This is a genomic window from Paenibacillus sp. LK1, assembly GCF_002750415.1.
GTDB classification, from domain to species: Bacteria; Bacillota; Bacilli; order Paenibacillales; family Paenibacillaceae; genus Paenibacillus; species Paenibacillus taichungensis.
Genome location: NZ_PEII01000005.1, coordinates 399,547 through 456,168 on the forward strand (window position 1 = coordinate 399,547; position 56,622 = coordinate 456,168).

General features: G+C 34.5%; 76 protein-coding genes (2 of these 76 cut by a window edge). 29 read left to right on the forward strand and 47 right to left on the reverse strand.

What is annotated here, in order from left to right; all coding sequences use genetic code 11:
• From CS562_RS14285 to CS562_RS14320, 8 genes are all read right to left on the reverse strand, one after another.
• A protein-coding gene (locus tag CS562_RS14285) for a hypothetical protein (protein WP_099856564.1) crosses the window boundary here: on the reverse strand, positions 1–332 show its beginning. The gene continues 808 nt to the left of window position 1, outside the view; 332 of the gene's 1,140 nt are visible here — the first part of the coding sequence; it begins with the start codon at positions 330–332; the stop codon falls past the left edge of the window.
• Between the two features lie 340 nt (positions 333–672).
• Complete coding sequence (locus CS562_RS14290; protein ID WP_063562988.1) at positions 673–1,041, reverse strand: hypothetical protein; 369 nt, start codon at positions 1,039–1,041, stop codon at positions 673–675.
• Positions 1,042–1,333: 292 nt separating this feature from the next.
• A complete protein-coding gene (locus CS562_RS14295) occupies positions 1,334–1,714 on the reverse strand; it encodes a hypothetical protein (RefSeq protein ID WP_099856566.1) in 381 nt (126 codons plus the stop codon).
• A gap of 59 nt (positions 1,715–1,773) precedes the next feature.
• Positions 1,774–1,908: a cyclic lactone autoinducer peptide gene (locus tag CS562_RS14300; RefSeq protein WP_095205922.1), complete on the reverse strand. Its 135-nt coding sequence runs from the start codon at positions 1,906–1,908 to the stop codon at positions 1,774–1,776.
• Positions 1,901–2,434: an accessory gene regulator B family protein gene (locus CS562_RS33830; RefSeq protein ID WP_099856568.1), complete on the reverse strand. Its 534-nt coding sequence runs from the start codon at positions 2,432–2,434 to the stop codon at positions 1,901–1,903. The genes CS562_RS14300 and CS562_RS33830 overlap by 8 nt, the downstream gene beginning before the upstream one ends.
• A complete protein-coding gene (locus CS562_RS14310; RefSeq protein WP_063562991.1) occupies positions 2,431–3,075 on the reverse strand; it encodes a hypothetical protein in 645 nt (214 codons plus the stop codon). Before CS562_RS14310 ends, CS562_RS33830 begins: the two co-directional genes overlap by 4 nt.
• Positions 3,076–3,192: 117 nt before the next feature.
• Complete coding sequence (locus CS562_RS14315; RefSeq protein ID WP_099856571.1) at positions 3,193–4,218, reverse strand: phage lytic cycle repressor MrpR family protein; 1,026 nt, start codon at positions 4,216–4,218, stop codon at positions 3,193–3,195.
• Position 4,219: 1 nt separating this feature from the next.
• Positions 4,220–5,533: a DNA sulfur modification protein DndB gene (locus tag CS562_RS14320; RefSeq protein WP_099856574.1), complete on the reverse strand. Its 1,314-nt coding sequence runs from the start codon at positions 5,531–5,533 to the stop codon at positions 4,220–4,222.
• Positions 5,534–6,109: 576 nt separating this feature from the next.
• Between CS562_RS14320 and CS562_RS14330 the strand changes: the two genes are divergently transcribed.
• Positions 6,110–6,337, forward strand: a complete 228-nt coding sequence (locus CS562_RS14330) for a helix-turn-helix domain-containing protein (protein ID WP_063562995.1) — start codon at positions 6,110–6,112, stop codon at positions 6,335–6,337.
• 4 nt (positions 6,338–6,341) lie between these two features.
• Here CS562_RS14330 and CS562_RS14335 read toward each other — a convergent pair whose 3' ends face one another.
• Positions 6,342–6,710 carry a type II toxin-antitoxin system PemK/MazF family toxin gene (locus CS562_RS14335; protein ID WP_240321279.1) on the reverse strand — a complete coding sequence of 123 codons (369 nt, stop codon included), beginning with the start codon at positions 6,708–6,710 and terminating at the stop codon, positions 6,342–6,344.
• A 212-nt stretch (positions 6,711–6,922) separates the two neighbouring features.
• Between CS562_RS14335 and CS562_RS14340 the strand changes: the two genes are divergently transcribed.
• Positions 6,923–7,408 carry an RsfA family transcriptional regulator gene (locus CS562_RS14340; protein WP_099856579.1) on the forward strand — a complete coding sequence of 162 codons (486 nt, stop codon included), beginning with the start codon at positions 6,923–6,925 and terminating at the stop codon, positions 7,406–7,408.
• A 40-nt stretch (positions 7,409–7,448) separates the two neighbouring features.
• Here the strand turns inward: CS562_RS14340 and CS562_RS14345 are convergent, their stop codons facing one another.
• The 38 genes from CS562_RS14345 to CS562_RS14530 all read right to left on the reverse strand — a co-directional run bounded on the left by CS562_RS14345 (position 7,449) and on the right by CS562_RS14530 (position 31,292).
• Positions 7,449–8,429 carry a hypothetical protein gene (locus CS562_RS14345; protein ID WP_099856582.1) on the reverse strand — a complete coding sequence of 327 codons (981 nt, stop codon included), beginning with the start codon at positions 8,427–8,429 and terminating at the stop codon, positions 7,449–7,451.
• 53 nt (positions 8,430–8,482) lie between these two features.
• A complete protein-coding gene (locus CS562_RS14350) occupies positions 8,483–8,716 on the reverse strand; it encodes a hypothetical protein (RefSeq protein WP_099856587.1) in 234 nt (77 codons plus the stop codon).
• 42 nt (positions 8,717–8,758) lie between these two features.
• Positions 8,759–8,956, reverse strand: coding sequence for a hypothetical protein (locus CS562_RS14355; RefSeq protein ID WP_099856589.1), 198 nt, complete (start codon positions 8,954–8,956; stop codon positions 8,759–8,761).
• A gap of 16 nt (positions 8,957–8,972) precedes the next feature.
• Positions 8,973–9,335 (reverse strand): cyclic-phosphate processing receiver domain-containing protein, encoded by a 363-nt coding sequence (locus tag CS562_RS14360; RefSeq protein ID WP_099856591.1) that lies wholly within the window; start codon positions 9,333–9,335, stop codon positions 8,973–8,975.
• A gap of 24 nt (positions 9,336–9,359) precedes the next feature.
• Positions 9,360–9,572, reverse strand: coding sequence for a hypothetical protein (locus tag CS562_RS14365; RefSeq protein WP_099856593.1), 213 nt, complete (start codon positions 9,570–9,572; stop codon positions 9,360–9,362).
• 70 nt (positions 9,573–9,642) lie between these two features.
• Positions 9,643–9,903 (reverse strand): hypothetical protein, encoded by a 261-nt coding sequence (locus CS562_RS14370; RefSeq protein WP_125477283.1) that lies wholly within the window; start codon positions 9,901–9,903, stop codon positions 9,643–9,645.
• Between the two features lie 85 nt (positions 9,904–9,988).
• On the reverse strand, positions 9,989–10,717 hold the full coding sequence (locus CS562_RS14375) for a UPF0489 family protein (protein WP_099856597.1): 729 nt from the start codon (positions 10,715–10,717) through the stop codon (positions 9,989–9,991).
• A gap of 48 nt (positions 10,718–10,765) precedes the next feature.
• Entirely contained in the window at positions 10,766–10,999 is a 234-nt protein-coding gene (locus CS562_RS14380) for a hypothetical protein (protein WP_099856599.1), read from the reverse strand.
• A 53-nt stretch (positions 11,000–11,052) separates the two neighbouring features.
• Positions 11,053–11,301 carry a hypothetical protein gene (locus CS562_RS14385; protein WP_099856601.1) on the reverse strand — a complete coding sequence of 83 codons (249 nt, stop codon included), beginning with the start codon at positions 11,299–11,301 and terminating at the stop codon, positions 11,053–11,055.
• 32 nt (positions 11,302–11,333) lie between these two features.
• On the reverse strand, positions 11,334–11,495 hold the full coding sequence (locus tag CS562_RS32940) for a hypothetical protein (protein WP_180287133.1): 162 nt from the start codon (positions 11,493–11,495) through the stop codon (positions 11,334–11,336).
• Positions 11,496–11,598: 103 nt separating this feature from the next.
• Positions 11,599–11,934, reverse strand: a complete 336-nt coding sequence (locus CS562_RS14390; protein WP_099856603.1) for a LytTR family transcriptional regulator DNA-binding domain-containing protein — start codon at positions 11,932–11,934, stop codon at positions 11,599–11,601.
• Between the two features lie 266 nt (positions 11,935–12,200).
• Complete coding sequence (locus CS562_RS14395) at positions 12,201–12,383, reverse strand: hypothetical protein (protein WP_099856605.1); 183 nt, start codon at positions 12,381–12,383, stop codon at positions 12,201–12,203.
• A gap of 55 nt (positions 12,384–12,438) precedes the next feature.
• Positions 12,439–12,822 (reverse strand): hypothetical protein, encoded by a 384-nt coding sequence (locus CS562_RS14400; RefSeq protein ID WP_099856607.1) that lies wholly within the window; start codon positions 12,820–12,822, stop codon positions 12,439–12,441.
• A gap of 30 nt (positions 12,823–12,852) precedes the next feature.
• Positions 12,853–13,161 (reverse strand): hypothetical protein, encoded by a 309-nt coding sequence (locus CS562_RS14405; protein WP_099856609.1) that lies wholly within the window; start codon positions 13,159–13,161, stop codon positions 12,853–12,855.
• Positions 13,162–13,170: 9 nt separating this feature from the next.
• Positions 13,171–13,551 (reverse strand): hypothetical protein, encoded by a 381-nt coding sequence (locus CS562_RS14410; protein WP_099856611.1) that lies wholly within the window; start codon positions 13,549–13,551, stop codon positions 13,171–13,173.
• 39 nt (positions 13,552–13,590) lie between these two features.
• Positions 13,591–13,866 (reverse strand): hypothetical protein, encoded by a 276-nt coding sequence (locus CS562_RS14415; protein ID WP_099856613.1) that lies wholly within the window; start codon positions 13,864–13,866, stop codon positions 13,591–13,593.
• Positions 13,867–14,096: 230 nt separating this feature from the next.
• Positions 14,097–14,711, reverse strand: coding sequence for an RNA ligase family protein (locus CS562_RS14420; RefSeq protein WP_099856615.1), 615 nt, complete (start codon positions 14,709–14,711; stop codon positions 14,097–14,099).
• Positions 14,712–14,756: 45 nt separating this feature from the next.
• Positions 14,757–15,137, reverse strand: coding sequence for a hypothetical protein (locus CS562_RS14425; RefSeq protein ID WP_099856617.1), 381 nt, complete (start codon positions 15,135–15,137; stop codon positions 14,757–14,759).
• Positions 15,138–16,223: 1,086 nt separating this feature from the next.
• Positions 16,224–17,141 (reverse strand): DUF3298 and DUF4163 domain-containing protein, encoded by a 918-nt coding sequence (locus CS562_RS14435; RefSeq protein ID WP_180287134.1) that lies wholly within the window; start codon positions 17,139–17,141, stop codon positions 16,224–16,226.
• Positions 17,142–17,315: 174 nt separating this feature from the next.
• Positions 17,316–19,217 (reverse strand): ATP-dependent DNA helicase, encoded by a 1,902-nt coding sequence (locus tag CS562_RS14440; protein WP_180287135.1) that lies wholly within the window; start codon positions 19,215–19,217, stop codon positions 17,316–17,318.
• Positions 19,218–19,444: 227 nt separating this feature from the next.
• On the reverse strand, positions 19,445–19,888 hold the full coding sequence (locus tag CS562_RS14445) for a hypothetical protein (RefSeq protein ID WP_099856624.1): 444 nt from the start codon (positions 19,886–19,888) through the stop codon (positions 19,445–19,447).
• 47 nt (positions 19,889–19,935) lie between these two features.
• A complete protein-coding gene (locus tag CS562_RS14450; protein ID WP_099856626.1) occupies positions 19,936–20,172 on the reverse strand; it encodes a hypothetical protein in 237 nt (78 codons plus the stop codon).
• A gap of 31 nt (positions 20,173–20,203) precedes the next feature.
• Positions 20,204–20,350 carry a hypothetical protein gene (locus CS562_RS32945; protein ID WP_180287136.1) on the reverse strand — a complete coding sequence of 49 codons (147 nt, stop codon included), beginning with the start codon at positions 20,348–20,350 and terminating at the stop codon, positions 20,204–20,206.
• Between the two features lie 1,182 nt (positions 20,351–21,532).
• The gene (locus CS562_RS14460) at positions 21,533–21,850 is read right to left on the reverse strand and encodes a hypothetical protein (protein ID WP_099856630.1); all 318 of its coding nucleotides are present in this window, start codon (positions 21,848–21,850) and stop codon (positions 21,533–21,535) included.
• 343 nt (positions 21,851–22,193) lie between these two features.
• Entirely contained in the window at positions 22,194–22,499 is a 306-nt protein-coding gene (locus CS562_RS14465) for a hypothetical protein (protein WP_218966736.1), read from the reverse strand.
• 174 nt (positions 22,500–22,673) lie between these two features.
• Positions 22,674–23,108: a hypothetical protein gene (locus tag CS562_RS14470; RefSeq protein ID WP_099856635.1), complete on the reverse strand. Its 435-nt coding sequence runs from the start codon at positions 23,106–23,108 to the stop codon at positions 22,674–22,676.
• A gap of 208 nt (positions 23,109–23,316) precedes the next feature.
• Positions 23,317–23,454, reverse strand: coding sequence for a hypothetical protein (locus CS562_RS32950; RefSeq protein ID WP_180287137.1), 138 nt, complete (start codon positions 23,452–23,454; stop codon positions 23,317–23,319).
• 48 nt (positions 23,455–23,502) lie between these two features.
• The gene (locus tag CS562_RS14475; RefSeq protein ID WP_099856638.1) at positions 23,503–23,775 is read right to left on the reverse strand and encodes a hypothetical protein; all 273 of its coding nucleotides are present in this window, start codon (positions 23,773–23,775) and stop codon (positions 23,503–23,505) included.
• Between the two features lie 517 nt (positions 23,776–24,292).
• The gene (locus CS562_RS14485) at positions 24,293–24,484 is read right to left on the reverse strand and encodes a hypothetical protein (RefSeq protein ID WP_099856643.1); all 192 of its coding nucleotides are present in this window, start codon (positions 24,482–24,484) and stop codon (positions 24,293–24,295) included.
• A 51-nt stretch (positions 24,485–24,535) separates the two neighbouring features.
• Positions 24,536–24,787 (reverse strand): hypothetical protein, encoded by a 252-nt coding sequence (locus CS562_RS14490; RefSeq protein ID WP_099856646.1) that lies wholly within the window; start codon positions 24,785–24,787, stop codon positions 24,536–24,538.
• Positions 24,788–24,823: 36 nt separating this feature from the next.
• Entirely contained in the window at positions 24,824–25,087 is a 264-nt protein-coding gene (locus tag CS562_RS14495; RefSeq protein WP_099856649.1) for a hypothetical protein, read from the reverse strand.
• Between the two features lie 81 nt (positions 25,088–25,168).
• A complete protein-coding gene (locus CS562_RS14500; protein WP_099856651.1) occupies positions 25,169–25,696 on the reverse strand; it encodes a hypothetical protein in 528 nt (175 codons plus the stop codon).
• Positions 25,697–25,891: 195 nt separating this feature from the next.
• Positions 25,892–26,233, reverse strand: coding sequence for a hypothetical protein (locus CS562_RS14505; protein WP_099856653.1), 342 nt, complete (start codon positions 26,231–26,233; stop codon positions 25,892–25,894).
• Between the two features lie 32 nt (positions 26,234–26,265).
• Positions 26,266–26,514 carry a hypothetical protein gene (locus CS562_RS14510; protein WP_099856656.1) on the reverse strand — a complete coding sequence of 83 codons (249 nt, stop codon included), beginning with the start codon at positions 26,512–26,514 and terminating at the stop codon, positions 26,266–26,268.
• Positions 26,498–26,659 carry a hypothetical protein gene (locus tag CS562_RS32955; protein ID WP_180287138.1) on the reverse strand — a complete coding sequence of 54 codons (162 nt, stop codon included), beginning with the start codon at positions 26,657–26,659 and terminating at the stop codon, positions 26,498–26,500. The genes CS562_RS14510 and CS562_RS32955 overlap by 17 nt, the downstream gene beginning before the upstream one ends.
• Positions 26,660–27,148: 489 nt before the next feature.
• The gene (locus CS562_RS14515) at positions 27,149–28,345 is read right to left on the reverse strand and encodes a hypothetical protein (protein WP_099856752.1); all 1,197 of its coding nucleotides are present in this window, start codon (positions 28,343–28,345) and stop codon (positions 27,149–27,151) included.
• 152 nt (positions 28,346–28,497) lie between these two features.
• The gene (locus CS562_RS14520; RefSeq protein ID WP_099856658.1) at positions 28,498–28,746 is read right to left on the reverse strand and encodes a hypothetical protein; all 249 of its coding nucleotides are present in this window, start codon (positions 28,744–28,746) and stop codon (positions 28,498–28,500) included.
• Between the two features lie 1,505 nt (positions 28,747–30,251).
• Positions 30,252–31,292: a tyrosine-type recombinase/integrase gene (locus CS562_RS14530; RefSeq protein ID WP_099856664.1), complete on the reverse strand. Its 1,041-nt coding sequence runs from the start codon at positions 31,290–31,292 to the stop codon at positions 30,252–30,254.
• A 359-nt stretch (positions 31,293–31,651) separates the two neighbouring features.
• On the opposite strand from CS562_RS14530, the gene CS562_RS14540 reads away from it, so the two are divergent.
• From CS562_RS14540 to CS562_RS14670, 27 genes are all read left to right on the forward strand, one after another.
• Positions 31,652–34,246 (forward strand): RNA dependent RNA polymerase, encoded by a 2,595-nt coding sequence (locus tag CS562_RS14540; protein WP_218966737.1) that lies wholly within the window; start codon positions 31,652–31,654, stop codon positions 34,244–34,246.
• A gap of 166 nt (positions 34,247–34,412) precedes the next feature.
• Positions 34,413–34,688, forward strand: a complete 276-nt coding sequence (locus CS562_RS14545) for an HU family DNA-binding protein (RefSeq protein WP_099856669.1) — start codon at positions 34,413–34,415, stop codon at positions 34,686–34,688.
• 117 nt (positions 34,689–34,805) lie between these two features.
• Positions 34,806–34,988 carry a YonK family protein gene (locus tag CS562_RS14550; RefSeq protein WP_099856672.1) on the forward strand — a complete coding sequence of 61 codons (183 nt, stop codon included), beginning with the start codon at positions 34,806–34,808 and terminating at the stop codon, positions 34,986–34,988.
• A 4-nt stretch (positions 34,989–34,992) separates the two neighbouring features.
• A complete protein-coding gene (locus tag CS562_RS14555; RefSeq protein ID WP_099856674.1) occupies positions 34,993–36,174 on the forward strand; it encodes a metallophosphoesterase family protein in 1,182 nt (393 codons plus the stop codon).
• Positions 36,175–36,329: 155 nt separating this feature from the next.
• On the forward strand, positions 36,330–37,247 hold the full coding sequence (locus tag CS562_RS14560) for a hypothetical protein (RefSeq protein ID WP_218966738.1): 918 nt from the start codon (positions 36,330–36,332) through the stop codon (positions 37,245–37,247).
• Positions 37,240–38,994: a hypothetical protein gene (locus CS562_RS33195; protein ID WP_218966739.1), complete on the forward strand. Its 1,755-nt coding sequence runs from the start codon at positions 37,240–37,242 to the stop codon at positions 38,992–38,994. The genes CS562_RS14560 and CS562_RS33195 overlap by 8 nt, the downstream gene beginning before the upstream one ends.
• 27 nt (positions 38,995–39,021) lie before the next feature.
• Positions 39,022–40,587, forward strand: a complete 1,566-nt coding sequence (locus tag CS562_RS14570) for a hypothetical protein (RefSeq protein WP_099856677.1) — start codon at positions 39,022–39,024, stop codon at positions 40,585–40,587.
• 23 nt (positions 40,588–40,610) lie between these two features.
• A complete protein-coding gene (locus CS562_RS14575) occupies positions 40,611–42,131 on the forward strand; it encodes a hypothetical protein (protein WP_099856680.1) in 1,521 nt (506 codons plus the stop codon).
• A gap of 26 nt (positions 42,132–42,157) precedes the next feature.
• On the forward strand, positions 42,158–42,664 hold the full coding sequence (locus CS562_RS14580; protein WP_099856682.1) for a hypothetical protein: 507 nt from the start codon (positions 42,158–42,160) through the stop codon (positions 42,662–42,664).
• Positions 42,665–42,700: 36 nt separating this feature from the next.
• Positions 42,701–43,810, forward strand: coding sequence for a hypothetical protein (locus CS562_RS14585; RefSeq protein ID WP_099856685.1), 1,110 nt, complete (start codon positions 42,701–42,703; stop codon positions 43,808–43,810).
• A 72-nt stretch (positions 43,811–43,882) separates the two neighbouring features.
• Positions 43,883–44,551 carry a hypothetical protein gene (locus CS562_RS14590; RefSeq protein ID WP_099856688.1) on the forward strand — a complete coding sequence of 223 codons (669 nt, stop codon included), beginning with the start codon at positions 43,883–43,885 and terminating at the stop codon, positions 44,549–44,551.
• Between the two features lie 15 nt (positions 44,552–44,566).
• On the forward strand, positions 44,567–44,992 hold the full coding sequence (locus CS562_RS14595) for a hypothetical protein (protein WP_099856690.1): 426 nt from the start codon (positions 44,567–44,569) through the stop codon (positions 44,990–44,992).
• The gene (locus CS562_RS14600; protein ID WP_099856692.1) at positions 44,983–46,212 is read left to right on the forward strand and encodes an Ig-like domain-containing protein; all 1,230 of its coding nucleotides are present in this window, start codon (positions 44,983–44,985) and stop codon (positions 46,210–46,212) included. The genes CS562_RS14595 and CS562_RS14600 overlap by 10 nt, the downstream gene beginning before the upstream one ends.
• Positions 46,213–46,223: 11 nt before the next feature.
• Positions 46,224–46,733, forward strand: a complete 510-nt coding sequence (locus CS562_RS14605; RefSeq protein WP_063563043.1) for a hypothetical protein — start codon at positions 46,224–46,226, stop codon at positions 46,731–46,733.
• Between the two features lie 19 nt (positions 46,734–46,752).
• Entirely contained in the window at positions 46,753–47,223 is a 471-nt protein-coding gene (locus CS562_RS14610; protein ID WP_099856694.1) for a hypothetical protein, read from the forward strand.
• Positions 47,223–47,939 carry a hypothetical protein gene (locus tag CS562_RS14615; RefSeq protein ID WP_099856696.1) on the forward strand — a complete coding sequence of 239 codons (717 nt, stop codon included), beginning with the start codon at positions 47,223–47,225 and terminating at the stop codon, positions 47,937–47,939. The genes CS562_RS14610 and CS562_RS14615 overlap by 1 nt, the downstream gene beginning before the upstream one ends.
• 28 nt (positions 47,940–47,967) lie before the next feature.
• Complete coding sequence (locus tag CS562_RS14620; protein ID WP_099856698.1) at positions 47,968–48,705, forward strand: hypothetical protein; 738 nt, start codon at positions 47,968–47,970, stop codon at positions 48,703–48,705.
• A 55-nt stretch (positions 48,706–48,760) separates the two neighbouring features.
• Positions 48,761–49,540, forward strand: coding sequence for a glycosyltransferase family 2 protein (locus tag CS562_RS14625; RefSeq protein WP_099856700.1), 780 nt, complete (start codon positions 48,761–48,763; stop codon positions 49,538–49,540).
• Complete coding sequence (locus CS562_RS14630; protein ID WP_099856702.1) at positions 49,503–50,510, forward strand: glycosyltransferase family protein; 1,008 nt, start codon at positions 49,503–49,505, stop codon at positions 50,508–50,510. Before CS562_RS14625 ends, CS562_RS14630 begins: the two co-directional genes overlap by 38 nt.
• On the forward strand, positions 50,500–51,471 hold the full coding sequence (locus CS562_RS14635; protein ID WP_099856704.1) for a glycosyltransferase family protein: 972 nt from the start codon (positions 50,500–50,502) through the stop codon (positions 51,469–51,471). The genes CS562_RS14630 and CS562_RS14635 overlap by 11 nt, the downstream gene beginning before the upstream one ends.
• A 12-nt stretch (positions 51,472–51,483) precedes the next feature.
• Positions 51,484–51,966, forward strand: coding sequence for a hypothetical protein (locus tag CS562_RS14640; RefSeq protein ID WP_099856706.1), 483 nt, complete (start codon positions 51,484–51,486; stop codon positions 51,964–51,966).
• Positions 51,956–52,381 carry a hypothetical protein gene (locus CS562_RS33445; RefSeq protein ID WP_257219489.1) on the forward strand — a complete coding sequence of 142 codons (426 nt, stop codon included), beginning with the start codon at positions 51,956–51,958 and terminating at the stop codon, positions 52,379–52,381. The genes CS562_RS14640 and CS562_RS33445 overlap by 11 nt, the downstream gene beginning before the upstream one ends.
• A gap of 69 nt (positions 52,382–52,450) precedes the next feature.
• A complete protein-coding gene (locus tag CS562_RS14650; RefSeq protein WP_099856707.1) occupies positions 52,451–53,452 on the forward strand; it encodes a tyrosine-type recombinase/integrase in 1,002 nt (333 codons plus the stop codon).
• A 50-nt stretch (positions 53,453–53,502) separates the two neighbouring features.
• Positions 53,503–53,916, forward strand: coding sequence for a hypothetical protein (locus CS562_RS14655; RefSeq protein WP_099856709.1), 414 nt, complete (start codon positions 53,503–53,505; stop codon positions 53,914–53,916).
• 81 nt (positions 53,917–53,997) lie between these two features.
• On the forward strand, positions 53,998–55,452 hold the full coding sequence (locus CS562_RS14660) for a phage tail tape measure protein (protein WP_099856711.1): 1,455 nt from the start codon (positions 53,998–54,000) through the stop codon (positions 55,450–55,452).
• A gap of 220 nt (positions 55,453–55,672) precedes the next feature.
• Positions 55,673–56,047: a phage tail tape measure protein gene (locus tag CS562_RS14665; RefSeq protein WP_099856713.1), complete on the forward strand. Its 375-nt coding sequence runs from the start codon at positions 55,673–55,675 to the stop codon at positions 56,045–56,047.
• A gap of 128 nt (positions 56,048–56,175) precedes the next feature.
• Positions 56,176–56,622, forward strand: the 5' portion of a protein-coding gene (locus CS562_RS14670; protein ID WP_099856715.1) for a homing endonuclease associated repeat-containing protein. 690 nt of this gene lie beyond the right edge of the window; 447 of the gene's 1,137 nt are visible here — the first part of the coding sequence; its start codon is at positions 56,176–56,178; its stop codon lies beyond the right edge, outside the window.

The window sequence follows — 56,622 nt, forward strand, 5'->3', positions numbered from 1 at the left end:
TGATATGTATTATCTGGATAAGCTTCTTTATTGAATCTTTTATTCCATTCTACTTTTGCAGACTTGCCATGTTGTCTGCTATATGGATATGCAAATGGCTTCTCTTTGCCTGTAATTTTAACCTTTAGTTCATTACTCATTGCAGTTTCAATAATAAATTGGAATACCTTCTTTTTCCCATCTTCTTCAGTTGAATAGAACGGAATGTCTTCCCAATTATCTGTATTCTTATCTTTTTCTTTGATCGGTTTTACTTTACCAACGAAATGAAATCCACTATTAAATTCTTTTCCACCATGATTATTGTTGAGTTTAATTTTGTAATCTGCCATTAATTAATTTTATCTCCCTTTGTGTATATGTATTTTTGGATTGATGTCTCTTTGGCTAATTCAGTTACATCGGAGGACTTCTCAATCTGCTCGTCATATGTTTCACCACCTTTTCAGAGTAAACTTGCTGCCTCTATATAATCACGCTTAGCGTGTTATTTTATTCTCCGTCATTCTTTCATATACTCTCGCATGCTTCACTTTTCAAGCAAAATTTCTTGATGAAACTATTACTTCATCAGCTTTTTTCGTGTTAAGCACCTCATATATCCATTATATGCATACATTATCATTTTGTAAATATGTATTTTTATTCTTATTTTGTTGCCGGGTGATCCGGCTACAGAAAATACCCAGTAAAACTATTAAATTTAACATTTGGGTCTTTGATGTGATAAGTATATATAGTAATTGGATCAATGCAATTCAGTTTGCTTAACTTATCACTATTGATGCGCTCTTGAAATAGGCGCTCCAATGCCATAGGCGGGTTTACATTGTAGGCTTCTACAAACTCATTTTGCGACCTGTAGCGCGTTTCTGAGATCTTCTGAAATCTATACTGCATAAGCCAACTGTTAATTTGCTTCCCATTCATACCGCTGCACTGTCGTACAAATTCTTCGTTGTTTCGATAGTCTTGAAAAAAGAAATTAGCTATAGTAATAAGTCCTATCGACTTCTTATCAATATTCAAGGTGTTTTTCATATTTTCATTTCCTCTCGTATCTTATGATGAATACTGGGTGTGATTTATCTTATGTATTTATTTTAATCCATCTTTTAGCACTTGACAAACACTTTAACCCCCCGACTAAAAATGCTTGACAAGTAGATAATATTGGAAAGTTAGCCATCTTAATGTCGATAAGTGTCGAATAGAACATTTATAGAACTTGTGTTCGTATTCCTAATTATACAACAATTTATGAGTTAGTCAAAGTATATATACCATTTGGCAACATATTTTATTACGTATTTTTATTCCTTATAGGTTGATATCACTTCTTGCCAAATAACTTCTTAAAATACTCTTTTACAACACTCTTTCGGGAATCTCCTATGATCTCTATGTAATCGTTCGCCTGTACATCAAAAAACATCTTACCTTTTTCATAGTCAATATGTTCTGCATGATATAAGTTACCCATTCTACCACGATCTACAACGACTAATCCATGATGCTTGTGCATCAAATGCATGATTGCATCATTGCTTGTACAATAAATGAAATCTCCCCCATCAGTATGAAAAACAGTCTTATATTCCTTTTTGCCATTGATCAACTCTTTACTTGAAGATTTGATATCAACAATCTTTAACCATTCGGCTTCATCATTTATTTTTTTTCCCTCTTTCCTCTGGACAATAATGTGATCCATTCTATTACACCTCTTTTGATAAATCTGCCCTCCACATTTTAGTGCAGAGGGCATTGTTATTATTTTAATTCTTCAGGTACTGGCTCATTGTGAATCAATGTCCAGCTTGCAGTATTAACGCCAGCTACAGCAATAGCTGTCAGCAAAAATCCAAATGCAGTCATACCAAATTTCATCATTTTAATTTTATTCATTCCTATCACCTCCTTTCAAGCGAATCAAAAGGAGACTTTGAGCAAACATCGAACAACTGATAATGGGGTCTCTTATTAAAGCTCCCACTAGTACCGTAAGAATTGCTATGTACTTTAAGTATATAAAATATTTACTAAGAATCTTTGTTTGGTTCTCAATATTTGATGGTGCGAAGATTGTCACCAATATTAAAGCTGCTATAGAAAATATCCATTCTATACCTTCAAATAAATTTCCGAATGTCGCAATTGTCAATATCAGTATGCTTGAGTAAATCAAACATATCTCAGGGTATTTGCTGTGATATCCTCCAGAAGAAAGCCGCAGCGCAGAAAATGACAGAATACTGATTAAAACATTATTATAAATGTTAAACATCAAACCCACAAGTAACAATAACATGATAGGTAAGATATTTGAAACAATAAACTTTATTCCGTATCTGGTGATCCCATATGGCGGCAATTCAGTCGGAAAGCGATCAACTAATTTTCGTGAAATATTGTTTACATAATTATCTATCATGCCAACTCACTCTTTTCCTTAACAACATCAATGAATATAATATTGATTAGACATATTAACCAGAATAACAGTCCTAGGTATACATTCTCAATTTGCTTTACATTGTATAATATCACTACTGCCAACAGACCCAGAGTACAACTGATAATATTTGTTTTATTGAGTTTAATTTTAAACGTATAATCATATGGTAGTGTGGTGTACCAAATTCTTCTTTTTTGCAAAATTAACGTTAGAGCTATTAGAAAACCATCGCCTATCAATTGAATGTACATCCCGAAATTTTCAAGAGTATAAGTATAGCCTGATCCAGAGGCCACCATGATTAAAATGGCTATTATCATTTGAGAAACAAATTGTGCTCCGAATCCGTAAATTGCTAACTTAACACTACTCCAAGGTCTTATCCGAAAGTAAAATGTAAGTGATATAGCCAGTAACAGAAAACATATGATGGGAATAAAACTTGATATTGCTTCATTGGACTTCATGTAAAAAGTGCCTATTGAGATAACTACGTTTGTGACTAATATTTCCTTCCAATAATCTCGAAAACTCACTTTAAAACAACCAAAGGCGAACATAAAAATTGTAATACCATCTAATAAAGACATTAGTGCATAAATCAGATCGTTTTTCATTTCATCTTGTCTCCCACTGTTTAAGAATAAATATATGTATTTGATAAACTAAGAATAACATGCATTTATTAATAAGTCAAACACTTTTATAAAAAAAAGAAGAATAAAGGATTAACCTTATTCTTCTCCATAAAACTTCTCTATATTTTCAATGTTTAAAAAATCTGCCTTTAGTCTTCCATACGAGATTTCACCATTTTTACCTATGCCTACATTATATTGCCTCAACACTTGCTCATAGTCTTCCTTACCCAACTTTTTGTCATTTTCATAATACAACTCACTAGCCAACTTTAGCATCCCACTGTTTCGTATGTTCGTCGCAGTTAACATTGGTAACTGGTACATTTCAGCAATCCTGGCTATCCTTCTGTTTATTAGCGCTGGAGCAGATGGAGTATTACCAGAAGATTTTGTGCGTGCGTTTTCGGCAGCTCTTATTATATAGTCAGTCTTGACTAGATAATTTTTGTTGTTTCTCATTCCTTCAAAGTCAAGGCCATTATTCTTAAAGTATATATCCTCGTCATTTGCTATTCGCATTATATTGTACAAGTCAGATGTAACCTTCAGAGTTCTTTCTTTGTTTCCATCAACAGTTTCATTAATCAAGCGAACATTGTAGTGATCTGGATCATCATTTATTTCCTCAAAGAATTTCATTTTTAATGTTAAAAGCTCACTATATTGTCTACCATAGATTCCTTCGTATAGACCAAGTATTACCGCTTTATCTTGATAATTTATACATTCGTCAACAACATCTTTCTTAATTTCAGTGTAACTAAAGAGTGTTTGCTCACTCGTGTCCAAAAATTGTTTATAAAATTCTCCAGACGCAACTGCATCAAGTGGATTTATGTTGTCAGTACGAAGATCCTGTTCAATAGCCCATCTTATATAATTTTGAATAATATTGCCTGAATGCATTACAGTACTAAGTTTAGTAGCCTTTAGAATAAACAATAACTGTTTTATTTCATCTAAATTAAAGTCATATAGGTCTTTTCCAAGTTTGTTTTCTATTTTTGCAGCTCTCAACAATACTCTGCTATATGCTTTTTTTGTTGATTCAATTTGATCTTTTAAGTACCTGCTCTTTTGATTAGGATTGTAGAACTCCTCATAATATATCTTGTTCATTTTATTTTACACCTCTAAAAATAGATTCAAAATAACTTATCAAGTTATTGCGCGCTAAATTATTTCCTCTTATGCCCTTAGTACTCAACATACCTATCAGTTTTTCATCATCAAAATCGATCTGGTTAATCATTTTATTTAAATCTCTAAGATTAATATCTTGTTCTTGCATATATTTAGACAGCACAATGTATCCTATAAACATTAAAGGGTGTCTCATTACAGAGTTAGTACTTTCTTTAGCTTTTAAGGAGAATTCATCTGGATATTTCCCCACAAGGTATGCGAAAAAATCAACCAAATAGTCGCTAGTCTCTAAAACATCAAACTGTATTTTTAGTGGAAAAACTTTATCTATAGTATATGAAAGGATATCAAAAGTCGTAAGCTCTCCTGCTGGTATACTAACTTGAGATGACGATGCTATTCGTTTACCTATTTCAGATTTTCTTTGTAGGTTAGCTACCACTTTATCTGACATTCTTTCTTGAGCAAGCTCTTTTCTTCTTTCTGTCTTAAGAACATTAATTGTGTTTATTTGCCCAAAGAATTTTTGAGCTGTCTCATGATCATAAGTTCTCACAGATAGTATTTCAACTAAGTCAGCATTCGGATTGATCTCTAGAGCAGCCAAGGCTCCCTGAAGACGATGGAATCCATCCAAAATAGATATAATAGCACCATCATTTATAGTCAATGTTCTAGTTTCTTCATGATAGGTTACTGGTTCTATCTCAGTTGAGTATACGTTTAATACTATCATATCTTCTAAATAATCATTATCAGCCATTTTTTTAGAAATGCGCTTTACACTGGCTTTATTTACTATTGGCGTTTTGACTATACCACCAGAAGCATTTGTCTTATATTTAGCACCACGTTGAGTTTCATAGTCGTAAATTATTAGCTGACTTTCAAACATTTTTACTAATTCTTTTATTGAAATCTTTGTTACAAAACTGTCGTACTTTATTTTTATAACATCATTTAGCGGGATAGGCAGGTATATCTTTTCACTTATTGTTTGACCAAGAATATCCAAAGCATCTCTAACTTCTCTGTCTCCAAACAAGGTCTCTGTATGTAAATCTCTATCTTTAGTTAACTTATATACTGCAATAGAGATACCTACAAGTAGTGGAATATCCACTTCCGAAATTATTTCCTCATTAGCTAGTATAGACTCAACCATTCCATAAGGCACATTTAATTCAGAAAGAAATACATTTAATTCATTTAATGATTTTCTTGATTTCTTAACTAAATTTAGGCTTTTAATTATTCTTATTTCAATCTCTTTTCGATCAATTTGCATACTTATGTACACTCTCCTTTAGATTCATTATAGCATATAAGCATAAATATAATACATTATCTAAAGGGATAACAATATATCTTTATTATTGCTTCATAATATTTTAACAATTAAATCTCACTAAAAAACTATTACTTAACTTCTGATAACTAATTTACTACAATTTTATTGCTATTGCAAAACGTTTATATAGCAAAAAAAGCCTCATAATACTTGAGGCTTCTCATTATCTTTAATCCATTGTTTTAGATTTAAATTAGTTTTTATTATTGTATTGTTCTCATTATCATAAATTCTATAACCATTAAACATGAAATTGTTTAGTTCATGAGGTTTGTTTGTTCCAATGCCTAAAAACTTCCACGTCTCTAGCTTCGAATTTGAATCATATTTTACCAACTTCATTAAACAATACCTCTTCATACAAACTAAGCCCCTCTGTTACTACGATAATTAACATGTTAAAATGAAGATTCATGAATACTCCCATTGTTTTGGGAGTCTTTTGCTATGCAAAAATATTGGAACGATTTTCGTTCCACCTTACTTCTATTATTATAAAAGGAGACTTTTTACATGTCAAGTTCTAATACTAATTGGTGGTTTGAGATCACGCTAGAGCAAATTCTTGCTTCAAAAGATATATCTAAAAGAGAGCTGTCTAGGCTAACAGGAATTAGACATTCTACTATTAATGATTTATGTAATAATAAGGTCAAACAAATCCCTTTAAGTAATTTAGCTTCTATATGTGAGGCATTAAATATTACCAATTTAAACGAGCTAATTAAACTACATAAGTAATAGATTACATTTGTAAAGATATTGACAATGCTTTACTTATTGGCTGTTGAAATTTTTCTGGAAGAGTAGCAATTTTAAACTCTAATTGATCTTTGGATATTGTCATTATCTGCTCTAATAGAATAATACTGTCGTCATAAAGTTCAATCTCATTTGCCTCTACTCTAACATGAGTTGGCATTGGCTTTTTTACTTTGCTTGTAACTGGAGCCACAATAACCACTGGACTAAATTTATTTCCTTTATCATTCCCCAAAACAACTACTGGTCTTTCTCCGCTTTGTACACTACCTTTATTTCTTCCTAAATTAGCATTCCACATATCAAGTCGTTTAACTTCTTTATTCATAATTCGATCCATAGCCACTGCCATGATATCACACTCCGCATTTTCATTATATTTATTGTTTATATTTGTTTGTCATCTGTATATTTATTATTATAATAGATTGAACTTCATATAACAATAGGGAACTTATGTTCTGTCAAGCATTTTTAGTCGGGGGGTTAAATATTTCCAAAACAAGGTATATTCTATTGACAAATAGGATATATATGTAATTAAAAGTAATCTGAGGTGAAAACATGATAAGAAAAGATAGTTGGAATGCTGATGAGGATAAATTACTAGCTACTATTGTATTAAACTATATAACTACTGGAGAAACACAATTAAAAGCATTTTATGATGTAGGCCTAGAGCTTGATCGCACAGCCGCCGCCTGTGGTTTTAGATGGAACTCTTACCTTAGACAAAAATACATTGAAGAGATTATAGAAGCCAAACATAGAAAATTAAGCAATAAACGCTCTTCGATAAAATCTCCTCCATTTACTCTTAATATTGAATACATTGTTGAATACCTTCAAGCACTTAAACAGGATCTAATATTGTCTGAAGCTCAGATACGGCTCATCAAGGTAAAGATACAGGATGTATCATCAGAAATCGATTCTAGGCGCTCTGAGATGTCTCTAGATGCGAGTCAAAATAGAGACGCTCTTGCAGCTCTAATTGCTAAAGCATCAGAACTAGGATTATTTGAACACAACAAAAAACCCGCCATTTAATTGGTGGGTTTTGTTATTTAATCTATGTGAAATCTACATTTTATTTAGTCTTCATCAAAATTGGTTCCAAATAATTGTTTGAAAGTTCCTCCAGCATACCCAAGGCATTTTCTTGAGATGAAAACCCTTGTCCAGCAGAAGGAAATGGTATTAAGAAAATATACAAGGTCTTGTTATCTAATGGTACTTCTGCTTTAAACGCTTTTTGTAACTGTCCCTTGCTGTTTCTCATATCACATGTAAAAGGTATTGTTGAAAAAATATCTTTTCCAAACATTACTTCAAGAGCATCCTTTTTAAAGCCACCCGCTCCACCAATCCCAAGAAGAATTTGTGCTTTCGATTTTATTAAAGCATTTTTTATTATACTTGCTCTAAAATTCATATCTTCTTTGAAGTCACTAAAACTTGAAGTGGTATACTTTTTGGGATTGAATCTGCCTTTAGGTTTATTGAAAACTGCTAAATAGGGATTATCTTGATTTGGCTTGTCTTCAGGTGATGCTGCAACGGCTCCATATTCAATCGGCCAGATTCTCTCTGTTAGCCTAGGGAGTGGCCTCCAGTCAATTAAAGCAGTTTGAATTCCCTCAGCTCTTGGCTTATAAAGTCTTCTACCAATGTACTCTTTGATTGCTTCATATGCCAGTACATTAGTAGCACCTTGAAACCAATTGTTGCTTGAGCTTCGTTCATGGGCTAGACAAAGCCTTGCAATGGCAGCATTAAATACACCAGCAGTAAAATCTTTCGTCCGTTTATTCTCATGAGTTGCAAGAAGTTGATCTGAATCTGGATAAAAAAATCCCTCTCGCCAATTGCTAGCCTCAATACTGTAATTGCTAACATCCCCACCAGCTAAAATTAACTGCGTTCTGGCTTTTACATTCTCTGTTACACTATACCCGCCTGTCCCCTCTTCATTGCCGAAAACTAAAATATCAGCATTAGGAATATCGCCACAGCCTATGTATGAGAGAAGTATTTTATATTCTTCTTTGCTTAGCCTCCAGTTTTCCACAACACAATTCCTCTCCTTCTAAGTTTTAATCAAACTTGCATTTCATTATGTTTTTAGTCTATCTTCTCCAGTTCACCGCATTCAATTGCATCCTCAAGAGCTTCAGCAAAGTCTTTTCCTCCGTATTCGGCATTAGAGAGCATCCCAAAAACATCACTATCATTCGGTTCATAACCCTTTGATCTCAACCACTCCATTATCTTTGCTTCTGCTGCTCTTGCAGAAAGTAAGTGACTATATACAGAATCAGCCAAAACAATTATTTTCTTAGGCACTTTAACGCTCATAATTAGTCAGCTCCTTTTTTCTAAATGAAACATGCCTTTTACTTAATCACAAAATTCAAATCTAAACATAAAAAATTCGTCATGTTCATACCGCTTGTATTTATTGTTTTTAGTTGCAATCACATGCTGATCATTGAGATCATCTACAATCTCAATACCGTACTCCTTAACTTGGAAATCGTATTTCTTCCCCAGTGTAAACTCCTCATCACGTCTATCATGAACATATTTAACTTTCATCGTATTACTCCTCTCGTTACTCCCCAGAATACTTATTCACCGTTATTGGATAATGATATATCTCAATATCCTCATCAATAAACTCTCTGCGTTGAGCTGCTAACAGAGTCTCGTACATGTTCTGTCGTCCTACAGGATTATCAGTATGTATGTAGATCTTATCGGCCCTCAATCCATGCTCACATAAGTACTTCACCAATTCATATCCATTGGGTAGCTCTTTACCATCTACATCCTCACCTAGATCGTGGTCTAATGTAAGAATAGCCACCTCTTTGGTCTCAAGTATATGTATTGCTTCATAGTATGTACGAGCGACCACAAAGCCATCTGGACAGTCTCTGAGGTCGTCTACGTATAGGTTAATCTTATCTGTCATGGTCGCACCACCTTTAATGGGGATTTATTGCTTAGTTTGCTTTCTTAGTTCTAGGAGCTCTTTCAGGTACGGTAGAGCCCATGCAGTTGGAGTATATGAAGTTCCGTATGTAAATTCGCCAATTGATGGCATTGCGTATTCATGTTCTAATAAGTACTCATCTGGAAAATCGTAACGCTCACTATTTCTATCCATTTCCTTGATGAGATCTTCAAGCGTCTCTGGTTGATCACTCATTTATCATTGCTCCTTTATATTTCATTCTGTAAAACACATCTTTCATTGATTCTTGCTGGATATAGAAATGCTAATAATTTGTGTATGCGGCTTCTACAAGAATCGCAACAAGTTGATATAGACGATAATCATTAAACTCACTTTCGTTATCATAAATAGCGGCGATTTTGTCTGATAATTCGTCGATATTTAGTTCCTTATCGCTTGTTATCGTGATGGATTTCTCCAGATTCTCATCTTCTCCTGTATATACTTGATAAAATACTTTATAGATGTATTTGGCACTTTTAGTGTATCTGCTTTTTAACTCATTAGGTAATTCTTTATGCATTATCTTTGAATTATTCTCCTGAGACTTATAGTACACAGCGTACTCCATTCATTTACCTCACTCTCAAGATAGTAATACAGCCATTTTATATAACCTTAATGTATTCCATTATGACTGGGATAAGTTTATCAGACTCTTCAGGCGTGTATTCTTTTGATCGGCAGAGCACAACAAAATCAAATTCAACGGTATTTTGATAATCGTCCATATCAATAGTATTAAATGGTATATTTAGACGATTCTTATCTGATTTAATTTTGTTCTCAGTAAAATTAGAGTAACTTGATATCTCACTAGGATTATATGCAGCTAAATGCAAAAGTCCTGATTCTGGATTAAAATCTCTAAAATAGATGTCACTTAACCCGTCGTTATCATCCCAATCATAATGAGTAACATAAGTTAAATGGTTTATCCACCCACATGCAAGAGCGAAAACAAGATAATTGCTAAAATGTAGTTTCGATTTATCCATCTTACCCACTCTATTCCCGACACTTTCATGCATTAATTCCCCTAGAATGTAAGTATAGCTCATTGTATAAAGATCTGAATGCATATCGGCATGTACAACCTCGAATGGGACAGTCAATCGCTGAGCTTCCACTAATTCTTCCCAGTATAAGAACGCCTCATGATGTTGTTGAACCAATACGCCCTCAATTGGTTTTTCTTTCGACAGTCCGCATCTTTTCTCCAAGAATTGTCTAACTCTCTCTTCCTCAAAAGGAACATTGTTGTTATCTTCTCTATCGTGTGATAAGCCATCATACGCATATAAAAATAAATCAAGATCAATATCCAAGATTCTCATTAGACAGACTCCTCTTAGCTGTTTTTTGGGAATGAAACAGTCATTTGATTAAAACTGACTAAATTTATCTTTCAGGTAAAAGTTTCCGAGTTTGAATTCATACATATCTCTATCGATTTCTCGTATCTTTGATTTGTGGAGCATAATAGTGTATTTTTCGTCTTCTTCAAATTCGTATACTCGTACAAAATCATCATTCTCTTTTGCTACCTCAAAGAAAAACACCTTGTCTCCCATCCCTCTGTTTTCATCTTTAGGGAATACACATGGTAGTTTAATCATAATATCCTCCTCCTAAATTGCTTATAAAATAGTTATTTGATTATCTTCTAACATTAGTTAACCACTTTAAAATTAATTTCAGCCAAATCATGAACATTCACCAATACTGTCTCACTGTCTACAGTAACAAATTCAATGAATTCATTCACTCCAGTTCTAAAGGCTTTATTAATCGCTGCATATACAAAGTCTTTAGCATGCTCTGCCATAATTTCAATAGTTACCTTGTCATCAAGTCCGAAGTCTGTCTGATAATTTCTTTCCGCTCCACTCTTATACAATAAAGAAATCTTGGTTTTCATCTATTTTTCCTCCGTTCTGTTAATGTTTATATTCATAATCCATCTAGAAATGTTGGAGTTGTAAGTACTAAAATAATAAGAATACCAGCAGTTAAGGCAAATGATCCAGCTTTAGAATATTCTCTATTCTTAAGGGCAACAATTGAACTCACCAATGTATAGATTCCCCCCAACAAATACCAATAATAAAACATTCTTATCCCTCCTCTGTTTGTATGAAATAAACCTTTCACAACCATATGTATAACATGTCGCCGCAATCTACAATACTATTATACGGCGACATAATAAAGATAACTAGGTAAGATTCATTATCTCTTCTTCAATTTCTTTGAATCTAGCCGTAGATACCGATGCCTCTTTACCCTCACTGAACACAAGCTTTCTGTTCATTGGATCAATTCTTTTGACTTTCTTTAGGTTTACAGCAACCCCACCATCAGAAACCTTTAATTGTCCTGTATCTGTTAGATACTTAACAAATTCTGTTTCACTAAGTATGCGGTACTCACCATTTTCTGTTGATACTTTTTGTATTGAACCGTTATTGCCTGATCTTACAATATACTGTACTTCATCTACACTTATCATCTTTACTTCCTTAATTTCTATATCCATTACAGGAATATTCATTATGTTTTCACCTCACATAGAGATATAGTTTTTCTCATTTACAATACTAAGTTACTGTTTCGAGTACGCTGTTTCCTTATATATGAATTATATCATCATATTATTACTTTTACAATATATATTTTCATTCTTAAAAGAGGCGATTGTTAGTCACCTCTTTAGTTGCTCACTTATATCTATGTATTTGTGCTGCTTCTTTAAGGGTAATCCATTTTCCGCTCCGATTCATAACCCATAGTGTCCCATCTGCAAAGCGTCTCCCATGCTTAAACATTGTAATAGTGCTCTTTTCCTGTTTCTTGTACAACTACGTTGATGTGTTGTCTTAATTGACTTGTGAGAGCATAAACACGATCCATGAGCACATAAGCCATAGTATCTTTGCAACGTCCCTCTTCTTTAATAGAATCTACAACTTCTCCATTTGCTATCAGGTTATAAGTATTCATTAATAATTTCCTCTTTTCGTATTTTTATTGTTTAAATGATTATAAAAGACTTATTTTACTCAAACATCCTGCATTCAGCTCGTCCAATTTCCCACCCCAACTGACAGCAGTTTGAAGCGGCTCTATCTCTATTTGTAGTATCGTGTGGGATAAAGTGTCCAATCTTTTTACAAGCCTGTCCTTCTCTAATACATGTGTTGTAACAGCCTCTTTCCCAAACAATCACGAAATGATCCTTCAGCTCTGTGTAATCCATATTAACTTTTTCATGATTTAGATAGAAGAAATAGATATTTTCACTTACATCAACATGGACTATGTCGTTGACTTCAACTTTATACTCTTTCTTCATTTGTTCAGCCAGTTCCTTATGCATACCCCTTATTGGGGGCATTACTCTCGAAATTTCCTTAATGCATCTTGCAACCACTTCAGACACTATGTGACCACTCCTTTTAAAATACTTCTTTTATTCCAGTCTTGCACCTTTTGATAGCTTTTCTTTAACGATATTTATTTTATCACTTATAAAAGTATCAAGTGCCTCTATTGCTTGCAAGAATCCCCCATCGTTTAAGAATTCCTCTTCAAACAATGCTACACCCCATCTATCGAATGTCTCTGGGAATTCAGCTCTCATACAGTATTGAAAGTCTGTCCTGTGATGTGGTTCGATAAGTTGGATATGCAACTCATCACCCTCCAGAACAGTCACACCATATCTAGACCAACTTAGAATCAGATTGTATTTTGATGACAATAATTTAATATAGTCCATCGCTTCCCCTTATCTGAAACGGATTTCGTCACAATTGATCTTTTGTGCTTCATTATAATCCTGAACTGTTACCGCATCTAATTTTGAAACCCATGTAACGTAACCACTTGGTTGAATGCATGTATATGAATGAATGTTCTCACTAATCACAGGCAATTTAAATTCACCAAAGTATTTGGGATATGTAACATTTTTATCAATTAAGAAATCAAAGTGATATTTCTCAATCCAATCATACTTACTAATTGATGGAATAAAAACAAACCATTTCTGTTTATCAATAGATTGGGACTGTACGTGCAATACATCATTTTCATTAATAGTGTACTTCTCACCATCAACTTCACAGCTTACAGACATAGTGCAAAGAATACGACAATTATATTCCAATGTAATCAACCCCTCATTAGTCTTTGTGAAAGAATCCTTTTACATACACTTTGCAAATTCCATCACTTCTTTTAGTCTATGAGTGGAGGAAGGGTAATTACTCTGTAATAATCCAATGTTCTCTTTTAGTTCAGAAAGCATGTTTACTTTAAAGGTAATGTTACTGTCACCCATGTACTTGCATCCAATTAAAGCTATAATATTCGATTTTATATCACTTAATATAGAAAAATCTGTGCTGATAAAATTATCAACTTCACACTCATAAAATCTCAAGGTGTGCTCCACTTTCATCCAATTCATATCTTGCTTCATTATAAATTCTCCTTTTTCGTTTTAATGAAATAATCTTTTCATATACTTTAAATTTGATTCTCATAATCTACTATACGATGATAAACATCCTCCATACACTCTTTTTCTGTTGGGTTAAAATTAGGTGAATTAACTATGGTATCAAGTAAACTCTGCCTAACCATCTCTCGCTCTGAGTCAGATAAGACTAGTTCCATTCCACCCTCACTCCTTATAAAATATTCATTTCATTATCTATGCTTATAGTTAGTTGAAAACATATCTTTTCTCAGTTTAGCCATCTTACCATTGCTTCGATTAAGGAATACTACTCCTTCTGCCTCAACATCTGGATTTAGTAGTGACTTGAGACTAAGAATCCATTCTTTCCACATATCATAATCGTCTGTTTGTGGAAAATCCTTATAAACACTTACTCCATCCTTATGAGGTTCAAACGTATACCACATATTTCGATCTAAGCCATATTTATTTCCTTGAATATTCACGCCAATAGCCTCTCCATAATATTCACCATCTTTAAATTTCTTTGATCTCTTAGAAACTCGATTAACAACAGCTTCGTTGATGTATTTATATTGAGGATCGTTAAGTTCAGTCTTCACATAACCCTTATGTTTTTGATTTCTTGCATAGATTTCAAGCTTAACTCCATCAACAATAATTTTCACATTCGTTCCATCTATCTTCTCAAGAACAATTGCCTGTGCTGGATCAAAGCACCATTCCCAACCGCTTGCTACTTCTGTTGTACATAGACCAGTCTCCATATCACGGATAAATGGAGGAAACATTTTTTCGAATTCTAGATACTTAGTCACTAGTTCAATATTTTCACGATTCATAATTTATTTCTCCTCTAGTTAATTTATTTGGGTGAAAGGATCATTTTATTCAGTTCTATCGCCCACATCAACCAATGCTTTATACGCTATCTCTTTTAACTCAGCTATGTACTCAATCAGCTCTTCGTGGCTGACCTCTTCAACAGCTATTCCATGTGTATCAATTGCATTCAGTGCTTTAAGCATTATATGTTCCCTTCCCATCTCCGTCTTGTCCTTCAAGAAATCGTCTTCTTTTAAATGTACTCCGATTTCTCTAATCCATTTCTTTGCTTTCGCGATGGTTTCAAGTTGTGGAAGTTGGTGTTTAAAATTTTCAATCCCCTCAATTGACCACTCTGGTTCTACTACCCAGTCCTTCTCTGATGCATTCCAAATGATAAATCCTTTATATTTATAATCGCCCTGCCACTTTGATTCGGCCATTAAAGATCAACTCCTTATGAAATTATAGTTTCATTTAAACTGCCACAGTGATAGGTGGAGCGATTACTATGATATTCTCATCCTCTTCACAAAGGGATTTGAAAAGTTGCTGCTGTTCTTCTGTAGGAAATCCATATGTATTGTATTCAATTTTATCAAGTATCTTTTCAATTACAAGAACCTTGTACACGACAATCACCTCATCTATTTGATAACCTTATACTATCACATATTTTAATTAATGTATACATATATTTATTCTTAAATGATGAAAAAGAGATGCTTTAATGCATCCCCTGTTATCTCACAACCTAAAACTGATATTTGTCTTTTATACTTAGATAGAAAAATACTCCCGCTGCTACTAAAAACAATACCACAACTCCACCGTTAACAAAGTAATCGTACGCTGTTGTATAAAGCCAGTTGTTTAAGCTGTTATCGATAGGTGTACCCATATAATCTGTTTGCTTTGGACTGTTACTATATGCTATGTACAAGATCCATGACATAATAGGATATACTAAACACAAAACTCCGAAGACTGGATAAAACTTTCTCATATAATCACCCCCATTCACTACATATTGATTACACAGTTTGATTGTAACACAATATACAGTGTTTCTCAAAATAAAGACACAGCCAATGAATAACTGTGTCTAATATACAAACTTGATTACTAATTAGTGTTTTTGCTCATGAATTCAATATAGTGCTTTTTACATCTGTTTCTCATAAACGATCTTGCCCTACAACTTTTGACACTGCAAATACTGTAGCCATACTGCATTAAATCCATTTTAGTCTTGTGTGTTGCTTTTTTGGTTGAGTTTCTAATTATTCTTGCAGTGTCAATCAGATACTCCCTACATGGATAGCACAGTCCCATAGGAGCATTTTCGTTTCTGCAATTCTCACAACCATCTCTCAAACATTTGACAAGAGGTTTACTCATTGCATTCACCATCCAGTATGTTCTAAGTTGTCTGTATACATATATTCTAACACTGGAGATTCATATGGGTAAAATTAATCTTTCATAAAAAGAAGACACAGCTCAATGTGAACCGTGCCTATATCCTACTATTTAATTCTCTCAACTTGTACTTTGTCCGTCATTCCATCAACTTTCATATAGTACCTAGATCCGTCCCTGTAGATAATAACATCAGGTCTGTACGAATATCTGTAGGAATATTTATAATCAACCTGTTTCCAGATCTGTCCATTGGCAAGTTCATATAAATTCCCCTCTTCGTAACCTTCGAAATCATCGTCTATTTTAGTTTCTATAGTGTCCGATGTAACTGGAACAGTAGGAACAAGAGGCGTATTGTTGCTTGATGTGAAGGGAGTAGCGTTTAGAGCAGTATATGGGACTTTCACATCTATGAACCCCTCCGAAAATGGGGCAACCTCGTAGGGACTAAATCGAACAACAATACCACCATCATAGAAGAAAAATGTGGAATCGGGGCCAATTGGATAGTTGTCTATACTTTCATCATATATTTCTATACCTGCACGCTTTTGTATACTTAAACCTGCACTTATCGAAACAACTAAGTTACTTATTTGGGCTGTACTTTTTGCTACATCCCCCAAAGTAATAACATTGCCATTACTTAAATTGAAGTTGTATGTAAATGTTGAATATATTTCATGAACGCCGCCCATAAAGGCGCTATCAGTATAGACTATAGATAGTCTCTCATTTTTATTGAATTTAGTACTTGGAGATGTTTTATAAAAATTTTGTTTTGATTGTTTTTTTAATTCTGTGTCTAATTGAACTGCCGTTAATGCGTGAGTTTTTAGTATTTTATTGATCTTATCTGTTGCTTTTTTGTTACCACCCGTAAGTTGGATATACTTTTGTCCTTTATAGTTTAGTACTTTTGTTTTAACACTGGCAGTAGAAGCTGCGTCGACGTAGTGGGATGGAAAAAACATGATAATAGACAAAATAATGATAAAGCATCGTTTAAGATTAAATTTCATTCTTTCACCTCTACAAATCCACATCGGTTGTGGGCATGACTCATTAAGTAGGTCTAAAGAATTATATGCTGATTTCCCAAATTTAACAATATGAATTTATATGTCAGTATAAAATCAGACTTTTATATGATTTTAGCGACCAACTCAGTAATCAAAATTGGTCGCTATATATAATTAATGCTGTTCTAATTTAGGAATTACTTTTTCTGAAACAAACTTCTCCACCATATTGAAGTCTTCTGTGTACGTTTTAAATGGTAACGAACTTAATACAGACTTTCTGTATGGCTTATTGCTACCCTCGCTTAAACGTGAATCCAAAATGCTAATGATGCCTGTATCAGTCTCAGTCCTAATTAGGCGACCTGTCCCTTGGCGCAATTTAATTAGCATTTCTGGAAGAAATATTTCATTCATTGGATCTTTAGAATTATTGATCTTATGTTCAGTAATAGGGTCACTTGGAACTGGAAATGGAAGTCTCACTATAATTACCTGAGATAAATCTGATCCAGAGATATTAATCCCTTCCCAAAAGATCCCTGTTCCAAAAAGCACACCATTACTTTCTTTAAATTCAGTGATTGCAGAATCTTGAGAAGATCCCTCTTTTTGCACAATAATCCGCCAGTTAACTTTAATCTTTGATAAGTTTTCGATTACAAGCTTTAGATCTTCCTTTGCAGAGAATAAGACCAGTGTTCTGCCGTTAGTCAAATTGCAAAGTTTTACAATTTTATCAGTAGCGGCCTTTAGAAAAACCTCTTTATTGTCCTCATTTTTCACTCTGTACATAGGCATGTCATTGGTAACGTACATTAGAGCATTTTCTTCATACTTATAAGGCGAGAATTGTTGTTCTCCCAGTACTCCCTTGAATCCTAATGCCTTTGTAATGTAATCATATCTTTCTTCAAGAGATGAGCCAGATTGACAAATCGTAGCCGAAGTAAGGATAACTGAGTTTCGGCCTGAGAATAATCTATCTGTCAGTACATCTTTTATATTTTTTGGGCAATAACTAAGTTCAACAGTATTTTTGTTCGCTTTTTGAGACCAAATGAGATAATCAGACTTAACATTTCCTAAGATGGAAAAAAGCGTATGGAAATCTCTCAATTCTTGCAATGAGTCATCAATCTGTCTCTCTTTTTTACCTGTATCAATCAGAGACATTGATGTGATAAGTTCTTTAGTATGTTCAATAAGTGCCTGGAAATCAACTGAGTTGATAGTTGATATTGAATACCTCTCAGACTCTGATGATACATAACTATCAATCTGATCCTTAACTGTTTTAAATATATTTTCAAGCTCATAAACAAGCATGTCTATACTCCGTAAGTGGGTGTAAACACCTCTTGAATCGAGTAATCTTGATATATTTCTTATAGATTTTTTTGAATCTGAAAGATTAAATTTTAATGTTAAAGCACTTCTAACCTTCTCTTCGAAATTGTGAGCTTCATCAATTATTGTTAATACGTTGCTGTCAGTCATAAAACCTTTTCCGGTTTCATATTTTCGAATCAAATCTCTAATTAGTAAATCTTGGTTCACTACAATAAAATCAACTACCCTAGCATCAGTTTTTATTAAAGTCCTCATTTTATAGAACTCACAGGTATTCCTGTAAGTGCATTTTTCGTAAGTGCAATTATTTACAGAGACTCTATTCCAGTCCTTATCTGACACACCAAAAGATATGTCACTCCGTTGCTTAATTTTTCCGGATGAAATTTGTGTCACTAAGCTTTCAAAAAAATGTTCTCCTTCTTTAATTAAACCCATTTCGATTATTCTCTCAGTGCGCTCTTGACATGAATAATTGGCCATTCCCTTACCGATTACAGCTCTAACCTCATCAAAACCTAATCGATGTGCAATTGTGTATACATCGTCATAAATTTGTTCGGACAGTTGTATTGAAGAAGTTGCTATAATAATAGGCTTTCTAAGTCTCTCATTAATTAATAATGAAGGTATCAAATATGCAAATGATTTACCAATTCCTACCCCTGCTTCTATTATTAGATTGCTATCGTCAGTAAAAGCCTCTACAATATCTAATGACATATTTTCTTGACCTTCCCTGGGATGCATTCCATACGCTTCGACGTTTTCGTATATTTCAAAAACTTTGTCTATTAGCTTTGGTTCTAATTTTTTCTTAGAAAGCTGCCGATCAAATAACCATGAAATATGTATCTCCCCCTATTAAATGCATTCAACAACTATTATATCACGTAAACTAATAGAGGAACATGTGTGCGATACCAATCATATCCTGTAAAATAACTGTTTCATTCTAAAACCTTCCCATATATCTCTTCCATAGATACATAGATCACTTCTCCACTAGGAAGACTTACATTATAGCCTTCTCTTTTTGGTTTTCTCTTAATCAATTCATTTTGAAAGCTGAAAACATTATTTTTGTTATGGTTCTTGATGTATTTTCTAGTGTATATACGTACAAGGAAATAGCTAAAAGGGTCGTTTATTTTCATACCAACATCCTCAAATTTAATTATCCCTGCATGATATGTACATTTCATTTCTCTATTCCACAGGCTACCTCTGAAAACATTATCGCCCTTCCACTCATAATTGTGGAACCATTTTATAAAAGTTGAATAACTGGCCCAACCAGACTTAATTGAACCATCCAACGTCATTGATAAATGAATCATCCAATCGATAGTTATAAGTAACAAGGCAAGAATCAAAATAGCTAAAACTATCATTAAGGTAGTTATCTCTCAACTCCTCCTTTCTATTTAAAATCCTGCTCTCATTGGAATGCCTTGACAAGCTTATGATGAATTTCATCTTTAGAATCGAATGCACTAATCAATACATCGCGCTCATTTCGTCCGTAAGCTGCAACAATTACTCTATCCAGATCCATTACATGAATACATTTTGCACCAACATAATATGTAGTATCACCAATGACTACCTCAAAATCAAACGATTCTCCATTGTTCATATTAAAAATAACATTCGCTACATCTTTCAGGTTTTTCACTCTTATTCCTCCTTTTGAAATACTGTTTTGATCAACTCTCATTGCCGAACGTATCTTGATACCAATCTTCAAAGCCAAACGGTTCTTCTCCTTTATGGTAGCCCCATTCAACATAATTGTCGTAAATCTCCACAATCTCGTCTTCTGTAAGTTCTTCTCTTCTCTTGTTTATCTGCATCGTGTATCCCTCCATTTCTATGTAAAATCGTTGTTTCACTTAGTCTTATGTATCGTTACAGCACATTGTTTCTTTTGCTGGTACATCGTTTCTTACTTCCTGATCTAATCATAGCATCATAACACTATAATTACAATACATATTTTTATTCTTATTGTGTTTAATTTCATTTAACAATGAAAATCCTTGATAAAAGTATCATACTGAACTAGAATAATCCTATTGCATGAACTAGTACTTTAGGAGGAGCAGTACACTATGTTTACTGATGCTTTATGAGTAAGAGTACTTTGTTTTGGGTAATTGGAAATTGTCTTGCACTACTAGGATACATATTATACATAACTACGTCTAAGATTGAATACGTGTATGTAGTTCTAATTTTAGCTACAATATTGCTTATAGTTTCCGTGTATTTAGTTATTAAAAAGAAATAAAAAAGGAGCTGCTTAATCGCAGACTCCTTTTTTTATGTACTTATATTATATGAACTATATACCTATTTTTACTCTTAAATTAAACTAAACAAAGTTATTAACTGCTCTACAAAGTTGACTGGTACTACTTTAAAAGAAACAGATAGAGTTAAAACTAACACAGTAATACATACCAAATTGATTGTTGCGAGTCTCTTGTTTTCCATGCATATCAACCTCCTTCACCACATGATATCTATGATAAAACCATAAACTATATTGAAACGATATACAGAATATGGTAGTATAGATTCAGTGGTGAAGTTTTGCCACAATATTATTGTCTTTGTAAGGCCCGCCCTCTGTTCACTGCGAATGATCAGAGGGTACTATATAATGTTAATATATTTATTCTTAAAAGTCAATATCTTTTTCATGTAAGCTTCACACTGGACTATAAAACATCCAGTGTTTTTTATTTTGTTATGTAAGTGTAACATTTCATAGTATCTTGACTACCTTAATTCATCATTTCTAATTATCGTCTCACCCTCATTAACCAATGAGGCAGTTAGTTCAGTATACGGACTGTCATATTGTTTATGAATCACTACAGTTCTATATCCACCGATCTTAACTATATCGCCAGTAGAAATGAATTCTTTATGGAAGTAGAAATCTTGGTTGTTTTCTTTGATTGTCAAATGATAGTTCGTTCTATTCATCTGATTGCTCCTTCTTGATCAAATTAAAATTTCATTTGGTCTTAATTTCTACCTATTTTCAAATCACCAAAACGTTCCATTTTCTTTAGATAGGCATTCTTTCTTTTCTTCTCAGTATAATATTGAATTGCTTCTGCTAATTCATTCATTTGGTCTAAAGTAAAGTCTCTAACGTTAACTTCAATACTTCGCTTAAATTCATCGTCTAAATAGTATGTTAAAGTTGGACTTACACGCAATGTTTCGTAATTTTCATCAAAGTGATTTTGGATTTCAGCTTTGTCTTCACTGGTCAACGGGAACTCAGCCCATCTTCCTTTGCCGTTGGTGATGAATGTTCTTACTTTTTTAATAGTCATTTATAAGTCATCTCCCATTCAAGTGTTTTTGGTCTTACATTTCTTTTATTATCTCATGAACCTAAAGTTCAATGGAATACCCAACCTGTCTTCAATTGTAGCAATCCTATTCTTAATGTTCATTCTTTCTTCCCAGTTTAAGTTGTCATTCATTAAATAGTCTTCCTTCAAACTTTTCAGTAAATCTCTTGCACTCAATCCTAACACCTCTTTATGTATTATCATCTCTATCTGAATCTAATTATACAACAATAAAAATACATATACAAGTATTATTTTATCGTTATTGATGGTAAAAGTCTTGTTTTAACTAAATAAAAAAGAGCCTGTTGGGCTCTTGCATTCATTTTTTGTAGATTATTTCTCTTATTTTGTTCTTCATATGTTCTTCTGTCATCATAAATCTGGTTATTGAATACGGTGCTGTTCTATTTCTTTCAAATGTTTCTTTTTCAAGCCTAATAGATTGAAATAGGTTTTCCAACGATACTGTTCCTCCATAATCCCTATCTGCTGGATTTGCTCCACTTGTAGTTATATTTCTCCAGTGTAGGTTTGATAACCATACCAAAATTAGGTTACCTACCAATACGACATCGTTAGATATTTCTGGGAAACGCTTCACTTCCAAACCTTCCGACTTAGCCATTTCTTCAACTTTTAAATATGTACTCTCAATTTTGTTAATTTCAATCCCTCCTATGGATAGATGTCCCTTTAACATGGTTTTGACAGTATTAATTTACCACACTTTCTGTTCTCAATCTAACCCTTATAATCTTATAGTATATCTCTAAGAAAGACTGGTTTTACATACATCTGTTCAAAACTTTTGTTTCCTTAATATAACTTTCTTATCACCACTCAAAGATACATACATTTGTCTTCCGCTATTATTGCTTCCGTCAAGAACTAGGGGAATAAGTGATACTCCAAAGGCCACAATAGTTGAATAGTTTGATAATAGATTTAAATCAAGCTCTTCATCAAGCTTGCGTGTAAATAGTAGATAAAGAAGCTTTGCAATTACTGCAAGCATTAATAGAATAGCAAATACAACTACGCTTTTATGCATTTTTGAGGTCACCTTTTTCAATAAGGTAAAAAGGAGAACCATGAGTGAAACAATAAAAGAAAGAATTGTTATTACTGCTGAGAAGAACGGGGAGACTGTAATCCCAGCGAAAATCACCACGATCCCATAAATAATAAAAGATGAAGAAACTAACATTAAAAATCTTAGATAAATGCGCCTCAAATAGAATCTTCCTTTGCTTTGATATGTATTTATTTTAGTATACATTATATTTCCAATTAGTGCTTATATCGCTTTAATTGAAATAAGCATTTCATATAGACTCTACCATTGTCTCAACTACTCCAAATCAACTATTTATGCATACTGCTGAATGAAAGTATCACAAAATGCGAGTGTTATAATTTGAATCCTGTATATTCATGCATTGTTAAACTTTAATCCATTTCTGATCCACTTCATCCCATACGTAACCAATCTCATGAGCCTGTTTCCAAATAACTTCAGTTTCGTTTGCGACTTCGAAACCCTCTTGCTCAAGTACGGTCAACATTTGATTGTCGTTCATCCAGACCACTCCTTCAATTAATATCAAACTTTTGATAACATATTTGCGTCAATAGACATAGTCTTTAAACTTGTCTTCGCAATAGGCTACACCGTCTTTCAGTGCCTCAATTGGATCGTCATGGCTTAGTGTATAAACATAGTCCTCTTGCTCCTTACTGAAGACATAAACAGTGAACGTGTGGAGTGGCGAGTGTCCAGATTCAACATCTTTTTGGTGTCCATTTTCAATCTGATTAATAATATCGTAACTAATTTCTAATCCTCGGTTAGCCCAATAAATAATCTTCTTGGCTAAGTCATGGCCTTCTTCAACTGCCACACAAACAACTCCTTTTTCTATATTGATATCATTTTAATTCAAAAGCTAAATTTACTATCTGAACATAATTTATACTTTTTAATCTCTCAACAAATTCATTATATGACGATGATTAAGAATTGATTTTATAAATCTCTATTTCAATTTGATTGCTATTTTCCGATCTTGATAACACGAGTGCAGACAGGTTGTTCGTTTTGTTTACTTCTGTTACAAAGTCTATAATATCTGTAGAGCTATTGGTTGATTTCAATGTAATGACCAATTCATCTTTCATAAACTATTTCACTCCCTCAATATGATCATATGGCGAATACATATTCCATCGACTCTTGAAGTCAACTTTATTGCTAATGTTGTCAACAACTCTATACTTTCTGTTTGCGTTTGGCTCCCATTTTGAAACTCCATTCGTTAAGTACTCTAATCCTGTTGGAGAAGTGATCAATGCACCCTCCCAATACTCTGTTTGAATCCAGTTTTCGAATGTGTATTTCATACTGATCACTCCTATGTATTATTTTATAAATGGATTGTATTTCACGAATTTCCCACAGTAGACAGATTCACCAGTGTGCAATGATGCTGTCTCTTTAATTTGACCGCTGCCCTCCCATCCTTCAGCCTCCATTTGGGCAACATGTTCATCTCGCTCTTCTCTGGATTCGTAGTGATAAGTTACGTGGATGTACTCTAGTACCTTTTTCATGAATTCACTCTCCTTATTTATATATAAATTTTGTATTATTTTATTATTATATTAATTCAACAAAGCGATTGTTTCACCAGTCTGTATATAATATGCACGTTGCAAGAAAGTTAATGTGTAATCAATTTTGCCACCCATTGCATCCTTTACTTCTTCTTTACGCCATGCAAAATATGATTCTGGATCATTTACTATTACCTTTCCATTTTTAACTTCCTCGATGCACTCCAGCGCAATGTTGGCGAATAATTTTCTTGTGATCTTAATCGTCTCTTCTGTTAGTTCAACACCATTAAATCGCAAGATTCATTCCTCCTTTGTCTATGTAAAACAAGAATTTTATCTGGATTCCAATACTTCTTTTTTGCTCATCCCCATACTGATTAACTTACTATTACAGGATACATATTCTTTTTCCAATCCAACAAATTTATCTAAATCTTCCTTGCTTTCATTGGCCATTTTAAAAAAGGCTTCTGATGTTTGCTTTTTGATATCTCTTGAATGTTTTCCAAATCCGTACTTTATAAGCAAATGACGCTGTTTCGCTTTTATTTCTTCCTTTTCATTGTGTATCAGCATCATAATTTTTGAATCGATCATGTTATCAACTCCTTATTGTCTTTATAAAATCACTCTTTTACATTAAATTGTCCAACTTGATCTATTAATTGATGTATCCATTTATTCAATTACTTTATTTACTGTGATGCGGTGGTGAGATCGTTTGAGATTGACACCTCCAGCTCGAACAATTGATAAATGGAATGTCCCATTCGTACCCTGAACCGTACCTGACAGCGAGTGATTTGTGTATCCATATAAAGAATGTGTTAGATCTGACGAAATGATGTCGCCTGCTGCGGAAAGTTTTTCTAACACTCGTTTAATGATAATGCGACGATCATGCTTCGCAGCGTACTGTACCTCTGTAAACCGTATGACATCTACAAGCGGATCGACTTCAAGTGCAACCCCCTTCGTGTCTTGGCTGTCTTTTTTCTCTTCCTCGACTCCTAGACGTTCCTGCAACTGACACAGAAAGCCTTCCCAATATTCGATGAGGTCGTTAACCTTCGAAAGCTCCTCACTAGTGTCTGTATTGGTAGACTCTGATGAAAGATCTTCGATGAGATTAGTACGCTTATTGTACAAACAGTCTAAAAACTCCGTATTCACTTCAATAGCACTAGTAATTGTCATGTTATCCAATTTGCTTACCTCCTCTGTTATAAGAATTATAAATCTATATGATATGAGTATTTTAAATGGTTCCAGTACAATGTTTCCTATGTATTCCCTGTTCCTTATATTTATATAATACGCTCACTATACTATATTGTCAATACATATCTTTACTCTTAATAACAGAAAAGAGACTCCTTTAAGGAATCTCATGAATAACATCTATTTAATTTTAACATCCCAGATCTCTACTTCTTCGTCCTCATCAAATGGTTCAACATAAGTTACCACAACCTGTTTGCCATTATACTGTTTACGTAGCACCTGACTAAATGCTTTATCTTCTTTAGGTGTAGAGATATCAGTAACTTGTAACACCCAGAAGTGTCCATCTTTATCCTTAGTGGTATGAGCAACATAATAACCGCTGCCCTTCATGTAATATACCTTTTCAATCTTCATTATGGCCTGTTTAGGAGCTGCCTCATTGGCATTAGCAAAAGCTGCACTAGTCACCATCAAACTTAATACAAGTACCATCAGCACCATTGTAATCTTCTTCATTTTATCACACATCCAATTCTTTTTTATTATTTTTATTGTTTAATTAAAGATTCAACAAGCTCAAGGTGTTGGCTGAAAGATAACCCTGCTGATGAACGTTTGGGTTGGTTTTGTGAGTTTACTCTTTGCTGAGATTGCTTAAACGCTGTGTATGGATTAGTTTTATGTACTGGACTTATGTAATAGATTCGCACCATGTGATCTCCTCCTTTTATTATCAATTTATCTATGTGAAAGGCCACTTTCATGGACTCTTTATTAATTTTATTTGCAGCTCTCATGAGTTTCGTCTCCATTTAGTATCCACTCTCTCACAATTGATCGAAGCTCATCCACACTAATATCATCCGGTAAATCCATGACATCAACAATATCGTTTTCCAAAATAGCCATTTCTAATTCTTCTTTATTCATGTTATCAACCATTTTAATTACCACCTTTAATTATTTTTATTCTTTATATTAACGAAGGATCAATGCGCCTACGATTGTTTTACTTTTCAGTGCTTGCTTACGTGCCCATTGTGACTTCAGTACTGCAAGTTTAGATTGACTCATTTGTTTTCAGCTCCTTGTTTCGTTTTCCTTTACCTTATATATTCATTATATATGACAAATCATTATATTGCAATACATATTTTTATTCTTAATGACAAATAGACCAACTTTTTTAGAGTTAGTCAAAGGAAAGAATAATATAAATGACAGACACAACGTAAGTTGTGGATGAAGGTGAGCGACAGCCATGGAGTGAAACGGAATGGATCTCGCCACCTATTATTATCTCAAACAATTATGTATATATTGTACTATTTTAAATATATTTTTTTAATACTTTTCTTTTAAGACTTAGGTCCATTTTCCCCAGTGTTTATGCGGGTTTTTTGAAGAGTTTATTGCTTTTGAAGCAATAGATTATAATTCATCATTCAGCCATGACACTAATAATCTTCTCATTCTTTCTGATGGTAGGTATATATCAATTCGTTGATTATTTCTGATTGCACTTCTCCAGATCCATTGGATTAGTTCTGATAAGGCAAACATTTCTTGGTCTACTTTTATATTCATACTTTTGAAATATCCTTCTAAAATTGGACTAAGGAATCTATTCACAGTATAAACTAAGACATTTTTGTTTTGATATTTATTTGTGCTTCGTTCATTTACTGAAACGTATCCCTTAGTATAACCTTTCCCACTAATCTTTGGTTTGAAGTCTTTGTATGTAGTCCACATATTTTTATCAGATTTTGAATTCATTATATTACTGAAATAGTTTAAAGTGTTGTTCTTAAGTTGTTTGTGTAAATGCTTCTTGTTCAAGTACCATGACTTAGATAGTGAATAATTACCCTCACCTATTTTATTTAAGATCCCATCATATATATTTATTTTGTTTCTGATAATTTCTTTAGTTTTTGTTTCTGATAGATGACACTTATTTGTAAATTGATATCTATTCTCTATTCTTTCAACAGACCAGTACTCATAACTAACACCATGAATGTCAAAGTAATATTTCTGTAATTGTGATCTGAACAAATAGGTTAGGATATATGTTTCTTTAAACAGACCAAAAATGTTAGGAGGAAAGTTCCATAACAGTATTACCCCATTATGAATGACTAAATTATTGTTTAGAGCATATCTTCTCACTAACTGAAATTTACCATTATAAGTACCCTGCTTATCTTCTTTGGCAGTGTCCCATTGAATTAAACCACTGTCCGTTACTTTCATCCATTCTTTTAATAGCATCTTAGTATCATCTGGTGACACGCTTAACTCTTGGATAACTTCCAATGCTTCATCCAGTACTAATGTGTAACCCTCATTATAGATCAACTCTCTAGTCTCATCCGTAGCCAACTTAAATAAAGCATGAGTAGTTACAATATCTTTTCCTTCAGTTAAAAGTTTATGTAAAGAATCAAGTTTGAAATATACTTCCCCTTCACTTGTGTAAACTTTTGGCTCATAGAATTTTCTCGCTACACAAGACTGCTTAATACGAACAACCTCATCTAAGTATGGAGTAATATAAATATATTTATTTTCATCCACATTGTTCATTAGGTTTATAGCTGCGCTTGTCTTACCTGCGCCCATCATTGAATCAACAACTTTAATTGTAATGCTTTTTCATCCTTTCAATTTTAAATGTATTAGTCTCTTATATGTAAAACCCTATTTCTAGAGTGGAATCGTAAATTGTTTTATTATTTAAATATTATATTTATACTTAAAAGAGAAATAAAAAATCATTTCCCTTTAGTGATATTAAATAGTTTAACAGTATATTCTTCCAAGAATACTCTAATCTGTTCTTGTGCTTCTTTCTCATCTGTAATAGATCCATGTTTATAAGCTTCCATTACACCAATTAAATCATCAATAGTATAGTCCACTGCATTAATATATGCTTCTTGTTTATCTGGTGTTATTGTACTACTGATCAATGACTCTTTGTATTGTTTATCATTGTTGTAAGCCTCATTAAAGCTGCTCATATATGTTACCTCCTCATTTATTGTGTTGGCTACTCCGTTGCCATATGTAATCATATTGTATTATACCCCAATCGTATGTAATTTAAATAGGTGAATCAGTAGCCACAGTTAGAACACCGTGACTACCTTGATATATGTATTGCTTATGATAAGGCTAACTATTGCATGACGCTTGTTGTAACCTTGTACCTTATACTTGTATCGCTTCCTCTCTTCATCCCATTCACTTGTAATACTCTTAGGATGCCGTAGTATGAATAGTAATCGTTCATAGGTGAAATTCCTATCAGGCTGATTAAGTCTTATTTCAGCATGTGATGATAGTGCTATATTGCCTTGTGATGCTAGTTGAGGTATAAGTGTAAGCAATGTATCATTGGATAGTGGTTCTGGTATCATGTATTCACCCCCTGTATCAACTTCTTAATAATATTATACCATTTTAAATTAAAATTGTACATGTTTTTATTCTTAAATTGATACTAAGATTGGTAAGTGGTATTGGATATAGGGAAGATGAATAGGTAAATGGAATATTGGAAATGAAAAGTAGGATTAGAGATTGAAAAGATGAAAATTGAAATGAGAATAGTATAGAGTGAGATAGTGCAATGGTATAGTGTATGTGATAGTAATAGTATAGGTGAGATGGATAAGATAGTGGTGAGTATACTGAGTGAGTTGGTAAGGAGACATATTAGGATGATGAGAATGTGAGTAGATGATGATAAATATAATGAACAACAATTAGATAGTGTACAATTTAATTTGATATAAGTCATGATTTATGCAAAGTCTGTTACCCAGCGATTATATTATACCCCCATAGGGTATATGGTGTGTGTAATGAATTTTTCAGAAATTTTGAGCTTTTTGAATATTTTTTTTAGAAATAACTTGACAATTCAGCAGCTTATTGGATCGTTTAAACGAATGTGCTTGTATGCTCTAGATGCCACACAATATATCTTGTGTAGTATCTAGCAAGGGTATGGGGGGCTATTTTAAATCCAGAAAAGAGGACGAATTGGAAAATAGTGGCCTAGCACTTCCGCTTCCACACCATGATTTATATTTCATCCCCTCCCATATATTTTCCATATTATTGTAATCTATTTGTAACTTTATTCTCGATTTTCGCCAAATTTTAATCACAATCTCAATCGTACTCGTCCAATTTTCCCCTTCTTATATCTATACTTCTCAATTCATTACAATTCTGTAACCACACTATTTGAGCCATTCCACAACCTCTCATCACCTATTTTCCTATGATACGTCAACGTTTTTATGATACACACACATGATTAAACTTCTCCAACATACCCCCAATCTCACTTCCCCTTGGTACAACTGTAATTTCTACCTTACATCCTAAATTGACGATTAACATTCAATCGTAATGCTATCATTGAATACAAAAAAACCTACTGGACATTTTTTATCCGATAGGCTTAATTTGATGTTCTATACTTTTGTTTTTAGTTGAGCCAATTACATTTTAATTAAATAATCATTTCTCTCCTATTCAGTAACTTCTCTTTAGCCTCCTTTTTAATTTGAGTTAGTGTTCCGTAGGTTTGGTTTAATAGTAGTTCAATCAATTCTTCTTTTGTTAATTTCTCCAATATAGAATCATCTATCTTCTCTTCCATCCTTAAACTAATACTATTCGACAAGTCCTCGTTAATGTGTCTGTAATAAGTTTCAGTAGTTGCTATATTTGAATGATTTAAATGTTTTTTTGCTTCTTCCAGTGTTCCAAATCCAGCAGCAACATTTCGCAAACTATGAAATTTAATGTTGCGCTCTGGATCAATACTCATTTTCTCTTTTAAGCCATCTATCATTTTTTGTATGGTTTTAGTAGATAAATGAAAAATCTTATTATCTTTGTATCTTTTATAGTAATTTAACTCTTTAATAGACAATAGTTCTTCGTACAAATTTTTAGAAATTGGAACGACATGCTTCTTACCACCTTTACCTACCACATTTATATAGTAATATCCTCTATTATCATCTAACTTAATATCCGAATATTTAATTGAAAGCAATGTGCTTTTACGAAAACTTGTTGTATAGGCCAATCTTACAAACACTGCCTTCTCTAGTCCTTTAACTTTATCCAATCTAAGTATGGACACCATCTTCTCAGCTTCATCATAGTATAGAGCCCCACATCGTTCAGAGTCATCGGGAAGTACTTTTACTTTAGTAACTATTGAATTCACTTTATATTCGTTAATTTCTAAAAATTCATAGAAACTTTGAACGGCTGCTAAAATATTGTTTATCGTCGTATTGGAATATTCAACAGGGTGCTCCTTAAGATAATTTTGAAACCCGATCATATCCGCATTTCTGATTTTGAGATCATCTTTTTGAACAACCTCAATTTCCTTTCCAATAAACCACATAAAAAAATTCCTTAGTGAACGTTCATAATTTTTTTGTGTATGTATGCTATTATATTTTCTAAAAAAATTTGTCATATCATCATATACTGAACCACTGTGAAGTCTCACTACCTTTACGTTTTCCATTTGTGTATCCCTCCTGTAATTTCAGTATACACTAATTCATTTAAAGAGTAAATATATGTATTGACAAATTAAACGATAAATCTTAATATGAGTACATGGTGATGAACACCAAATATAAAACATACATAGAGGAGCAGCAATTTGAAAAACAAACACAATAAAGGAAATCACTCAACTATCACTTGGGAGGATCGATACTATGATGGATTTGAAGTAGATACATATGAAACGAAGATGGTGTCAGATTGGATGCGAGATGGAATAAATGATTGTGTTGAATACATAGATGTTTTGGATAATGAATATTTCTGGTATAAGAGTATTACAAACAAATAATACATATAGTAAAGGATGTTTGAATGGCACTGGAAAAGCAAGTATACATATATAGCGTTGATACGAGCGCCTTCTTTACATTAAAAGAAAGGTTATTGCGAAAAGAAATCAACCGAGCAAAACTGAACAACGAAAAAGACAAGGTCAAGGAGTTAGAAACTAGTTTTCGAGCAGTTATAGATTCAAACGTTAATCTAAAGCGAAACTTAAATCCAAATAGTTTGTCTATCAATAACAAAGTATCTCTTTTTGAGTCTTCACTCACTCGTACACTTGGTTTATTAGAAAATCAGACATACGAGGACGTAATTATTGTCGAAACTCATTACTACAGTGTATTTGACAGTCTAGTAGAAAATGGGTTTACTCTAAATGGTGAGGAGTATGTTCCATTTACTGCGTCTGCTGGACAAATTAGAACTAAGAAAACCGTCTTTATGAAAAAGGAAACTTGGGAAAAAGTCAAACTGACTCTAATGTGTGGTCTTACTGAAGAGCGAATCAATAATCACTTTGACACTGGTAAAAACAACAAAAGGCTATATGGTGTTAGCATTAATAAATACTTGGCCTACTTAGCATTATGTTCGAGCGCAACTGATCTATGGGGCAAATTTAATATTGATCGCTCAATCGTTGTAGAAGATTTTGAAACTTCAATCAATACTACCGTGGATTTCGTCGATGATGTCAAATATACAGTTCGTCGAAGAAAAATGGATGTGCCAATTTGCCACACAGATGGCTGCGGAATGATTTTACCCAAGAAGAGCAAGAAAGCATTTATGGTTCGTCTGCCTTGGGTTAAAGGCTTACTCGTTCCCTTCCCTTATGATAAATTTGTGGGGGAGCACAATAGAATTGTAGCTGATATATACGGTAAGAAACATGACATTATTAAAGATAAGATAGAAGTTATTTTCACTAAGTCTCAGTTTAAGATGTGGAAATACTATCAAAGTTGGGATGAGTATAAGTCACTCTACAAGAAATATAACTGTCATGCTAGTGTAACTAACACTGAAGAAGACGAATTAAGCTCTGCTCGACTTTGTTATCAAATGTTGCAAACACTAACTCTAATTTCCGAAGAAGAGTTAGACCAACTTGTGTCGGCTACTCGAAATGACATCCAAGAAACAGTAAGCAACCCTGACGAAATGCTCAATCTGTTAGGGGCAACAAAGGGGAAGTTCGAAGATAAGAACAATCTCCAGCAATCATTATATATATATCCAGAGCTCTTATTAGATCCTCACGTAAAAACTAAACTTAAGGAAGCCAAGGCTAGTTTAATGAGGAAAGTATATACAGGAAAAATCAAAGTCGATGGATGTTATACTTTCATTGCCCCCGATCTGTATGCTTTTTGTGAGTATTTGTTTAATGGGAATAAAAATCCAAGGGGATTGTTGTTAGATGGTGAAGTCTCATGTGTTTCAATACCTGACAGTGAGAGAGTCGATTGCTTGAGAAGCCCGCATCTTTATAAAGAACATGCGGTTAGATCTAATGTAGTTGATGATGTAACCCGAAAATGGTTTGTTAGTAAAAGCGTTCATACATCTATTCACGACCCTATTAGCAAAATCTTAATGTTTGATTGTGACGGGGATAAAGTGACAGTAAGTAACGATAAAACATTAGTAAAAGTGGCTGAAAGGAATATGGAGGGAATCGTACCTCTCTACTATGATATGAAGAAGGCCCCAGCAGAGAAAATCAGTAGAGATAGCATCAAGAAAAATTTAAAAAGAGCTTTCAGCGGAAATATTGGCATTATCAGTAACGACATCACTAAGTTATGGAACAGTGACTCAGTAGATGTAGATCTAGTTAAAATCAGAACTATGGAAAATAACTTTGAGATTGATGCAGCGAAAACAAATTATAAACCAGTTCGACCAAAACACATCAAGACAATGTTTAAACCATTTAATAAAATGAAGATGCCTCACTTCTTTACTTACGAAAAGTATAGACTTAAACCACAAGACAGAAAAAATAAGAAAGCAAAAAGAATTACTGAATCTTGGAGCAACACAACAACGGTTAATAGGCTGAAAAATATGTTTCCAGATGTTCGAATTAGATTTAAATCTGTCTCTGATATGTATGAGTTTGATTATAGAACCTTAATGAGCCAGAGCAGAGGTAAAGATGAGATGTATGATGCAGTGTTAAACAAGTATAGAGATTTAAATGACACTAAGTGGATGCTTTCATCGAGGCAGAAAAGTGGTGATATAAATAACACTGACCACCTCCCCGTTTATGTGTACATAAGAAATGAATTGTTACAAATACATAGCGATCCCTATTTTGTTACTGATGTTTTAATCGAGTATCTATATAATGGTTCAAACTCTGGATACAAAACAACATTATGGTCAAGTTTCGGAGATATAATTGTAGATAATCTCAAAAAAAATCTTGTCTCAAGAATCAAACTATGTGAAAGATGTAATACCGTAATTGATAATAATAGAAAGAAAAGTAACAACTCTAAGAAATATTGTGAAGCCTGTGGAAAAATCGTGGACAATGAGAAGAAAAAAGAGAGAAATTTAACTTATAGGAATAAAAATAATAAAAAGTCGGAAACGAAAATTGGCTGAAAAATGAAAACCCTTGATACATAAGGGTTTCAATAAAATTGAGTGTATTTTAGATAGGTGTTTTAGGGGAGGTATGCTAATTCACGGCTTAATGACAAGTAACAGAAGTTTTAAATGGCATACTTTCACCAAAAACAAAAAAAACAATTACAAGGGAGATTTATAAATGAATAAAACAGATTTGACTAACGTGGTAGTAGAGAAAACAGGTTTGACAAAAAAAGGCGTAGAAAAAGCAATTAATGAAACGCTTCAAACAATCACAGAAGCACTCGCTAAAGGTGAAAAAGTTCAACTTTTCGGATTTGGTAATTTTGAGGTTCGTGATCGTGCAGCGCGCAAAGGACGGAATCCGCAAACTGGAGAAGAGATGGATATTCCAGCTAGTAAAGCTCCAGCCTTCAAACCAGCTACTGCTCTGAAAAACGCTGTAAAAGAGTAATTTTATATACTTTTAACGATAAAATAATACATATAAAAATATATAGGGTAGGACGAGATATTTCCTCTGTCCTCTCCTCTTTCTATTACAATAAAATAATTTTGGGGGCAATATAATATGGCAAAGCGAAATAACTCTATTAAATTTAAAGGTTTCCTGAACACAGAAACTATGGAAATCACTGAAGAAGATAAAAATGGACTTAAAACGTATGACCTATTGAGTGAACTTAAATTCTATGATGGTAAAAATGTAACAATTTCCATCAATGAAGATCTTCCAGTTCAGCCAAAGGAGTGAATTGATGACTCCTACAACAGCAAAAAGAAGCGCAAATGAAACTATTACAGACTATCATATTCGTCTAGGCGACAATCTGGAATTGTATGAATTGACTTGGGCCCAAGCTGCCATTCTGTTAAATGAAGAATCTGAGGAAGACTATACAGAGTCTAGATGGCGCAAAAAATACAAAAGCTATTTGGAATGGAAACCTGTGATTCTTGAGAAATTTGCAAACAATGAAGTAGCTGAAGAGGTTCGAGATGCTACATTGGAGTTGAAGAAAGAAACCGTTAAACTTCGTGATCAAAAACGCGAGTATAATCAATTAATCTTTAAAGAGGCTCGTTTCGAAAACCTACAAAATATCATTAAAGAAGCTGTACTAGATTTAGAAAGATTGAAGCCACTCCTGCCTCCATCCTCCCTATCCATACAAGTAACCAATAAAAAGGGTATCTCTTTGTGGAGTGATTGGCACATTGGAAGTGAGTTTAAGAACAGTCTAAATACATACAATATCGATATTTTTAGATCGAGACTATCTACTCTCGTTGGTAAAACACTGGAATACAGTAAGAGAAACGATATTGATGAAATTATTGTTGCTAACCTCGGTGACATAATTCACGGAGCAATCCATGTGTCTGCCAGAGTCCAGTCAGGTGAAGATGTGATTAATCAGATTCAAATAGCCGCTGAAAGTGTAGCGGAAGCACTTGCGGAAATTTCCCTACATCATCGTAAAGTTAAATTCATTAACATTATCGGCAATCATAGTAGATTAATTTCAAATAAGCATGACTCAATTTTCCGAGAGAACTTAGAGTATCTAATTCCTTGGTTCTTAGAAACGCGATTGAGAGACTTCAAGAACATTGAAATTGTCAAAGATACGGATGGTATATATATTGAAGATATTGCAGGAGAAAAACACGCCTTCGTCCACGGCGATCTCGATTCGGCTTACACTTCAGCGAAAAACCTCCCTCAGCTCTTAGGATTTGTTCCTAAATACATCTACTCAGGCCATATTCATCATAACTATGAAAAAGAGTTTGGAAAAACAGAAGTAATTGTTAATGGAAGTCTTATGGGCGTTGATGATTATGCAATTTCTAAGCGTTACTATGCTACACCAATGCAAAAATACATAGTTTTAGATGGCTCAGATATTGAATGCACATACAAGATTAAACTTTAAAAGAATACATAAATCGAACACCTGATTATTCAAATAAATCGGGTTTTTTCTTATTTATTTTTACATGGGGAGATCCTGCCATAAGGTTCTTTAAACCGGACGCTCCCTCCTACCCCATGGTTTTTTATTAAGGAGCATGTTTAGGAAGGTGATTTATGGATAGTAAATCGATCAAAGAAAAAAAATATTGTAACACATGTGAACGAGATAAAAATGTAACAGACTTTTATGTTTCAGGTAGTAAGTTTGATGCGGATGGCAGATTTGGCGTTTGTAAACCATGCCTGAAAAAGAATATAGATTATTCTAACATGCAAACCGTAAAAGATGCATTGTTACAAATGAATAGACCCTTCATTGCGTCTATTTGGGAATCAGCAATCGAAGAAGCAACATTAAAAAGACAAGATACTTTTGGTTTATACATAAAAACAATTCAACTTAAGAAATTCAAGGATTTAACATGGAATGACTCAGTACTAACTGAAGATACCCAAGAACAGGGAACAAACAACCAGATAAATATTAGCAGTGAATATGATATAAGCGAACTAAAAGACAAATATGGTTATGGGTATCCAGATGATGAATACATACTATTTGAAAATAAGTACCAGCAACTAAAGTCCAGCTTTCAACTCTTGACTACTATGCATGAGGAATACTTTAGAGAATTTTGTGTAAATAAAGTCAAAGAAACACTGGCAAAATCAAGTGGAGATTTAAAGGGTGCTAAAGAATGGGCTGCAATGGTAAAAGATGTAGCAGAAGCTGGAAAACTCAAACCATCACAAATGAGCAAAGCAGACTTGTCTGGGGGTCTCGACGGGTTTGGGCAATTAGCTAGGATAGTTGAAGAAAATCACGAAATAATGGGACTGCTCCCTTCATTCATTGAGCAACCAAAAGATAAGGTAGATGTTACTTTATGGTGCTACATTAACTATGTCCGAGACATCAAGGGACTTCCTTCATGTGAGTACAAAGAGATTTATGATTTTTATGACAAGAGAAAAATGGACTATGAGAGCCAGATGAGTGATTTGAACAAGGATGAATCAGGTCATGGCTAATTACAATAATTTTCAGAGTGATAATTTCAAGCATACTAAGAAAAGCTCTAGAGTTGGAACCAACGCTGAATTTAACTCTCCTGTAAAGATCGACGACAAGAAAAGTAATTCATTTGATAAAAATCTAAGCAAATGGGTCGAGTTTGTCCAATGGAGTAAATGGTTCCCTGACTTATTTTATGACTTAATCACGCCAGAAAAAGGCGGCATGAGGCTAGATTTAGATCAGAGAGTATTTTTAAGATCTATGAGTAGATTTGTAAGTACATATGGCGTATTTCCCCGTGGTTTTGGTAAGACGATGATTGAATTGATGAGCATTTATCACACTTGCATTTTCTTCCCGGATATAACTATAGCTATGAGCGCTCAAACCAGAGAAAATGCCTCTTCTATAAGTGAAGAAAAGCACAATGAGATCATAAAATGGTTTCCTCTCATGAACAATGAAATAGTAAAATCCAGTTTTTCAAAAGATCAAGTTGAGGTCATATTCACTTCTGGAGCTATATATAGTGTTCTTGCTAATGCTCAGAACTCAAAAGGTCAACGTAGAAGAAGATTGAACGTAGAAGAATCTGCGTTGTTAAATAACACTCTCTTTAAAGATGCCTTAGAGCCCGTAGTAAACGTGCCACGTAGAACCATAGGTAAATTATCTGCAATCAATCCATATGAGTTGAACGGTATGATAAATTACCTCACTACAAGCGGATATCGAGGCAGCGATGAATTCATTCGATTAAGTAACATGATCGATGATATGGCTGATTTAAAGGGAAAAATGGTCTTAGGTGCAAGTTGGGAGCTTCCTTGTCACTATGGTCGAGGCGAAACTAGAACTCAGATACTTGCTAAGAAAGATGATCCAACTACGAGTGCCATATCATTTGCTCAGAACTATGAATCAAGATGGTGTGGTGTAAGTGATGGTGCACTAGTTAATATAAACAAATTAATGGAATTGCGAACAGTGGGCAGAGCGTCGATCACACCGAAAAAAAACAGAGAATATTTTATTGGAGCAGATATTGCGCGCTCCCAGTCAAACAACAACAATAAATCTGCTTTTGTCATTGTTGAGGTAGAAAGAAATAGTAATGGCACAATTAAGCATGTAACAGTATCAAATATATTCATTCCCCCCAACGGAACAAACTTTAACGATCAAGCCATGTTCCTTAAGAGACTTGATAAACACTATGATGGTTCCGTTACAGTTGTTGATGCTAACGGTATTGGACAGGGTGTTGTTGAGGAGTTAATGAAAGAAACATACGACCCTCTCCAGACAGATCCATTTGACAGTTGGGATACAGTTAACACCGATGAAACCCCTCAAGATGGTGTTGGATTATTGAAAGTGTTTAGCTTAAAAGCACAGGGAATACAAACAGATATTATCACAAACTTTATCGACTTTGTGGAAAGTGGGAGACTAAAACTTTTAGTTCCAGAAAAAATGCTTGATTTAAATAGCAAAACACAAAAAGGAACCAAAGAGAAGGAATCAGATATTAATCAGATTAAAGCTGCACACTTTCAAACTGACCAATTGATTGACCAAGTTGCCAATCTTAAACTGGTACAAAAACAAGGCGGTAAACTAGGTGTTGATCAAGTAGTCAAAAAGACTGAAAAGGATATATGGGCAGCTCTTGCGTATGTCCTGTATTACTTAAAAACATATGAAGACGTGAAGAAGGATGAAGTTGAATTGAACTATCTTGATTATTTCTTCACTTAAAGATGTTGTAATGGAAGTAGGTGAAAAATGAAAAGTGCTACTAAGAAACCGGATCAGCAAAAAGATACACAAGAAGAGTCGTTTGTATTCAATGAAGAATATGCAAAAAAGTTCATACAAGTTTTGTTTTCCAGTATGAACAATCCATCCATGATTAGTCCCGTTTGGCAAAACCAAATTTTAAAAGATATGAATATGTCTCCAGCAAAGTTTAATCGTGACAGTGTTAAGAAAATGCTGTCAGATCCAAAAAATCATGAACGTGAACTAAAGGATTTATCCCAGTATTTGTTTAATTTTATCATGCAGTTTAAGAAACTAGTAATCTACATGTCTGAGATACTTACATATGATCATTATTTAGAGCCAACTAATGCAGATGCTGAAGATATGAAAAGTAAGGCATTTAAAAAATCATATAATAAAGCACTCCAATGGATTGAGGATTTCGACCTTTCTTCTGAGTTACCAAAAATTGCAGAAAGTATGATTTTGGAAGATGTTAAATATTATTATATGCGTGAAAGTGAACATGGCATACGCCTACAAGAACTACCGAGTAACTATTGTAAGATTTGGTCTAGGAACGAACTAGGATATCAATTCGCTTTCAATATGACATACTTTTTGAATCCGGGTGTCAACTTAGATGATTTTCATCCCGACTTTCGAGAATACTACAGCAATTTTATTGGAGAAAAAGATTATTCAAAGAATAAGTCTGGATATTCAAATGGGCGATACAGCTATTGGCAGAAACTTGATCCTGCAAAAGCTTGGACTTTTAAATTTGATGATACCCATGCTGGTGTCTCTCCTCCATTGATGGGACTGTTCTTAGACAGTATTGAAATTGTTAACTACAAGGAATTACTAAAGACGAAAACATCATTAGATGTATGGAAGTTACTTGTAAACAAAATTCCAATGCACAAGGATGGTACAGGTAAAAGCGGAAACCAAAAAGATAATTTTGCAATCATGGCTGACACCGCTGGTCAATTCTCTGCCCTCATGCAGTCAGCAGTTCCGCAAGGCGTAAAGGTTGTAACCACTCCCTTAGAAACAGAAGCTCTAGACTTCAAGCAAGCTGACAGTAAAGACAGTATTGTAGGATTGGGTAATAGTGAATTCTGGGAGACCTCCGGTACATCCCCTGTTCTGTTCGGTGAAAAGCAATTAAACGGCTCTGGATTGGCTGCCTCTATAAAGACAGATGAAATGTTTGTATATAGAATATACAGGCAATTTGAACGATTCATTAATTTTCAACTTCGCCAAATAACAGGTAGATACAGGTTCAAGTGTCACCTTGAAGGTACTAGATTTGATCAACAAGAAAGATTTGATCGTGCCATAAAAGCCGCGCAATATGGAGCTCCTGTGACGTATGTTGCCACTTCAATGGGAAAAACTCCTCAAGAATTCTCCAATTTAATTAACCTCGAAGACTCAATTGACCTAAAAGATAGAATGCGTCCTCTCTCCTCTTCTCATGTCCAGTCGGGAAATGAAGTTGGTGCTCCGCAAAAATCTAATCTTACCGATAGCGGAGAAAAAACACGAGACAACGACTCTAACTTGGACATTTAACAATGAAGGGGGGTGATAATTAATTGCAAAATACAGTTTCAAGAAATGTGCCTATACTATTTCAATCTATAAATACATATGAGTCAGAAGAAATAGACATTAGATTTCAAAAAGTAAAAATTTGGCTTTGTCACACAGGGAAAAATCACAATGGATCATACTTCTCCAGAGAAGCCATTGAAGACGCAATTCCCTCTCTCAGTAATACTCCTGTATTAGCCTATATTGAGAATAATAGATCGACAGGAAAGAGCGACTTCTCTGATCATCGTGAAATCTTAGTACGAAAAGATGGCGAAGTTACTACAAAATACTTAGGCAAAGCAATCGGTATTATTCCCGAGTCAAACAATGCTGCTTTTGAAGACAGACTTTGTGACGATGGCGAAACTAGAACCTTCTTGACCGTCGAAGCGCTTCTATGGACTAAATTTGATGATTCTACTGATATTATGAGTAGAGATTTAATTAAAGGCCAATCAATGGAGTTATCTGAAGAGTTTGAAGGTGAATGGGGTGAGGATAACTGCTTCCACTTTACGAAATTTCAGTTCTATGGTGCTTGTGGGCTTGGTGAAAATGTTCAGCCAGCGATGCAAAATTCAACGATAGAATTACAATTCTCATCAACTGATATTTCTGAATTCACTAACGTAGTCAATACAATGATGGAGAAATTCAAAAATAGTTTTTCCATTAAAGAAGAAAATGAACAAAAAAAAAAGGAGAACGAAGAATTGAAAACAAAACAAGATATCGCTACCTCCTTCAATCTTACAGTGAGCCAGTTGAGTGACGAATTAAGCCGAAAACTTTCGGAGCTTAAATATACGACAAAAAACTGGTATGACGAAGATATTGAAGTGGCAAGATACCGTATGCGTGACTTTGATGAGCAGAATGTATATGCTGTAGACCGCATGAACAACTATCAAGACGTGCGTGTTCCATATTCAAAAAATGGAGATAATGTTTCTTTTGAATTTGAGTCTGCAACAAAGATCAAGTATGTTCCCACAGATTGGGATAACGGAGTTTCTGAAGAAGCCGAAATCAATTTTACTAATTCGATTGTAGACGAGCATAAAAATTATGCAGTTCAAATTGTTAATGAATTGAAGGAAGAAATATCTACTAAGCAAAATGATTATATTGAATTGAATGATAAATTTAGCAAGGTTCAAGAACAATTGTCTCAAAAGGAAAATGAGATTTCAGGTCTTAATGCTGCAATGGAGCAACTCAAAGAATACCAAAGAAACACTGAAGATAAAAAGAAAGCTGAGCAAATTGAAGTAATCTTCTCAAAAATCGCGCGCGCTTTCTCCAGTGAAGAGCTAAACGAGTGGCGTGAAAAATCATCTTCTTATGATTCAGTATCTGAATTTGAGCGCGATATTAAATCATTTGCATATGATCGTATTTCCGAAACCAACAAGAACGTTAAAACTGACTTCAGTCAAATGGGAACTCTTCATACTGAATCAGACGAAAAACCAGAAGAAACAAAAAATAAAGATGTTTGGTCTCGTCTTAAACAATAATTATACATATTAAAGGAGATTTATAAATGCAGATTGTTAATCTTGGTACTATGGCGGGAACTAATGTTGATGCCTACGTTAAAAATGTAAAAAATTCGGTAGATATGCCTAATGGAAGTTTTGTTGTTATTACTGGTCAAGTTGCAGGTCAACCAGATTTGTATGTTGCAGCTACACCCACGGATGTTACCAAAGAAGATGTTTTGTTGGTTCGTTCGCCGGAACTCATTGAAGTAAATGGGCTTCGTATCGACCTTACAGATGTCACTCTGTTTACTAATTCCGCCAACCGACCAGCTACCGCATTCCATTTAAAAGTTGGCGACGATTTCACCATTACTGATGACGGTATTACTGGTGTTACTGCAAAAGGTAAATATGTTGTACCAGTAAATGGAGCACTGAAACCTGCTGCCGCAGACGATCTGACAGGAAACACTCTTGTAGCCATGCAAGTTGTAGATAAAACAACTATTTCCGTCGGCAGTCGCCGTATCCCCGCTACTAAATTGCTTGTTGTGCGTTCTGTTTAATTTAACCAATATTATAATCCAAGGAGATAACAATCAATGAAACCATATTTTTCTGCAAGATATAGCAAAATGGATGAGCAACAAAAAGACATCGTACAGGCTGGTGTGGAACTTTTCCGTCATTATCGATATGAAAACTCTACAAGCGAGTCTGAAAAAAGTAAACTTCGCCAGTATGCTGGGACCCTCTCCCTTCAAGAAAAACAAGACCTGTTTTCTAAAAATCTGACTTCTACGGCTATCAAATACGCAAATCTTCCTTCTGAACATCAGTTCAATGAAACTGCTCTCCAATCTCATCCCACTGTTAAATGGACAATGTTCTCCTTGATTTCTGAGATGCTTGATATCGTAGTGCCTGAAACAGTTCTTGATAATTTTAATCAATTTGCAGATGTAAAGTCTGTTGGTTGGGGAGATAATTTGGTATTTAATGTGCCAAATAGTGATCTGTTTGTTGTATCAACGGCTTCCAATGGTAAACGAAAAGGGACACGTCAACGTTTGCTTGGTAGCGATGTAGTTCTTACTCCAGTAAACCACACTATTACAGTAGGCGAAGATTGGTATCGAATTGTTTCTGGTAAAGTAAACTGGGGCGAATTTGTTACACGAGTTGTACGTTCGGTTGAAACTCAAATTACCGTTGATGTATACAATGCAATTATTGATAGTTACCCAACTTTGGGCGCTGGATATAAAGAAACAGGAGCGTTTGCACAAGACAAATTTAACCGACTGACACAACGAGTGGTCGCAGCTAATGGTGGAGGAACTTCTACTGCATTTGGCTCCAAACTTGCACTGTCCAAAGTTGTTCCTGCTGATCAGTACTTCAAATTTGGTCTTGGTGATAAATACAATACGAATGGATACCTGACTAATTTTCAAGGAACTGATCTATTCGAACTGGAGCAACGCTTGATTCCAAACACAGACGACTTTGCAATTGATGAAGAAACACTTTTGATTCTTTCTTCTGCTGTACAAAAGATTGTTAAAATCGGCTTCGAAGGTAACACACAAATTATTGAGTCACAAGCGTCTCAAAATGCAGACTTGTCTGTGGATTATACAATCCAACAACGTTGGGATGTTAAAATTGTGACCAGTGGTCGTTATGCTATGTGGAACTCGCTGGCGTAATACTATTTAAATTAAAGGGGTGCTTATATAAAGTACCCCTATTTTATATTTACAAAGGGAGTGTTTTAATTTATGGCGGCACCGAGAAAGACAGTTAATGCTGAACCTGCAAAAGAGGTTGCAGATGAAAGTTCTTTAGAAAAAGAAAAAATGTCTACCGAGATTGAAGAGTTAAGAGCTATGGTCAAACAATTGCTTGAAGATAAAGTTACGACCCAATCAGTCCCTACAACTGTCGAAAAAGTAAAAGACGAATATTACGACATTGAAGAAGAATTGAATATCAACTCAAATCAATTAGTTAAGATTGTAAGTCTGATTGAAGGTGGGTTGAACTTAAAAGGTAACTCTCCTCAACCACTCTACCTTCCAGAGTTTGGTGCTACGCGATCCGTAACATACGAAGAACTGCGAGCTATTTACTATAATCATCCTGAGTTAACTCGTAATGGAGCATTCTTCATCTTGAATAAGAATGTCGTGAAAGCTCTCTATCTTGATTCAGATTATGAAAATATTTTAAACAGAGAGCGGCTTGATAAGTTGGTTGATTTGCCAACCGTTGAAATGATGTCTGTTTTAAAAGGTTTGACTAAGGTTCAAAAAGAGACTTTTATTCAACGATATATTCAGGGAATCAAATCTCAAGATAATCGATTTGGGGATTTCAATAAAATCAAAGCTATCGATGATTACATTGGGAATAGTTTGATTGAGCTGGCAAACCAAGAGCAAAATTAAGATGGGCGTGTTTAAATGACTCCATTTGTAAATATCTATGAACGCTTCAGCACGAAAATTCAAGATTATATGTTGGATGAATTGTTTAGAGAATCAACTGACACATATGAAGATTATATTTTCAGCTTTTTAAAATCATCTATAGCAAAATTTACTCACTGTAGAAAGAATCTACTTGATAGAGATGAAACTAACAAGTGTTTTAACATCAATCTTTCTGAATTAGAAGAAGAGATTCTTGCCGAAATGATGAAGGTAGAATGGATGGATAAGGAAGTTAATAATGTTTTAGAAATGAGATTAGCTTTAAATAACTCAGATTTCAAAAGATATGCTGAGTCAAATAACTTAAAAGCAAAAATGGACTTAAGAGATAATATCCAAGAACGTGTAAATAACCTTATTGTTCAATACTCTTACTCTTCATATGAGTGGAAGTAGGTGCAATTATTGCTTACAAAAGTTTAAATGCTCGAATTAAGAGTATCCCTTCTTCCGTCCCACAACATAAAAAGCAGCAGAATGTTAACATAATCAATAATGATTTTTTCAATTCACTCTCGTATGAAGAAATTAACCTCAATGATTCAACAGAAACTTCTCCTGTACACATAGTAACAAACGGTAAAGTCCCAACTATAAAATCTATAATCATGTATCCGGGGTTAACAATCCAAGCTGGAGATAGAATTACTCAAGGAACTGGCGATCAATGGATATGTCTCCACATTGAAGATAATTCACTCTATCAAAAAGGCAAGATTGAAAAATGTAATTTTGATCTTAAATGGATTAATCAAGATGGATTTATTCAAACCTTCCCATCTATTCTTTACTTTAACGCCCGTTCGAATTTCGGAACTGAAGAAGATAAGATAATGAATTTACCTGCGGGACGAAGACAAATTGTAGTAAGTAAAAATAATGAAACACAATTAATACAACGTGACACACGTTTCATTATTGGAAGTGAAGCATTCAAGGTGATTGATACAGATTATATGTCTGATGATGGATTGGTAAATTTGAGTCTACAGTCAGATCAAATTGATCCAGTCAAAGACAATCTTGAATTGGGTATTGCTGACTACCACAAGTTAGGTAAATATGAATTACATATCCTTAATGACAATCCACTATCACTGAGTATCAATCAATCTGCAAGAATCAATGTAAAAGTAATGAGAAGCGGATCTGAAATAGTTGACCCTCTTCTTGAATACTCAAGTTCGAATACTGATTTGGTCGGTGTTGATGAACAAGGAATTATTACTATTCATGAGTCAGGCGAAGTAACTATAACTATTTCAGCATATGGAATTGAAAAACAACTGAATATTTATGTAGCCCCCACCATCCATTATGACTATGACGCTACAATAGACGGAGCAAATGATATTTACTTTAACCGCGAGTCTACATATGTGGCTAGTTTCTTCAATAATGGATTAAAAATTTCTGATGAAAGTTCATTTTCATTAACAAATTTGGATGGGTCCCCTACTCTCCTCGCATCAATATCCTCGCAAGATCCCATAGCAAATACATGCACAGTCAAAGCAAATAGTATCCGTAAATTAGGTGCTGTTATTTTGCATGTCAAAAATGCTAATGGACTGTCTTCGGGACAGAAAGAAATAAAAATTAAATCACTAATATAAGGAGTGTGTTCATGGGTCAAAGTATTGTTCGCTTTGGTGAACTGAAACCAGAGAATTACACAGAGGGTTTGAATAACGCATGGATTACGTTCTCTGCTCTCCCCTACTCGCGTCAACATTCATCTGGTATTGACGGTGACATTGTAATCAGCGCTACACCTACTGTGGAAATCGTCGAAGTAGACTTGGATGTAGCGATCAATTCTCAATATGAATTCGCCTATTCAATTGGTACAGACAACAAGCTGAAGATGGCTTTTGATAAGACTAAGTATAGTAAAGCATCAGCAATCGAAACACTCAAATGCATCAGCATCACTTATGAACTGGGACATCTTGAAGCAAACGGTGGACTGTACGTAGCGATTGCCAGAAACAGTCTGGGGGAAGAAGTGCATCGTACTGTTCCACAGACATTAGATCAACTAAAGAACGTAATTTCGACTTTTGATGATACTCGTTCAGTTGACGTGAGTGGATTCTTGAGCTATCAAATTGTACGGGATTATCGGGTTACCTAACCTCTGAGGAGGTGTTCACGTGTCAGGATTTAAAAACCTAGCAGAAGATAAGCTCATTGTTTTAGATAAGATTTTTTCCAGTCAGGAAATACTTAAAGCTCTAACTTACAACGAAATGAACTTTCTTGATAAACCAGATGTTATTCCAGAAGATGTTTTATTCGATAGAATTTTTCCGCATAGATTTATTCCCAAAACATCTGAGAAAAAGAAAACATACATAGCTATTTCGTTTGAAAGGTATCTTCCTATCAAGAATGTTTTTAGAAGTGGTCTAATTAAATTTAATGTTTTCACGCATCAAGATTTATTTAGGACGGATTACGGATGTCTTAGAACGGATTACATAATCATGAAGTTAGATGAATTGTTTAATAATGAGCGTGGTCTTGGAATTGGCAAAGTTGAGTTTTGCGAGATGGATGCTTTAAGTGTAAATACTGACTATCATGGCTCCTATATTACTTTTAAAGTCCGTGATTTTCAGTGATGGATAAAGAATATGTGAAATTGAAGACTCTGGCGAATCAATCCATTGTGCTTGATGGCTTAACAATAAAGCCGAAGACACTTAATGAGATCATTGATCTAGGATATGACCAGTTCAATCAAAAACTGAGACTAATTTCCTTACAAAAAGAGGATATATTTGTAGATGTAGATTTTAGTGAATTTGATTATCCTCTCATCTTCTTTCTACTTCAAACAGACGGAAGTGATTTAATAGTCGAATATCTTACCTCCTTCTCATATTTCTTAGGGATAAATGTATCTTTATCCCAAGGACAAAACTCATTAATAATTGCGGATAGGAATTATGAATTCAATATTTTAGATCAAATCAGCGAGATAGTCAAAATTCAAAATTGTTATGCCTCAGAAAGTTATGACGACTTTAATCCACTTAACGATCGAGTTAGAGCACTTAGAGATAAGATATTGGCAAGAAAAAATAAATTAAAACAGTTGAAGAAAGAGCAGGATGCGGAAAATAGTTTATCACTTCAGGATCTTATTTCAATTCTATGTTCAAATGCAAATGGTATAAACATATTTAATGCATTTGATTTAAACTTTTTTCAATTCAATGACCAATTTAATCGTATGAGAATGATAGATGAATACGCAGTCAACGTCCAAGCACTTCTCCATGGAGCCGACTCAAAGAATATCAAATTAACACACTGGATTTCCGGTGTTAAATAACTAATTATAAAAACGGAGGAATTAATATATGACTCAATATGGTTCACGCGAAATTATGGACGTAGTATTGAAAGACCCATCAACAGGAGAACCAAAAGTATACCTTGAGAGTCTTACGACTTCTACGTTTGAGTTCCAAGGCTCGACAGTATATGCTCGCGGAGGCAAAGGACATCCAAAGCGTATCGGTTGGGACTCTGAGAAAGATGTAACACTTAATATGGAGGATGCATTGATCTCCAAGGAATCTCTAGGGGTGCTTACAGGTTCAGAATTCAAAAAAGGTGTTAAAGCTGTACATAAGAAAGAAGTAATTACAGTTGAAGAATTGGATACGCTAACTCTAGAGAAAGAGCCTTTGACAACTAAACCAGTGTTCTTCTATCGCACAGTAGATGGAACGTCTATGGGTGAAAAGTTGATTTCTGCAACACCTGTCACACAAGAAATTACTCTTACGGGATTGGCTGTAGGCGAGAAAGTGATTGCTGATTATTACTACAGTGCTCCTGACACTACTCAAAGCATGACCGTTGCCTCAGACGTGTTCCCCGGAACTTACCTGTTGGAAGGAACGACTATGTGGAGAAATGAAGATGGAAAAGATGTTGAAGCACTATACACTGTTCCTAAACTAAAAGTTCTGCCGGGATTCTCTATCGGTATGGCTTCTACTGGAGATCCGCAACCATTCACTTTTACATGTGAAGTTTTGAAGGATACAAAATCAACTGCAATGGTTATCATTGATTTGTTGGAAGATTAAAGTACATACGGGCTGAGTCTAATTGGCTTAGCCCTATTTTTTTCTAGGAGTAAACATGAAGACAATTACAATAGCTGCACCAGTTCGAAATAGAGAATGGATACTTCCACAGTATTTGTTGAAGATTTTTGAGATCAATTATCCCAAATCTTTAATCGATCTACATTTCGTTGTTAATGATAGTTTAGACAGAACATTTGAATTACTGACAGAATTTAAAAAAGACAATAAGGGTCTATACAATAACATTAGAATTGATGTAATCAACACCAATTCACCCCAAGATGAACGTGAATTCAATGTAAGAAATAAATACATATATAAGAGTTTGAGCAACTTAAAGAATTACATTATGAGCAAAGTTCGAACCGATAAATTGATGTTTATCGATACAGATATCCTTGTAAAACCTGATGTTATTACTAAGTTACTCAAGCATGGAAAAAAGATTATATCAGGATTGATTTATAATGGATATTTGACCAATAAAGATAAACCATACTTATATCCAAACATTATGAAGTTGGATGATAAAGGGCAATATCGACATATAACTAACTATTATGTAAAGACTGCCCCCACCCTACTCTGCTCTAAATTGCAACGAGTGGATTTAACTGGAGCAGTCATTTTATTGGATAAATCAGTCTATAAGTCTATAAAATACGGATTTCATCCACAAGGCGAAGACGCATATTTCTGTAAGATGGCTCAAGAGCATGGCTTTGAGCTTTTTTGTGATTTGTTTGCCTACAGTCAACATATTATGTCTGAACAACAATTAAGGGAGTTTATGAATGAAACAAAAAACAATACTATACTTTCCGGTTCTTGATTTTTCGTTCCTCCGTCAACGACCACAACAAATCTTATCTCAGTTCGCTCGTAACGGTTGGACAGTTTACTTTTGCAACAACACTCAAACAGACAGACCAATTGAAGAAGTCGAAACTAATATTTTCGTAATTCATAACTTTGAATCCTTCATGAAAGATGTGAAGCATGGTAAGTACAAGATCGATGTGGCTTATGCTACGTGGGCTAAGTCAGCAGAACACTTCGACAGGGTAAATGCGAAGATTAAAATTTACGACAGTATTGATGAGTTTCCAGATTGGGAGCAATATGAGAAGTTTGCCGTAGACAGTGCGGATATAATGCTTACATCAAGTCAGCGGTTATATGATATTCGAAGTAAAATGCATGACAATGTACACCTAGTACGTAACGCTGCACCATCTGAATACATCAATAAACCTTCCATGAAACCTAAGGAGTATGAAGATATTGATGGCCCTATTGTTGCCTTTGTTGGAGCTCTTGGTTCATGGACAAGCACATATTTGATCAAGAAGGTAGCAGAAAAATATCCTACTGTATTTGTTGGACTGGAGTTTGGTAAACAGTGCCCATCAAATGTAATTAATTTAGGGTGTAAGAAACATGATGAGTTATACAATTATTACGCTCATGCAGATGTATGTCTTATCCCCTTTAATACAAAAACGAATATTACTCAATCGGCCTCTCCAGTTAAGATGTATGAACACTTGGCTGCTGGAGCAATTACTGTAGCAACAAAATGGCATGAGACAGACCTTTATCCATCAGCAGTACTTACTGCAAAAAGTGATGAAGAGTTTCTGGCTAGAGTTGATGAAGCAATTGCTAAATCTAAAGAAAAAGGATTTAAGGAAGAAGCTAAACGAGTTGCTTCCGAAAACACTTGGGAAGTACGGTTCAAGCAAATTGAGAAAGCAATTGAGGAATATACACTGAAAAGTGGTGTTGTGATTGGGTCTTAAGGTTTTATTCACAAATAACAGTTCCCTCATCAAATACGGGATTTCTTCAGGATTTAAAAATCTTGGACACGAAGTACAGATTATGGATGGCAAGTATCAGTTGTGGGACAAAGATAAAGAAACTCAAGTTGAATTATTCAAAGATTACATAGAAAACAATCATGTAGACATTGTGTTTTCTGAATGTTTTGCAAACTTTGCTGAAGGTATATTTGAGCACACAAAAGAAAAAGGAATATTTCATGTGTTTTATTCTATTGAGGATACTCCTTTTGACCATTGGATAGGCGATTACTGGTCTGATTATGCTGACTATATTTTCACAACAACCGCTGAGTGTCTCCCCAATTACTGGAACAAAGGCAAGCAAGCTGAGTTAATGTTGTTTGGATGTAATCCTGATTTTCACAAACGAGTCGATTCAGGTATACAAAGAGATATTGTGCTTATTGCTAATAACTATGAACGTAGATTTGAGCAAACTCGCAACTTTATTATGCCAGTTGTAGAACGTGGCTACGATGTGAGTATCTTTGGCAATGAGTGGTGGATGGATTCGAACCGTGAAGTAAATTTGCTGAACCATCCTTCAGCCTATAAGGGGTATGGTGCATACGAAGATCTTCCTTACTTATATTCCTCTAGCAAGATAATTCTGGGACAAAATTTAGATGATAAGTCAATTACACAAACATCAATGAGACCTGCGGAAAGTTTAGGAATTGGTGGAGGTATTCTAGTTTCCCCTTTCACCCCTGCTCAGCAATATCTATTCCATGATCATGTTTATCTACCCAAGAATACTGATGAGATGATATTGATGGTTGATGAAGTATTGAGTATGACTGACAGACAAAGGAGTCAGAAAGCCAAAAAAGCTCAACAGTATGTATACAAATATCACAACTATGATCTGAGAGCGGAACAAGTAATTAAAGCTTATCATGGTCATAAACCATAGGGAGATGAAAAAATGGCAAAATCAAATAAATTAACTCTAGCCAAACTTAATGCTATTGACAGTAAAAATAACCAGCGAAAAACAATCTATGTAACTCCCGATAATCACGAAGTAAATGTACATACATATTTTCGTGAATCACTAATGGAGGATGTGGTAACAGAATATATTGCCATTGTAGATGAGTTGAGATCTCGCACTGAGATTGATGATAACCTGATCAGAGATACTTTGAGTCTATTTAACATTTTGGTGATGAAGACATTCTCTGATTTACCATTCCCTAAGAAGATGAACATTGACAGCCTAACCGCCATTTCAAGAAAGTTTCTAGACAATGGCATCACTATGGAAGTTATTAACTCTTTCCCAAAAGAAGAATTGAAGAAACTTGAAGATAGATTTAAAGTAGCTCAACAACAAGCAGCTAAAGTAATTGCTGAAATGGCTGTTGCTTCAGTTGCACAAGCTAAGGAATTAACTGATGCAAGTTAAGACTCAACAGGATTTAGTTAAGTTTCTACAAAAGCTAAATCAGCCTATTGGACAAGCATTGAGTAATGATGTTGCTAAGACAGTTAAACAAGTTCAGAAAGAAAAAGTAAAAGAAGAAGTCTATGACGTGTATGAGCCTACCATGTATTCTCGTACAGGATTATTGGGTAGTGAGGAAAGTATGAAATCTGAATTGATCAATGAAACAACTTTAGTAGTTGAGAATATTCGTTCAGATGGAGATAGGAATGTTGCTGAAATCGTGGAGTCAGGTCAAAATTACCTATACGGATTTGAGTATGCAGGTGTTCCGCGTCCATTTACTGAGGCAACACGAGAAGAGTTGAGGAATACTGGTGCTCACAAAGCGGCTATGTATAGAGGCTTAAAACGCCAAGGAATTAATTTGAAATAATAAAACACAGGGAGCGTGTTGATTATGGCATTGGAAAGTTACGATCAATATACATAAGGATGATGTTAAATGAGTAAAAAAGAAGTTAAGCAAAACACATTGCGAGAACCAGCCAAGAAACAAGCAGAAGTAACAGAGGAAATGTGGCTTCAAGTTAACGAAGACTATAGGGTAATCGCTGAAGAGTTCGTTTCAGTACAAGATCTCTCCCCCGCATCACGAAAGCAATATACAAGTGTGATACGTCAGTTTGGATGGTACATGGTAAACTCCATGAACAACAAGCCTTTCTATAAGATCACAAAACGCGATTTTTTAAGATACCTCAGTTACATACGCGACAATAGAAAAATGTCTTCCTCGGCAATAGGACTCCGTAAATCTGTCATCTCCAGTCTCTGTAACCACATTGAGAACATCATTGCCGAAGAAGAAGAGAATTATAAACAGTTTAGAAATTTCACTCGTGGTCTCCCTCCTATCGCAAAAAACCGTGTCTATGAAAAAGTCAAAGTAACTAAAGATGAATATGACATGTTAATGAGCGTCCTTGAAGAAGATGAAAATTGGCTAGGTATGGCATGGCTTGCGACAGCGTTTAGAGTTGGGGCAAGACGTTCAGAGATTATCCAGTTCAAAACCGAAATTCTAGATTATAGAATCCCTGAAGGACAGAACTATGTAACCTCTCATACAGTTAGGGGTAAGGGTAAATCTATAGATGGTAAACCTTTACAGTACATGTTTCCCCTTGATGTAATTCCCCATATTCAGAAATGGATCGACACTCGTGGTTATGACAGCGAGCACATTTTCACCACTAAATACGGTAATGAGATCAAACCTATGTCAGCAGCATGGGCAGATGACTTTTGTTCCAATACGCTATCAGACATTTTAGAGCGAAGAGTTAACGTACATATATTTAAGAATTCATGTATCACATATCTGTTGGAGACAGGTGTTGACATTAATTTGGTGTCTAAATTTGTAGCACATCACAATGATATCTCAACAACATCGATTTATGATTTGCGCGATTTTGAAGATGAGAAAAATCAAATTTTCTAATTTAATCACTGTAAAATTACCATTTCATTTGAACATATAGGGAGCAAATAATGAAAATATACAATCATCAACTTGAGAAATTAATTGTCTTCCTCCACTCGCTTGAGTTGGAACGGAAAGATTCTCGTATGAGAACACGCTTTAAGAATTTACTGATAGATAAACTCCAAACAGTTTTAGACGAAACTGTTGTGATCAATAAGCAATACATAGCGCATGATGAAAATAATCAACCAATTAAGGAGAACGGTGATTATCTAATCAAAGATAATGTGAAGCGTGTAGCCGATATCAATGAGTTAATGAATGAAGCATATGAGGTTCCACAGGATATCAACAACAGAGAAATGTTATTGTCCATTAAAGATAGTGTCCTCAATCATTCCCCTTCTACATTTAAGGGTGATGAAGCAGACGTTTATGATATGGTCTGTGAACTGGTTGAACAAATTGAATATGAGTAACATTGGGAAGCGATCATTTGAATCGCTTCTTTTTTATTTCTCTTTAGATATTAGAAGCAAAAAGGAAGTGATTTAAGTAATATGAACACGGATTTACGTATCCTCATAGATTCATCCATCAACGTGGGTAGCTCCATTAAGAACATAAACAATGATATCAAGGCTTTAGCCAGCCACCCCTCTCTCAAATCTTTAAATTTGAAAGTGGATATCGATAAATCATTTGTTAAGTCAATGAATGACTTTATAGCAGCTACAAAAGTTTTAAATACAGCATTAGAACAACAACAAAAGGTAGTCAATGAATCAGTTAAGACAACCAAAATGTTGGATGGCTCTATAGAGAAAGTAACACAAAAACAATTAGCCAACGGCTCAATCATCACGCAGACCACCAAAAAGATAAATGAAGAAACCGAGGCATATTCAGAACAAAAGAAAACCCTTCAACAACTTGAGAAAGAATTAGATGGATATACACTAGCAAGAACCAGAGCCAATAAGAACAAACTTGGCGAAATCAATAGTACGACAAATACATATAAAAATCAGGCTGGTCAACAAGTTAGTGTCAATGTAGATCGAGATGAAAATGTTAAGAATTATAGCCAGATAACAGATTATCTCAAACAACAACAAGATGCTTTACAAAAAGAGCAAGCGATAAATAAGCAGCGCGAACAAGCAGCTCAACAAGAATATGCTACGCGTAAGGCGTTGGCTGACAAGAATCTAAAAGAAGAAGAACAGCGTAATCAACAGTTTCTTGCTCAATTACGTACTCGGTTTGCTGAGGAGCAAAAAATTGCTCGTGATCGTGATGCATTAGATAAAGCACATGCAGCGGCAATGACTGAGAATTTAAATAGGAAAAAAGCTGTTGCAGATATGGAAGCAAAAATTGCAGCAGCTCAAACTAAATTTAAAGGTAACGCTTCGGCGGTAGCAGAGTTAACCGCGCTAAATGCTCAGTTAGGGAATATATCAAAGGTTAGCAATTATAAGAATGCATTGACCGAGTTGCAAACTAAACTAACACAGATAACTTCTCAAGCAAAATTAGCAGGAAATGAAGCTAAGACACTTGGAGAGCGCTTTGCGAGTGCTGCATCCAAAGTAGCACTGTGGACAGGTGCTACATCATCCATTTACTTGACCATCAGAGCATTGAAAGATATGACCAATGTCATTATTCAAGTAGATAGTCAAATGACTCAACTAAAACGTGTAATGGATGAATCAACGGATTTTGAAGGTATGTTGAGTCGAAGCATACAATTGGCTAATGAGTTAGGTCGAAGTATCACAGAAGTCAACGAGAATGCTATTGGTTTTGCTCGTATGGGATTCGATGAAGATCAAACTATGAATCTTGCAAAGACATCAACGCTATTACAGAACATATCTGAATTAACACCTCAAGAATCAGTAGATACGTTAACAGCAGCTATGACAATCTTCAATGTTGAAGCTGGGAAAAGTATTGAAATTGCGAATAAGTTAAATGAGATTAACATCGGTCTCCTCATGCAGTAATGCATGTAGACAAACCTTTTCTGATTGACTTGGATCTCCCACTGGGATAACAAGGGGCAAGTTTAAATACAGCCTGAACGACTGAGTGAAAAGGCTCCACTATTCAGTGGATGAAGCGACAGTCTGCACTCTGTAGCAATACAGAGAGAAGCACTCAAGTGTAAAGACACTTTTGGAAGAAGTGCTTCCGCTACGAGCATCGTAGTCAGTAGGACAGCAAATGTCTGAAAGTAACAGATATAGCGATAACAACTTCGCAATCACAACTCAAAACTTAGCATTGTCTATGACAAAAGCAGGTTCATCCGCGAATACCTTCGGTGTTTCTATGGAGACTCTCCTCGGAAATACAACAGCAATTACTACTGCAACGCGCGAAAGCGGTGCAGTAGTGGGTAACAGTTTAAAAAGCATATATTCCCGTATGACATCAATGGCAAAATCAGAGGAAGTACTAAATGGCGTTGGTGTCTCAATGCGAGAAATGAACGGCGATGTCAGAGATGTTTCAGACATTATGGACGATCTGGCGGGTAAATGGACTGGATTATCTAAAGAGCAACAACAATATACGGCAGTACAGCTGGCGGGTTAACATAACGGCCCCATAATCAAGTGATTGATTTATGCAAAGTCAACCATATCGGTGGACACCTTAGCGAGTCATGTCGAAGGCAATACCGAGGTAAGGCGTCTTGTGAGAGAGACAATTAGCATTGGAGAATGATTTACATACATAAAGATATTGAACTTAGTATCATCGAAGACTATAAAAGTGGAATTAAGCCAAAAGATATATGTGAAAAATACAATATAAAAAACTTTTACAAAATACTTGATAAATACAATGTACCTAGATTTAATAAAAAATGGACTCAAAATGAAATAAACATACTAGAGAGTCTTTACCCTACAGAGCCTTGGGAAACTCTTCTGTTCGAGATTAATAGATTCCCCAAAGAGGAAATCATTCGAATGGCATCAAAGTTGAAAATAAAAAGAGAGAATTATCACTACTCATCTGAAGAATTGGAGTATATTAGAAAATACTACAGTTCAATGCCCACAAAAGAATTTGTTAAAAAGTTCTTCCCTTCTAGAACTGAGTCAGCGATTCACACAAAAGCTAGCAAAATGGGTATAGTTTCACGAGAACGATGGTCTGAGGAA

Bases quoted from the DNA above. Each gene is read 5' to 3' on its own strand.
- CS562_RS14290 (WP_063562988.1), bottom strand. From the start codon at position 1,041: ATGAAAAACACCTTGAATATTGATAAGAAGTCGATAGGACTTATTACT.
- CS562_RS14295 (WP_099856566.1), bottom strand. From the start codon at position 1,714: ATGGATCACATTATTGTCCAGAGGAAAGAGGGAAAAAAAATAAATGAT.
- CS562_RS14300 (WP_095205922.1), bottom strand. From the start codon at position 1,908: ATGAATAAAATTAAAATGATGAAATTTGGTATGACTGCATTTGGATTT.
- CS562_RS33830 (WP_099856568.1), bottom strand. From the start codon at position 2,434: ATGATAGATAATTATGTAAACAATATTTCACGAAAATTAGTTGATCGC.
- CS562_RS14310 (WP_063562991.1), bottom strand. From the start codon at position 3,075: ATGAAAAACGATCTGATTTATGCACTAATGTCTTTATTAGATGGTATT.
- CS562_RS14315 (WP_099856571.1), bottom strand. From the start codon at position 4,218: ATGAACAAGATATATTATGAGGAGTTCTACAATCCTAATCAAAAGAGC.
- CS562_RS14320 (WP_099856574.1), bottom strand. From the start codon at position 5,533: ATGCAAATTGATCGAAAAGAGATTGAAATAAGAATAATTAAAAGCCTA.
- CS562_RS14330 (WP_063562995.1), top strand. From the start codon at position 6,110: ATGTCAAGTTCTAATACTAATTGGTGGTTTGAGATCACGCTAGAGCAA.
- CS562_RS14335 (WP_240321279.1), bottom strand. From the start codon at position 6,710: ATGGCAGTGGCTATGGATCGAATTATGAATAAAGAAGTTAAACGACTT.
- CS562_RS14340 (WP_099856579.1), top strand. From the start codon at position 6,923: ATGATAAGAAAAGATAGTTGGAATGCTGATGAGGATAAATTACTAGCT.
- CS562_RS14350 (WP_099856587.1), bottom strand. From the start codon at position 8,716: ATGAGCGTTAAAGTGCCTAAGAAAATAATTGTTTTGGCTGATTCTGTA.
- CS562_RS14355 (WP_099856589.1), bottom strand. From the start codon at position 8,956: ATGAAAGTTAAATATGTTCATGATAGACGTGATGAGGAGTTTACACTG.
- CS562_RS14360 (WP_099856591.1), bottom strand. From the start codon at position 9,335: ATGACAGATAAGATTAACCTATACGTAGACGACCTCAGAGACTGTCCA.
- CS562_RS14365 (WP_099856593.1), bottom strand. From the start codon at position 9,572: ATGAGTGATCAACCAGAGACGCTTGAAGATCTCATCAAGGAAATGGAT.
- CS562_RS14370 (WP_125477283.1), bottom strand. From the start codon at position 9,903: ATGCATAAAGAATTACCTAATGAGTTAAAAAGCAGATACACTAAAAGT.
- CS562_RS14375 (WP_099856597.1), bottom strand. From the start codon at position 10,717: ATGAGAATCTTGGATATTGATCTTGATTTATTTTTATATGCGTATGAT.
- CS562_RS14380 (WP_099856599.1), bottom strand. From the start codon at position 10,999: ATGATTAAACTACCATGTGTATTCCCTAAAGATGAAAACAGAGGGATG.
- CS562_RS14385 (WP_099856601.1), bottom strand. From the start codon at position 11,301: ATGAAAACCAAGATTTCTTTATTGTATAAGAGTGGAGCGGAAAGAAAT.
- CS562_RS32940 (WP_180287133.1), bottom strand. From the start codon at position 11,495: ATGTTTTATTATTGGTATTTGTTGGGGGGAATCTATACATTGGTGAGT.
- CS562_RS14390 (WP_099856603.1), bottom strand. From the start codon at position 11,934: ATGAATATTCCTGTAATGGATATAGAAATTAAGGAAGTAAAGATGATA.
- CS562_RS14395 (WP_099856605.1), bottom strand. From the start codon at position 12,383: ATGAATACTTATAACCTGATAGCAAATGGAGAAGTTGTAGATTCTATT.
- CS562_RS14405 (WP_099856609.1), bottom strand. From the start codon at position 13,161: ATGGACTATATTAAATTATTGTCATCAAAATACAATCTGATTCTAAGT.
- CS562_RS14415 (WP_099856613.1), bottom strand. From the start codon at position 13,866: ATGAAGCAAGATATGAATTGGATGAAAGTGGAGCACACCTTGAGATTT.
- CS562_RS14420 (WP_099856615.1), bottom strand. From the start codon at position 14,711: ATGAATCGTGAAAATATTGAACTAGTGACTAAGTATCTAGAATTCGAA.
- CS562_RS14425 (WP_099856617.1), bottom strand. From the start codon at position 15,137: ATGGCCGAATCAAAGTGGCAGGGCGATTATAAATATAAAGGATTTATC.
- CS562_RS14435 (WP_180287134.1), bottom strand. From the start codon at position 17,141: ATGAAATTTAATCTTAAACGATGCTTTATCATTATTTTGTCTATTATC.
- CS562_RS14440 (WP_180287135.1), bottom strand. From the start codon at position 19,217: ATGTCATTAGATATTGTAGAGGCTTTTACTGACGATAGCAATCTAATA.
- CS562_RS14445 (WP_099856624.1), bottom strand. From the start codon at position 19,888: ATGATAGTTTTAGCTATTTTGATTCTTGCCTTGTTACTTATAACTATC.
- CS562_RS32945 (WP_180287136.1), bottom strand. From the start codon at position 20,350: ATGCAGATAAACAAGAGAAGAGAAGAACTTACAGAAGACGAGATTGTG.
- CS562_RS14460 (WP_099856630.1), bottom strand. From the start codon at position 21,850: ATGACTATTAAAAAAGTAAGAACATTCATCACCAACGGCAAAGGAAGA.
- CS562_RS14465 (WP_218966736.1), bottom strand. From the start codon at position 22,499: ATGGCTAAGTCGGAAGGTTTGGAAGTGAAGCGTTTCCCAGAAATATCT.
- CS562_RS32950 (WP_180287137.1), bottom strand. From the start codon at position 23,454: ATGAACGACAATCAAATGTTGACCGTACTTGAGCAAGAGGGTTTCGAA.
- CS562_RS14485 (WP_099856643.1), bottom strand. From the start codon at position 24,484: ATGAAAAAGGTACTAGAGTACATCCACGTAACTTATCACTACGAATCC.
- CS562_RS14495 (WP_099856649.1), bottom strand. From the start codon at position 25,087: ATGATCGATTCAAAAATTATGATGCTGATACACAATGAAAAGGAAGAA.
- CS562_RS14505 (WP_099856653.1), bottom strand. From the start codon at position 26,233: ATGAAGAAGATTACAATGGTGCTGATGGTACTTGTATTAAGTTTGATG.
- CS562_RS14510 (WP_099856656.1), bottom strand. From the start codon at position 26,514: ATGAGAGCTGCAAATAAAATTAATAAAGAGTCCATGAAAGTGGCCTTT.
- CS562_RS32955 (WP_180287138.1), bottom strand. From the start codon at position 26,659: ATGGTTGATAACATGAATAAAGAAGAATTAGAAATGGCTATTTTGGAA.
- CS562_RS14515 (WP_099856752.1), bottom strand. From the start codon at position 28,345: ATGGGCGCAGGTAAGACAAGCGCAGCTATAAACCTAATGAACAATGTG.
- CS562_RS14520 (WP_099856658.1), bottom strand. From the start codon at position 28,746: ATGAGCAGCTTTAATGAGGCTTACAACAATGATAAACAATACAAAGAG.
- CS562_RS14530 (WP_099856664.1), bottom strand. From the start codon at position 31,292: ATGGAAAACGTAAAGGTAGTGAGACTTCACAGTGGTTCAGTATATGAT.
- CS562_RS14540 (WP_218966737.1), top strand. From the start codon at position 31,652: ATGGCACTGGAAAAGCAAGTATACATATATAGCGTTGATACGAGCGCC.
- CS562_RS14545 (WP_099856669.1), top strand. From the start codon at position 34,413: ATGAATAAAACAGATTTGACTAACGTGGTAGTAGAGAAAACAGGTTTG.
- CS562_RS14550 (WP_099856672.1), top strand. From the start codon at position 34,806: ATGGCAAAGCGAAATAACTCTATTAAATTTAAAGGTTTCCTGAACACA.
- CS562_RS14555 (WP_099856674.1), top strand. From the start codon at position 34,993: ATGACTCCTACAACAGCAAAAAGAAGCGCAAATGAAACTATTACAGAC.
- CS562_RS14560 (WP_218966738.1), top strand. From the start codon at position 36,330: ATGGATAGTAAATCGATCAAAGAAAAAAAATATTGTAACACATGTGAA.
- CS562_RS33195 (WP_218966739.1), top strand. From the start codon at position 37,240: ATGGCTAATTACAATAATTTTCAGAGTGATAATTTCAAGCATACTAAG.
- CS562_RS14570 (WP_099856677.1), top strand. From the start codon at position 39,022: ATGAAAAGTGCTACTAAGAAACCGGATCAGCAAAAAGATACACAAGAA.
- CS562_RS14580 (WP_099856682.1), top strand. From the start codon at position 42,158: ATGCAGATTGTTAATCTTGGTACTATGGCGGGAACTAATGTTGATGCC.
- CS562_RS14585 (WP_099856685.1), top strand. From the start codon at position 42,701: ATGAAACCATATTTTTCTGCAAGATATAGCAAAATGGATGAGCAACAA.
- CS562_RS14590 (WP_099856688.1), top strand. From the start codon at position 43,883: ATGGCGGCACCGAGAAAGACAGTTAATGCTGAACCTGCAAAAGAGGTT.
- CS562_RS14595 (WP_099856690.1), top strand. From the start codon at position 44,567: ATGACTCCATTTGTAAATATCTATGAACGCTTCAGCACGAAAATTCAA.
- CS562_RS14605 (WP_063563043.1), top strand. From the start codon at position 46,224: ATGGGTCAAAGTATTGTTCGCTTTGGTGAACTGAAACCAGAGAATTAC.
- CS562_RS14615 (WP_099856696.1), top strand. From the start codon at position 47,223: ATGGATAAAGAATATGTGAAATTGAAGACTCTGGCGAATCAATCCATT.
- CS562_RS14620 (WP_099856698.1), top strand. From the start codon at position 47,968: ATGACTCAATATGGTTCACGCGAAATTATGGACGTAGTATTGAAAGAC.
- CS562_RS14625 (WP_099856700.1), top strand. From the start codon at position 48,761: ATGAAGACAATTACAATAGCTGCACCAGTTCGAAATAGAGAATGGATA.
- CS562_RS14630 (WP_099856702.1), top strand. From the start codon at position 49,503: ATGAAACAAAAAACAATACTATACTTTCCGGTTCTTGATTTTTCGTTC.
- CS562_RS14640 (WP_099856706.1), top strand. From the start codon at position 51,484: ATGGCAAAATCAAATAAATTAACTCTAGCCAAACTTAATGCTATTGAC.
- CS562_RS33445 (WP_257219489.1), top strand. From the start codon at position 51,956: ATGCAAGTTAAGACTCAACAGGATTTAGTTAAGTTTCTACAAAAGCTA.
- CS562_RS14650 (WP_099856707.1), top strand. From the start codon at position 52,451: ATGAGTAAAAAAGAAGTTAAGCAAAACACATTGCGAGAACCAGCCAAG.
- CS562_RS14655 (WP_099856709.1), top strand. From the start codon at position 53,503: ATGAAAATATACAATCATCAACTTGAGAAATTAATTGTCTTCCTCCAC.
- CS562_RS14660 (WP_099856711.1), top strand. From the start codon at position 53,998: ATGAACACGGATTTACGTATCCTCATAGATTCATCCATCAACGTGGGT.
- CS562_RS14665 (WP_099856713.1), top strand. From the start codon at position 55,673: ATGTCTGAAAGTAACAGATATAGCGATAACAACTTCGCAATCACAACT.